Genomic DNA, 54,973 nt, shown 5'->3' with positions numbered 1-54,973 from the left:
GGCGCGACCTCGAGGCGTTCCACGAGCTGATGGTGGCGGGTGAGTACGAGCCACCCGCCGAGCTCGCCGGGCGGCTCGCCAGCGCCGAGCGGATCCTCGACATCGGGGGCAACATCGGGATGTTCGCGCACTGGGCGCGACGTCGCTGGCCGGCCGCGGCGATCACCTCCTTCGAGCCCGACCCGGAGAACCTCACCGTCTTCCGGGCGGGACTGCACGACGACGACGCGATCGAGCTCGTCGAGGCCGCTGCGGCGACGCAGTCGGGCCACGCCGTTCTGGCGGCCGGCTACGGTGCCGGGCGTCGGGTCGCCTTCAGCGAGCACCCCGTGGCGGGGTCGATCCCGGCCGTCGACATCTTCGACCACCTGGCCGACGCCGACTTCGTGAAGATGGACATCGAGGGTGGCGAGTGGCCGATCCTGGCCGACCCCCGGCTCGCCGACCTCGGCGCGATGACGTGGGTCATCGAGTTCCACCGCGCCGGGGCACCGTCCCTTCCTGCCAACGAGGCCGCCCGGCACCTCTTCGAGGCAGCAGGCTTCACCGTGGGGCACGAGGAGCTCAACTACTGGGGCCACGGCACCCTCTGGGCCTGGAAGGACTGACCGCCCACCCGCGGCCGATACGCCTGCCTGCAGTGGAACGAGCCGTTAGCGTGGTCCCGTGATCATCGAGCGCGACCTCACGCCCTACGTCGTCTACTCCGGCGACCCGGTGCTGCGCGCGCTGGAGAAGATCACCGCCAACCAGGCGCGGGTGATCTTCCTCGTCGACTCGCACGGCCACCTCGACGGCGTCCTGTCCGACGGCGACTTCCGCCGCTGGGTCAGCGGGGCCGCCAGCCTCACCGTCGACGTGCCTGCCATCGAGGCCGCCAACACTTCTCCGCGCAGCCTGCCGATCGGCAGCAGCCCCGCCGAGATCTCGCACGCCTTCGGGTCCGGGATCGACCACGTCGCCCTCGTCGACGAGCGCGGCCACCTCGTCGCCATCGCGATCAACCGGGCCGACGAGCTGCGCATCGGTCGCCACCGCGTCGCGGCCGACGCGCCGACGGTGCTGATCTCGGAGATCGGCATCAACCACCAGGGCGACGTCTCGCTGGCCAAGCAGCTCGTCGACCTGTCGGTCGAGGCCGGCGCCGACATCGTGAAGTTCCAGCTCCGCGACATGGAGTCGGTCTACCGACAGGGCTCGTCGGGCTCGGGCGGCGAGGACCTCGGTCCGCAGTACACCCTCGACCTCCTCGCGAAGTACAACCTCGAGGCCGACCAGCTCTTCGAGGTCTTCGACCACTGCCGCGACGCCGGCGTCGAGGTCATGTGCACCGCGTGGGACCCGGTCAGCGTCGACCGGCTCGTCGACTACGGCGTCCCTTCGCTCAAGGTCGCGTCGGCCGACATGACCAACCACGCCCTCCTGCGCCACATGGCCGCCACCGGGACGCCGATGGTGATCTCGACCGGCATGTCCACCGAGGGGGAGATCCGCGAGACCGTCGACGTCGTCCGCAGCACCGGGGTGGCCCACGCGTTCCTGCACTGCCAGTCGACCTACCCCGCGCCCTTCAAGGACATCAACCTCGCCTACCTGACGCGCCTCGCCGAGCTGACCATGGCACCCGTGGGCTACTCCGGCCACGAGCGCGGCTTCCACGTCCCGGTCGCCGCGGTCGCCCTCGGCGCGCGCATCATCGAGAAGCACTTCACCGTCGACCGCGGGCTCGAGGGCAACGACCACAAGGTCAGCCTGCTGCCGGGCGAGTTCAAGGAGATGGTGCAGCGGGTCCGCGAGGTCGAGGAGGCGCTCGGCACCAACGCACCCCGCGCGGTCTCCACCGGCGAGATGATGAACCGCGTCAACCTCGCCAAGTCGCTCGTCGCCGCCCGCCGGATCGAGGTCGGCGCGACCCTCGCCGACGTCGACATCGACATCAAGAGCCCCGGCCGCGGGCTCCAGCCCAATGCGTACGACAAGCTCGTGGGGCGCACGACGACCCGAGCCCTCGAGGCCGGGGACTTCTTCTACGCCACCGACCTCGGTGACGCGGCTCCGAAGGGCCGGGCCTACGACTTCAGCCGCCCGTGGGGCCTGGCCGTCCGCTACCACGACATCGACGCGATGACGCAGGACACCACCCCCGACTTCCTGGAGTTCCACTTCTCCTACAAGGACCTCGACCTGCCGGTCGACGAGGTCTTCGCGAAGTACGACGGCGGCCTGCCGATGGGCTTCACCACCCACTCCCCCGACCTCTTCGCCGGCGACTTCCTGCTCAACCTCGCCTCCACCGACGACGACCACTGGGAGCGCTCGATCCGCGAGCTGCAGCGCGTCGTCGACACGACCCGCGAGATGCAGCAGCACTTCACCAGGAGCGCCGACGCCAAGGGTCAGAGCGAGGGCCCGGTGATCGTGGCCAGCCTCGGCGGCTTCACGACCGACGCCTTCGTGTCCCCGGCGGAGCGCGAGGCGATGTACGACCGGGTGGCCGCGGGGCTCGCCCGCGTCGACGACTCCGGGGTGCGGCTCTGCGCCCAGACGCTCCCGCCCTATCCCTGGTACATGGGCGGCCAGCTCTACTGCAACCTCTTCGTCGACCCGCGCGACACCGCCGAGTTCGCCGAGAAGCACGGCCGGCGGCTCTGCTTCGACGTCTCGCACTCCAAGCTCTCGGCCAACTACCTCGGCATGTCGTTCGCCGAGGCGACCGACCTCCTCGCGCCGCACAGCGAGCATCTCCACCTCGTCGACGCCACCGGAGTCGACGGCGAGGGCGTGCAGGTCGGCGACGGCGAGATCGACTGGGCCCTGCTCGCCAAGCAGCTCGACACGATGTCGCCGGGCGTGAGCTTCATCCCGGAGATCTGGCAGGGCCACGTCAACGACGGCGAGGGCTTCTGGATCGCCCTGGAGCGGCTGGAGCAATGGTTCTGACCGCACGCGTCGCCCTCTGGGTGGTCCCGGTCAGTGACCTGGCCGGCGTGGCCCGCCACGTCCTCGACGTGGCACGCAGCGGGATCCCGGGCTGGCGGCTGGTGTTCCTGACCCCGCCCGGCGACCTGGCGCGCGAGCTGCGAGCGGTCGGCGCGGAGGTGATCGAGGGTGACTTCGGGCCGGCGCACGGCCTGCCGTCGTCCGCGCGGACGCTGCGCGACGTCGTACGCCGTCAGCGTCCGGCGGTCGTGCACAGCCACCTCGCCTACGCCGACATCGTGGCCGCCCTCGTCGTGCGCGGGCCCCGTCTCGTCACCACCGAGCACGGCATCGCCCGCGACGACGTCGTCTACCACCGCTCGACCACCAAGGGCCGGGTGATGGCACTGGCCCACACGGCACGCCTGCGGCGCTTCGACGCCGCGATCGCTGTCAGCCGGGCCACGGCGGACGCGATGGTCGAGAAGTGGCATCCCCCCGTGCCGGTGACGGTCATTCCGAACGGGATCGACGTGGTTTCGAGGCTCGCTCCGCTCGCACCTCAGCCACCGGAGGGCGAGCTCGCACCTCGACCAGCGGCACCCCCGGGTCTGCGCATCCTGTCCCTGGCCCGACTGTCGCCGGAGAAGCGCCTGCCTGCTCTGGTCGACGGCTTCGCCGAGCTCCACCGCACCCACCCTGAGGCGCGGCTGACCCTCGCCGGGACCGGCCCGGAGGCGGACGCGCTGCGCGAGCAGGTCACTCGCCTCGGGCTCGTCGACGCGGTGACGATGCCGGGGTTCGTCGACCCGGACGCGGCGATGGCCGAGCACGACGTGCTGGCGATGATGTCGGTCTGGGAGAACTGCTCCTACGCCCTGCTCGACGCAGCCGCGCGCGGCATGGGCGTCGTGGCGACCCCCGTCGGCGGCAACCCCGAGATCCTGCCGGCGAGCTCGCTGGTGGACGCGGACGACGCGACCGCCGTCGCGGCCACCCTGGCCGACCAGGGCCTCAAGCCCGAGGTGCGCCCGGGGCTGGCCGAGTGGCCGAGCGTGGCCGACATGTGCGCTCGGGTCGCCGCGACGTACGCCGACAGCGGAGTCCCGGCGTGAGCACGAAGAACACGCCCTGGAACCTCCCGGACAAGACCGTCGACCGGGCCGACGAGGCGGACCGCGAGATCCGGATGAGCGACTTCGCGCTGATGGCGGTCCTGCCGTTCCGAACCACCGTGGTGTCCGGCTACCCCATCAACGAGTTCGCGATGGCTGCGCTGGTCATGCTGTGCCTGTTCCGGCCCGCGCGAGGTGGGGCCCGACTCCCAGGTGTCGTGACCCTTCTGGGGGTGTCCCTGCTCGCCCTGCTGGTGCTCTCGGGTCTGGCCAACAACATCGACTGGGTCCGCCGGGTCGGGCACGTCGGCATCACGGCCGGGGTCATCTGGGCCTTCGGCACCGGGCGTGCCTCGCTCCGCTCCGGGGCGATCGGGATGGCGGCGGGGCTGATCGCGGTCATCGGCATGGCGATCGTGGGCATCGGAGGTGACTTCTACCCCGGCCGGCTCACCGGCTTCCTCGGCGACCCCAACGCGGGTGCGTACTTCATCGCCGCCCTGGGGGTCATCGCGGTCTTCTTCGCCGACGACCGGCTCAAGGTGCGGGTGGCCATCGCCATCCCGATCCTCACCGGCCTCTGGCTCTGCTACTCGCGCACCGGACTGCTGGCGGCGGGCCTCGGCCTGGTCTGGATCGTCTACGGCCGGCGCCTGGGGCAGGTCGCCGGCACGGCCCTGGCCATCGTCTTTGTGTGGCTCGTCCAGAACGTCCCCGAGGACCTCATCTCCTTCGGGCCGTTCTCGAACCGGTCGGGCAGTGACAACCTCCGCAAGCGCATCATCGCGCAGGAGGACGTCGAGCTCGCGACGTCACCGTGGTACGGCAACGGCCCCGGGACGGCCAAGGTGACGATCCGCGACCTGGAGTTCTTCTTCCACAACAGCTACCTCGCGACGCGACAGGAGGGCGGGTGGCTCGCACTGCTCCTCGTGCTGGGCCTGCTCGCGTACTCCTTCGGGATCCTCACCACGCGGTCGCACGCGGGTGACCTGCGCGCGGCCGCGGTCCAATCCGCGGTCATCGGCACCGCCGTCATGGCCGTCACCCTGGGTGAGGTCCTGCTCGACACCCCGGCGGGCATCGTGGTGGCGTTCGCCCTCGGCCATGCGCTCACCCCTGCAACCACGACCGCGACCGAGAGCCCACCCGATGGCTGAGCGGATCCACCTCGCCGCCAACAACCCGGACCTGGGGGGCGGCGAGCTGATGCTGCTGCGCCACGCCGAGGCCCTCGTGCAGCTGGGACACCCCGTCACCGTGGTGGCTCCGGACTCCCCCAGCGAGGTGCTGGACGCCGCCGGCCCGACCGGGGCCGACGTGGTCGCGATCCGCGCCGACGGGCGACGCGACTACCTGCGAGCCCTCCGCGCCTGGGACCGGGGCGAGCGGCAGGGCGTGCTGTGGTGCCACGGCCTGGTCCCGGCATTCGCGACGTCGGGGCGCCCCCGGCGGATCGTGCACCTCCACCAGGACCCGCGCGGCCGGGCACAGCGCGTGGCGGCGCAGATCGCGCGTCGGGGCGCGCTGGCCACGGTGGTGCCCTCCCATGACATAGCCAAGCGCCTGCCGGGCAGCGTGCCGCACGCCAACTGGACGCACGACCTGCCGCGCCTGGCCCTCGACCACCGCGCATCATCCGACGTGGGCTACCTCGGTCGGCTGTCGACCGACAAGGGCGTCGACGTCCTGGCCCGCGCGCTGTCATCGCTTCCCCACGACGTACGCCTGCTGCTCGCCGGCGACACCCGCTACGTCGACGCCGACTCGGTGGCCGCCGTGGACGCGGCCGTCAGCTCCCTCGGCCCTCGAGCCACGCGGCTCGGCCACGTCCCTCCCGAGCAGCTCTTCCGGCGCGTCGCCCTGGTCGTGTTCCCCAGTGTCTGGGCCGAGCCGTTCGGCCTCGTGGTCGCCGAGGCCATGGCGTCCGGCGTCCCCTTCGTCGTCTCCGACGCCGGCGCCCTGCCGGAGGTCGCCGGGACCGACCACCCGTGGATCGCCCGCGCGGGCGACGCCGACGACCTCGCGCGGGTGGTCGCCGACGCGCTGGCCGCCTCTCCCGACCGCACCGCGGTCGTGACGGATCGTGCCCGCCGGCGTTGGGAGGAGGAGTACTCCCCCGAGGCAGGCCGCCGGCGGGTGGCGCAGCTCCTTGACCGGCTGGGGGTGACGTGATGACGCAGCAGCCCACCGTGGCGATCGCCCACGACTACCTCACCCAGCGCGGCGGTGCCGAGCGCGTCGTGCTGAGCCTGATGAGGGCCTTCCCGGGAGCACCGGTCCACACCACGCTCTACGACCCCGAGGGGACCTACCCGGAGTTCGCCCGTGCCGACATCCGGACGTCCCCCCTCAACCGGGTCGCCGCGCTGCGCCGCGACCACCGCCTCGCCCTGCCCCTCCTCGCCACGGCGTCGTCGCGGATGCGCATCGACGCCGACGTCGTGGTGGCCTCGAGCAGCGGCTGGGCGCACGGCTTCCGGACCTCGGGGCGCACCGTCGTCTACTGCCACAACCCCGCGCGCTGGCTCTACCAGACCGACGAGTACCTCGGCGGCCCGGCGTGGCGCTCCCCCCTCGGACCGCCCGTCCTCGCCCTCCGCCCGCTCCTGCGCCGCTGGGACCGCAGCGCCGCGAACGGCGTGGACGTCTACCTCGCCAACAGTCGCGTCGTGCAGCAGCGGATCGCGGCGACGTACGACCGCGACGCCGAGCTGCTGCCACCCCCGCACGGCATGGACGCCTCGGCCCCCCGCGAGACCGTCCCGGAGCTGGCCGACTGGGAGCCCGGCTACGCACTGGTCGTCTCCCGGCTCCTGCCCTACAAGAACGTCGATGCCGTCATCGAGGCAGTTCGCAGCACCGGTCGCCGACTGGTCGTCGTCGGGCACGGGCCGGAGGAGGCACGCCTGCGCGCCACGCTGCCCGACCACGTGCGGCTGCTCGGCGGCCTGAGCGACGCCCAGCTGCGGTCGGCGTACGCCGGTGCAGGAGTGCTGGTCGCGGCGAGCCACGAGGACTTCGGGCTGACTCCGCTCGAGGCGGCGGCCTTCGGAGTGCCGACCGTCGCCCTGCGTGGCGGGGGCTTCCTGGAGACGGTCGTCGAGGGACGGACGGGGCTGTTCTTCGACGCGCCGGAGCCGACGGCCATCGCGGCGACCCTCGCGCTTTCCGACCGCCACGACTGGGACGCTGACACAATACGAAGCAGGGCCGAGGAGTTCGGCGAAGCACGGTTCATCGACAGGATCCGGAGCATCGCGCTCGGCGACGAGAGCCGCGTGCCGGACGAGAAGGGGGTGGACCGAGATGCGCCCTGAGGGCATCAAGCTCCTCCCGTGGCTGGTCGGCGTCGTCGACCTCCTCATGATCGCCTTCGCGACCGTCCTGGCGATCCGGTTCCGGGTCTCGCTGTCGATCTTCGACACCGCCGGCGACGTCCTCGAGAACTCGGCGCTCGCGAGCGTCTTCTTCATCGGCACCTGGCTGGTGCTGCTGGTCTTCTTCGGCACCTACGAGCTGCACGTCTTCGGCGCCGGGACCGAGGAGTTCAAGCTCGTCGTCAACGCGTCCTTCTTCACCGCCGCGCTCGTGGCGACGATGGCGTTCCTCATGCAGTACCCGTTGTCCCGTGGCTTCTTCGTCCTCCTCTTCCCCATCGGCGTGCTGCTGCTCGTGCTGGGTCGGCTGCTGACCCGGCGCATCATCCAGCGCCTCCGGATCGCGGGTCACTTCAACGAGAAGGTGCTCCTGGTCGGCACGCCCGGCTACATCGGCGAGATCCACACCGTGCTGGCCCGCGAGAAGTGGCTCGGCTACCAGGTGATGGGCTGTCTCGTCCCGAGCGACTACGCGGGACTCGAGGTGACCTCGACGGGGATCCCGGTGCTGGGGCACAGCGAGGAGGTGCGCGCCGTCGTCGACGAGCTCAACCCCGACATCGTCTTCTTCACCGCCGGCGCGGTGAGCTCGTCGACGGCCCTGCGCCGCCTGGCGTGGGACCTCGAGGACCACGCCCACGTGCAGATCATCGTGGCGCCCAACGTGACCGACGTGTCGAGCGAGCGGATCAGCATCCGCCCGGTCGCCGGGCTGCCGCTCATGCACCTCGGCCGGTCGCGGTCGCAGCTCGCTACCAACGACGCCAAGCGGGCCTTCGACCTCGTCGGCGCGCTGGCCATCCTCACCGTGCTCTGGCCCCTGCTCCTCGTGCTGATGGTCTGGGTCAAGCGGCACGACGGCGGCCCCGCCCTCTTCCGCCAGACCCGCGTCGGTCGCGACGGTGTCGAGTTCACCTGCCTCAAGCTGCGATCGATGTCGATCGACGCCGAGCAGCGGCTCGCCCAGATCGAGGCACGCGACCACGTCCTCTTCAAGAGCCACGACGACCCGCGGGTGACCAGGCCGGGACGATTCATCCGGCGGTTCTCGCTCGACGAGCTGCCCCAGCTGGTCAACGTCCTGCGCGGCGAGATGAGCCTCGTCGGTCCCCGGCCGCCGCTGCCGTCCGAGGTGGAGCAGTACGAGGACGACATGCTGCGGCGGCTCAACGTGCTGCCCGGCATGACCGGCCTCTGGCAGGTCTCCGGCCGCTCCGACCTGTCGTGGGAGGACACCGTGCGGCTCGACCTCTACTACGTCGACAACTGGTCGATGGTCCAGGACCTGCTGATCCTGGCGCGCACCGTGAGCGCCGTCATGGGCAGCCGCGGGGCCTACTGATCCTGACGTCGGCCGAGCACCGATCGACCGATCAGGACTTGCCGGCCTTCTCGGACTTCTCCGCCTTCTCCGCCTTCTCGGCCTTGGCCGGCTTGCGGCGTCGGCCCTTGCCCGCCGTCGAGTACACCTCGACCGACTTGTACTCGGACTTGTAGCCGCCGCCGTAGCCGCCGTAGCCGCCGCCGTAGACGATGGCGTTCGCGCCCTTGACGGGCGCCTTGTTGAGCACCACGCCGAGCAGCCGGCTGCCGACCTGGTCGAGGATCCGGCGGCAGTGCTGGCTCTGCTCGATGTGCGTCTTCCCTGACGCCTGCACGAGCAGCGCCCCGTCGCAGAAGGCGGACAGCAGGCCGGCGTCCGTCACCGGGAGCAGCGGCGGTGCGTCGAGGATGACGAGGTACTCCTCGGCGAGCTCGTCGATCAGCTGCTTCATCCGCAGCGAGCCCAGCAGCTCGCTGGGGTTGGGCGGGATGCGCCCGGCGGGCAGCAGGCTCAGGTTGGTCATCCCCGAGTCGACGATGACGTCCTTGACCTCGACGTCGCCGGCGAGGGCCTGGGTGAGGCCCACGGCACCGTCGATCTCGAACGTGGTGGCGATCATCGGGCGGCGGAGGTCGGCGTCGATCAGCAGCACCTTGGTGCCGGCCTGGGCGACCAGTCGGGCGATGTTGGCGGAGACCGTGGACTTGCCCTCACCCGGGAGGGCCGAGGTCACCACGATCTTGCGGGGCTCGTTGTCGACGTCGACGAACCGCAGGTTGGTGCGCAGCTGGCGGAACGCCTCCGCGGCCCTGCCGAGGTCACCGCGCACTCCGCGGTGCGTGCGGCCGAGGACCTCCTCCTTGGGGATCACGCCCAGCACCGCGGCGCCGGTGGCCTCCTCGACGTGCTTGGCCGAGCGCACCCGGCGATCGATGAGGCGACGCGCGATCAGGAAGGCGTAGGCGAGGCCGAGGCCGCCGATCGCGCCCTTCATGGCCGCGCGCTCGTAGTCGGGCGTGAACGGCGCACCGGGGAGCTGCGCCTCCTCGAGGGGAATGATCCGCGCAAGGTTCGCGCCGTCGACGTCCTCGGCCACGACGACGACCGCGTCCACCACCGCGTTGGCGAGGTCGCGCGCCTCCACGGGCGTGGTGCCGATGGCGGAGATGGTGATGGAGTTGACGCTGGCGTCGACAGTTGCCGAGAACCGACCGGCGATGGCGCTGGGGGGCACGTCGAGGCCGAGCTCGTCGACGACCTCCTGGGCCACCGGTGTCTTGGAGACGAGGAAGGCGTAGAGGTTGGCCTTGTCCTCGGCCACCTGGTTGTTGCCCTGCTCCTCCCCGGCGCTCTCCGCGTTGCCGACCCGCACGAGACCCGACGCGGTCGCCGAGTAGAGCACCGGGTCCCGGGTCGTCTTCGCGATCATCAGGAGGGCGCCCAGGATCGTGCAGCCGATGAGCACCCACACGTAGGCGCGGCTCAGCCGGACGAAGTCGGCAAACGTCATGCTCGCGAGTCTAGGCCGTGACACGCCGCCGTCCGGTCATAACGACGGACACCGCCGGGCGGCGCTGCTGGCACGATGACCCCCATGACCCAGCAGGCGAGCGCGGCGACGGGCCAGATGCCCATCGGCGCGCGCGTCCACCTCGCCCATGCCGTCGTGCAGAAGCTGGCCGACGACCGCGGGATCGACCTGCTCCACCTCAAGGGGCCGGCCGTCCTCCCCGGACTGCGGGCGGGCGGGCGCCAGTCCAGCGACGTCGACGTGCTCGTGCGGCCCTCCCACCTCCACCTGCTGGTCACAGCCCTGGAGTCGGTGGGCTTCGAGCAGCGCACCGACTTCGCCACCGGGTCGGTCTTCGCCCATGCCGCCAACTGGTGGCACGACAGCTGGGGCTGGGTCGACGTCCACGTGTCGTGGCCCGGGGTCACCATCGACGCCGAGCGCGCGTTCGAGGTGCTGTCCCGCGACAGCGTCCAGCACCCGATCGCCCACCGCGCGTGCCCGGTCCCCGGTCGCACCGCACAGCGCCTCGTCCTCGTCCTCCACGCGGCCCGCTCGGGCGGCGGGACCGCCGACATCGAGGGCTCCTGGACTGTTGCCGACCCGGAGGAGAGGGCGGAGGTCCGTGGGCTGACGGCCGAGCTGGGCGCCGAGGTCGCGCTCGCCGCCGGCATCGGCGAGCTCGAGCTGCACCGCGGGGCGCCGACGTACGCCCTGTGGCACCAGTTCGTGCACGGCGGGAGCAGGCTCGACGAGTGGCGCGCCCGCCTCACCGCGGCGACCGGCGCCCGGGCCAAGGCCGAGCTCCTCACCTCCGCCCTCCGCGTCAACCGCGACCACCTGCGGATGGAGCTCGGCCACCCGCCGACGCGGCAGGAGGTCCGGGCGCGCCAGCTGCGGCGGCTCCGTCGGGCCGTCGACGAGCTCTCGCGGCGGGTCGGGCGCCGATGAGTCGCTACCGGATCGCCGACGACGTGGCCTGGGTGAGCCACGAGGCGCTGGACGCACACGAGCTGCCGTCCGCCTACGTCACGCGACTCCCGCACGGGCCGCCGACCACCCTCGAGGGCCCGGCCTGCGTCGTGTGGCTGGCCCTGGCTGAGGGCGGATCGTCCGACGAGATCGCCGCAGCGGCCGCGCTCATGTGGGGCATCGAGCCGGACGAGATCAGGGGTGACGTGCTCGCTCTGGTCGAGGAGCTGGTCGCGCTCGGTCTCGCGACGACAGGCTGACGGCCACCGCGCCGATCAGCGCGCCGAGGGTGTTGGCCGCGACGTCGGTCCAGCTGCCGTCGCGCTCCAGCCAGCGCCACTGCGCCTGCTCGATGAGGGTCGACGCCACGAGCGCGGCAGCCGTCGTCGCCCACCACCAGGGACGACGCATCGCGAGCGTGAGCAGCACTCCGAACGGCACGAACAGCAGGACGTTGAGCAGCACCCCGTAGTCCTCGGGCCCGAGCCGGTCGGGCGCGATCGGGACGTCGGAGCGGAAGAAGACCCACAACGTGACGGTGAGCCGGTTCAGCTCCCAGCCCCACGGCCTCGTCACGAGGACGACGAGACCAGCGACGTAGGTCGCCAGCAGCGCGACGACGTACCAACGACCCACGCGACCCACGTCCGCCACCCTAGAGTGGCGGCCGTGAGCAGCGAGGGGCCGCCGCCCGAGGTCGTGGTGGAGGTGCTCGGCGTGCCCGTCGGGATCCCGGCCACCGGGGACCACGCCGCCCGGCTGCGCCGCCAGTGGGCTCGCGCGCTGACCGACCGTCCGGCGCTCGCCACCGTCGCCATCTCCCACCTCGCGGCGGACGACGAGGTCGCGAGCGACTACGCCATCACCACCCTCGTCACGATGGCCGCCCTCGACGCGACCGCGGGACGACGGATCAACCTCCACGCCGGCGCGGTGTCCGACGACGACGGCCGGGTGCTCGCGGTGATCGGGCCGTCCGGCTCGGGGAAGACGACGGCCATCGCCCTCCTGGCCACGCGGCTCGGCTACCTCTCGGACGAGACGGTGTCGCTCGACGAGTCACTGCGCGTGCACGGCCACCCGAAACCGCTGTCGGTGATCTCCGACCCCAACCACCCGCAGGCCAAGAGGTCGGTCTCCCCCGACGAGGCCGGGCTGCTGCACCCTCCGGACGAGGCCCACCTCCACCGCATCGTGCTGCTGCACCGCGGCGAGGACGACTCCGGCCTGGTGCCGCTCGCGCCGGCGTACGCCATCGCGGAGATGGTCGAGCAGACCTCCTCGCTCGCGCAGCTCGAGCACCCGCTCCTCCGGCTGGCCGAGCTGATCGACGCCTGCGGTGGGGTGTGGGGCCTGCACTACCGCGAGATCGGGGCGCGCCTCGACGAGCTGGTCGGCCTGCTCGACGCCGCCCCGCAACTCGTGGTCGCCCGCGCGCACCATCCCGGCGGCTCCGTGGGCGAGGCCGCGCCGGGCACGTGGCGGCGCGCACCGTGGCTGGACGCGGTGGAGTACGACGACGAGCTCGTGCTGATGGTCGGCGCCGAGGTCCGCGTCCTGGCGGGGCTCGGCCTCCTCCTGTGGCTCGCGCTGGACGTCGCGCGGACGCCCGACGAGCTCGTCACGACGACCACGGTCGCGCTGGGCGAGCACCCGGAGGCGGCGGCGCTGGTGGCGGACGCCCTGGCGCTGCTGGCCGAAGACGGGCTGCTCCTCGCGCCCGAATGATTTACTTGCCTTGTGCACAAGGTAGCGGGCAAAATGTTCTCGTGAACGCACCGTACGACGATCTGCAGCGGCAGATCGATGAGCTCGTCGCCACCGTGAAGAGCAACCGGGACGACATCGAGGGATTGACCAGGCGCGCCGACGCCGCGCAGGACCGCGCCGACGACCTCGAGGCGCGATCCGTCGTCGACCGCGAGCTCATCGCCGAGCTCCAGGCCGACGGGACGCTCCGCCAGGAGCACATCGCAGAGCTGGAGACCGCGCTCGCCTCGTCGCGCACGATCGGGGCCGCGCTCGGCATCCTGATGGCCAGCCGCAACATCGGGCAGGCGGAGGCGCTCGGCGTCCTCAAGGAGACCAGCCAGCGCACGAACACCAAGCTCCGCGACCTCGCCGAGACCCTGGTCCGCGGCACCGAGATCTCGGCCTAGCCACTTCGTCCTGCGGCCCCGGCCGCCGGTAGCGTGCGTCACATGACCGCCCGCCGCCAGCTGCCCACCGAGGAGTCGCGCGACCTCCTCGCGCTCACCCGCGAGATCGCCACCAAGGAGCTCGCACCGCGCTCGGCCGAGGCCGAGGCGACCGAGACCTTCCCGCGCGACGTCTTCGCCATGCTCGGCCAGGCGGGCCTGCTGTCGCTGCCCTACCCCGAGGAGATGGGCGGCGGCGACCAGCCCTACGAGGTCTACCTGCAGGTGCTCGAGGAGATCAGCTCGGTGTGGGCGTCCGTCGGCGTCGGCGTCTCCGTGCACGCGCTCTCCTGCTTCGGGCTGGCCTACTTCGGCACCGACGAGCAGCGCGCCGAGTGGCTGCCCGACATGCTCAGCGGCGACCTCCTCGGTGCCTACTGCCTGTCCGAGCCGCACGCCGGCTCCGACCCCGCCGCGATGCGTACGACCGCGCGCCGCGACGGCGACACCTACGTCCTCAACGGAGCGAAGGCCTGGACGACCCACGGCGGGCACGCCGACTTCTACAAGGTGATGGCGCGGACCTCCGACGACCGCAACGGCATCTCCTGCTTCCTCGTCCCCGCGGCGACCGAGGGGCTCTCGGCCGACCCGCCGGAGCGCAAGATGGGCCTCACCGGCTCCGCGACCGCGACGATGCGCTTCGACAACGTCCGCGTCGACGCCTCGCGCCGCCTCGGCGCTGAGGGCGAGGGCCTCAAGATCGCGCTCGCCGGCCTGGACTCCGGTCGGCTCGGCATCGCCGCCGTGGCGGTCGGCCTCGCCCAGGGCGCCCTCGACTCCGCGGTGGCGTACGCCCGTGAGCGCGAGACCTTCGGCACCCGGATCATCGACCACCAGGGCCTCGCCTTCGTCCTCGCCGACATGGAGGCCGCGGTCGTCTCCGCCCGCGCGACGATGCTCCACGCCGCGCGCCTGCGCGACGCCGGCCTTCCCTTCTCCCGCGAGGCCTCGGTCGCCAAGCTCGTCGCCACCGACAACGCCATGAAGGTCACCACCGACGCGGTCCAGGTCCTCGGCGGCTACGGCTACACCCGCGACTTCCCCGTCGAGCGCTACATGCGCGAGGCGAAGGTGATGCAGATCTTCGAGGGGACCAACCAGATCCAGCGCATGGTCATCTCCCGCTCGCTCGCGAAGGACAACGCGGGCGGGATCGCCTGACGCTCAGACGTCGGTGACCCGCACCCCGGCGTGGGCCTTGTAGCGCCGGTTGACCGAGATCAGGTTCGCGGTGAAGGCCTCGACCTGGTGGGCGTTGCGGAGACGGCCGCCAAAGAGACCGCGCATGCCGGGTACGACGTCCGCCAGGGCCTGGACCAGGTCGGTGGCCTCGCGGTCGTCGCCGAGGACGAGGACGTCGGTGTCGATGGACTCGATCGACGGGTCCTCGAGCAGCACGGCGCTGACGTTGTGGAAGGCGCCCACGACGCGCGACTCGGTGAGGATCGCGGCGGCCTGCTGGGTGGCCGAGCCCTCTTCGACCGGGAGGGCGTACGCCCCCTGCTTGTCGAAGCCGAGCGGGTTCACGCAGTCGACGACGACCTTGCCCGCGAGCTCGTGCCGGAGCGACCCGAGCAGCTCGGCGTGGCCGTCCCACGGCACGACGACGAGCACGATGTCCCCGGCCGCAGCGGCCTCGGCGTTCGACGTCCCCCGCACCCGGCCGCCCGACTCGAGCGCGGCGGCGGCGTCCGCAGCGCGCGCGGCGTCGCGCGAGCCGAGCACCACGTCCAGCCCGGCGGCGGCGAACCGCCTCGCCAGCCCGCGGCCCTGCGGCCCGGTGCCCCCGAGCACGGCGATGGTCAGGGAGGTGAGATCGACGTCCATGCGGGCGACGCTAGCGCCCACCCCGAGGTGTGTTGTCCGGCCCCCACCCGCGAGCAACGGTGGAGGCATGTCCAAGCGCATCGCATTCCTGACCGCATCCGAGGGCGTCGAGGAGGTCGAGCTGACCCAGCCGTGGCAGGCAGCCGTCGACGCCGGCCACACCGCCGAGCTCCTGTCGCTCGACGAGGGCGAGGTGCAGCTCTTCAACCACCTCGACAAGTCCTCCACCCAACGCGTCGACCGCCGCGTCAGCGACGTCGCGATCGGCGACTACGACGCACTCGTCCTGCCCGGTGGCGTCGCGAACCCGGACGCCCTGCGCGGCGACGAGACCGCGGTCGCGTTCATCCGCGACTTCGTCGACTCCGGCAAGCCCGTCGCCGCGATCTGCCACGCGGCGTGGACCCTCGTCGAGGCCGACCGGGTGCAGGGCAAGCGCGTCGCCAGCTGGCCGAGCCTGCAGACCGACATCCGCAACGGCGGCGGCGAGTGGGTCGACGAGGAGGTCGTCGTCGACGGCAACCTCATCACCAGCCGCAACCCCGACGACATCCCGGCGTTCAACAAGGCGCTGCTCGCCGCCCTGGACGGCTAGTCCCCCCAGACGGGGGTGTGGCGCTCGTCACGGGGAGGTGGGAGAGTGGAAGCGCTCTCACACCCCCTCGGAAGGCTCCACATGTCACGACCCCACCCCCGCCGTCGTACGCCGCTGCGTGCCGCCCTCGCGGCCCTCGCCCTGATCGCCGCGGGCCTTGCCTCCGCCGCGGGCCTCACCGCCCCGGCGGCCACCGCGAGCGCCGCCCCCGCTCCGGCGGCCGCTCCCGACCTCGGCGAACGGGTCCTCGTCTTCGACCCGTCCATGCCGGTCGCCCAGATCCGCGAGCGCGCGGACGCGATCTGGCAGCAGCAGGTCGACGCCGAGATGTCGTCGGAGCGTTGGAGCCTGCTGTTCCTCCCGGGCACCTACGGCACCGCGACCGAGCCGCTGCAGATCAAGGTGGGCTACTACACCGAGGTCGCCGGGCTCGGCGCGAGCCCGTCCGACACCGTGATCAACGGCAAGGTCGAGGTCTACAACCGCTGCCTCACCGACGGCCCGACCCAGCCCTACTGCGTCGCGCTCAACAACTTCTGGCGCTCGCTCTCCAACCTCACGATCAACGTGAACGGCACCGGGCAGGACGGCTGCCGGGCGTCCGCCAACTTCTGGGCCACCTCGCAGGCCGCCTCGCTGCGGCGCGTCGACATCCGCGGCGGCAACCTCTCGCTGATGGACTACTGCACCGCCGGTCCGCAGTTCGCCAGCGGCGGCTACCTCGCGGACTCCCGCGCGGGCACGATCATCAACGGCTCCCAGCAGCAGTGGCTGACCCGCAACAGTGAGGTCGGCGAGTGGTCCAACGGCGTGTGGAACCAGGTCTTCGCCGGCACGGTCGGCGCCCCCTCGGAGGCGACCTTCCCGTCCCCGCCCTACACGACGCTGGACCGGACGCCGCTGAGCCGCGAGAAGCCCTTCCTCCACGTCGGTGACGACGGTCGCTGGCTGGTGCGCGTGCCCGACGTCCGCCGCGACTCGCGCGGCACCACCTGGGCCGCCGGCACCACAGCCGGTCGCGACCTCCCGCTCTCGTCGTTCCACGTGGCCAGGCCGAGCGACTCGGCGCAGGTGCTGCGCCGCGCGCTCGACCAGGGCCGGAACCTCCTGCTCACCCCCGGCGTGTACGACGTCGACCGCAGCCTCGTCGTCCGCCGCGACCACGCCGTCGTGCTCGGCCTGGGCCAGGCCACGCTGACCGCGGTCGGCGGCGCCACCCCGGTCGTCGTACGACCCGACGCGACCGACGTCGTGCTCGCGGGCATCACCGTCGATGCGGGCACCCGGCTCTCCCCGAACCTGATGCACCTGCAGGGCCACCCCGGTCGCTCCGGCGACCACCGCGCCGGCAGCACGCCGACGACCACGCTCAACGACGTCTACTTCCGCGTGGGAGGACCGCACATCGGCAAGGCCGACACCTCGCTGCGCATCGACGCCGACGACGTGCTGATCGACCACGCGTGGGTGTGGCGCGCCGACCACGGCATCGAGGGCTTCACGCAGGGAGCCGTGGGCGACACCGACCGCTGGAACACCAACATCGGCCGTGTCGGGCTGGTCGTCGAGGGCGACCGGGTCCGCGCGACCGGCCTCTTCGTCGAGCACTACCAGCAGCACAACACCATCTGGAACGGCGAGGACGGCGAGGTCGTGCTCTACCAGAACGAGCTGCCCTACGACCCGCCCTCGCAGGCCGACTGGACGCGACCGGACGGCACCCTCGGCTGGACGGGCTTCAAGATCGGCGACGACGTGCAGCGCCACCAGCTCTACGGCGGCGGGGTCTACGTCTTCAACCGCAACGACCCGTCGATCATCACCGCCCGCGGCTTCGAGGTGCCCGACCGTGCGGGCGTGCGCCTGCACCACGTGCTGACCGTCAACCTCGACGCCGGCACCATCCAGCACGTCGTCAACGACACCGGGGACCAGGTCGACAGCACCCGCTCCGGCATACCGAGCTACGTGGTGGACTACCCGGCTCCCTGAGCCTCGACCAGCCAGCGACCCAGCAGCGTCCCGTCCTGCTCGAGCAGCAGGGCGGGACGCAGCGCCACGTCCAGGTCCGCGCCGGTGGCGATGCGTACGGCGTCGCCGCCGGTGAGCATCGGGACGATCGTCAGGCAGAGCTCGTCGACGACGCCCGCCGCGAGCATGTCCGCGAACAGCGACGGACCGCCCTCGCACAGCTGCTCGGTCCAGCCGCGGTCCCCGAGCTCGGACTTCAGCAGGGCGAGGTCGATCTCGTCGTCGCCCAGGACCAGCACGTTCTCCTCGCCGAGCGCCTCGCGCGCGGCGGCGAGCCCGTCCGAGGACGCGACGGTCGCCATCAGGATCCGCCCGCGCGGCGCGTCGGCCAGCGTCGGCGGCAGGTCGGCCGAGCGGCTCACGACGACGAGCGGCAGAGCGGGGACGTCGTACTCCTCCGAGCGCAGCGTGCCGGCGCCCACGACGAGGCAGTCGGCCCGCCTGCGGAGCGCGTCGAAGACACGCTTGTCGGCGTCGTTGTTGATGGTCCCGCTGAGCCCGTCGGAGCCCTGGGCGGCGCCGTCGACGGTGCTCACGAAGTTCACCCGCAGCCACGGCTCGCGCTCGGGCGTGTATGCCGCCGCCAGCTCGTCGTCGGACAGGTCGGCCAGGCGACGCAGCTCCACGGGTTCGCTCACCGTTCCATCCTGCCCTCTACCCTTTTGGGCGTGATCACCCTCGCGGACCTGGCCGCGCTCCAGAACGCCTACGGCGACGCGTGGGCCAGCCCGGTCGCGCCGGTCGTGGTCGACGGGCCGCGGGGTTCGGTCGTGATCGGCGACGGCCCGCTCACCGTGATGGGCTGCGTGAACCTGTCGCGCGACTCGACCTACCGCGAGAGCATCGCGACGAGCCCCGCCGATGCCGTCCGCATGGGCCGCGTGCAGGCCGCGCAGGGCGCCGGGATCATCGACCTCGGCGCGGAGTCGAGCACCGCCAGGGCCGCGCGCGTCACCGCCGACGAGCAGATCGAGGCGCTTGTGCCGACCGTCAAGGGTCTCGCCGCAGAAGCGGTGGTCTCCGTCGAGACCTACGAGCCCGACGTGGTGCGCGCGTGCCTCGACGCCGGCGCGCGCATCCTCAACATGACCGGCCGCCAGCACGAGGACGAGATGCTCGAGCTCGCTGCGGAGTACGACGCCGCTGTCGTGCTGTGCTTCGGCGAGACGGCCAACGTCCGCGAGATCTCCGACGTGCCGCCCGACGCCGACCCGGTGCCGGTGCTGCTCGACCACTTCTCGCCGCGCATCACCCACGCCCGCTCGCTCGGCGTCCACCGGGTCGTGATCGACCCCGGGATGGGCTTCTACTACGGCAACCTCGTCGACCCGCTCACCCGCGCGCGCCACCAGGCCAGGGTGCTGGCGCAGGGCTTCCGACTGCGCCCCCTCGGCGTACCGGTGTGCAACGCGGTGCCGCACAGCTTCGACCTCTTCGGCGACGAGTTCCGCAAGGCGGAGGGCTTCTTCGGCGTGCTCGCGACGCTCGGCGGGACCCACCTCGTCCGCACGCACGAGCCCGCGCACCTCCGGGTCGTGCTCCGCGCGATGGACGAGCTCGGCGTCCGCTGAGCAACGTAGGCAGTTCGCCGCCTCCTGCGTGATCGTCACGCTCACAGGATCACCACGTGCGCCGAACTGCCTGCTGGAGTCGCAGGTCGACCACGTCCTGAAGCGCCTGGCGGCAGTAGTCGGGGTCGAACATCACCTCGCTCCAGGTGAACCGGACGACCACCAGCCCCCGTCGCGCGCAGGACGTGTAGCGGCGTACGTCCCGCTTGAGCGACGCGGCATCACTGTGGAACTCGAACGACTCGCACTCCACGACGAGGCCGAGGCGTAGATCGGCCAGGTCCACCCGCCCTACCCCGCGGATGCTGACCTGCGCCCGCACAGCCAGCCCCCGCACGTCGCGGCAGATGGCACGGGCACAGGACTCGAACGGGTTGGCCGCGCGACCATCGGCTGCTCGGACGACCTCCAGAGCCTTCGCGCGCCCGGTCCTGGGGCTTCGTTCCGCGGCACGCAGCAGCTGCTCCCGCGTCACGGACCGGTCCCGCAGGGCGGAGTCGGCGACGCACAGCGCGACGTCGAAGTCGTACGCCCTCGCGCAGCCGATGACGGTCTCTATCGGCCGGGTGACGCCTCGGTAGGCCTGCATCAGGCTGAGGTCCTGCCAGAACACCTGCAGCGACTCGTCCTCGGGCAGGGAACGATTGCGCGGCAGGGTGATCGTCGGCCTGTCCGGCGGATGCTTGACCTTCCAACCGTGGGAGATCGCAGCACTCAGGTGCGACACCGTGCCCGCCACTGCCTCCGCGCGGGCGCGTACGTCCTCGATGTCGCCCAGCGCGTAGGTGCCTCGCCGCAGCCGGCTGATCGTGCCTGCCGCCAGCTCGGCATCCACGTCCGCGCGAGTGACCAGGCACTCGATCTCGTTCCAGCGCGCGACTCCTCCGAGGATCCTGATCGCTTCGATCGGCGTCATCCGAGCACTGTCGTCGACCCGGTCGGATGCCGCACCCGGCTCTCCACAGGCCACCAACGTAGGCAGTTCGGACGCCGCGACCGACGTACGCCGCTGGTCCTCTGCTCCTGGCGGGCGAACTGCCTACGTTGGTCAGCGCAGGAAGGTCCGTACGCCGGCGACGAGCCCGCGGGCGTAGCGCGCCCGACCGGCCGGCGAGGTCATCACCCGCGCCTCGGCCGCGCTGCGCATGTTGCCGAGCTCGACCATCACGGTCGGGACGTCGGAGAGGTTGAGGGTGCCGAGGTCGGAGCGGACGTCGAGACCGTCGCCGCCGGCGATGTAGTTGGCCACGACGAAGTCCTTCGAGACCAGCCCGACCTTCACGGCGTGCGCCAGCCGGGACGACGACTCGAAGATGTCGTCGGTCCAGGGCGCCCGGTCGGCCGGGGCGATCACGTGGAAGCCGCGGGCGCCGGCGGCGTACGACCCGTCAGCATGGAGGGAGAGCTTCAGGTCCGCGCCGATCGCGTTCCCCGCCCGACCACGGGCGTCGACGCACGGGCCCCACCGGTCCAGCCGGTTGCTGTGGCGCGTCAGGACCACGGTCGCACCGAGGGCGCGCAGCCGCCGCGCGACGACGCGCGAGACCTGCCACACGAAGGTCGCCTCCGCGTAGCCGCCGTCGGTGGCGGTGCCGGTGGTGTTGCACGGCTTGGTGAAGCCGCCCGCCTGCACCGGCCGGTTGATCTGCTCCGGGAAGCGGTGGTTGCCGAGCTGGTGGCCGGGGTCGACGACGATGGTCGTGCCGGTGAGCGGCAGCACCGCGGCCAGGACCAGCGACGCGAGCATCAGCCGGCGAAGCCCTCGGGGTTCTGCGACTGCCAGCGCCACGTGTCGGCGCACATGTCGTCGACCGTCCGCTGGGTGCCCCAGCCGAGCTCGGCGTTGGCCTTGGAGGGGTCGGCGTACGACGTCGCGATGTCCCCGGCGCGCCGGGCGACGATTTCGTAGGGCAGCTCGCGGCCGACGGCCTTCTCGAAGGCGCGCAGCATCTGGAGCACGCTCGTCCCCGTGCCCGAGCCGAGGTTCCACGTGTTGACGGCCTCGTCCGTGGTCTCGAGCGCCTTCAGCGCGGCGATGTGGCCCGCGGCCAGGTCCTCGACGTGGATGTAGTCACGCACGCCGGTCCCGTCGACGGTGTCGTAGTCGTCGCCGAAGATCATCAGCTTGTCGCGCTTGCCGACCGCCACCTGTGCGATGAAGGGCACGAGATTGTTGGGGATGCCGGAGGGGTCCTCACCGATCGTCCCCGACGGGTGCGCACCCACCGGGTTGAAGTAGCGGAGCAGCGCGAAGCGCATCTGCGGCGACGCCACGGCGACGTCACGCAGGATCTGCTCCTGCATGACCTTGGTCCAGCCGTAGGGGTTGGTCGCGTAGGTCCGCCGGTCCTCGGTGGCGGCCGCCTGGTCCTCGCCATAGACCGTCGCACTGGAGGAGAAGACCAGCTTGTCCACGTCATAGCGCTGCATGGCCCGGACCAGCGAGAAGGTGGAGACGAGGTTGTTCTCGTAGTACTCCAGCGGCTTCTCGACGCTCTCCCCCACCGCCTTGTGGCCGGCGAAGTGGATGACCCCGTCGAAGTCCTCCGACGCGAAGAGGTGCTCGGTCTTGTCGTGGTCGGTGAGGTCGAAGGAGTGCAGCGTGATCCGGGTCCCGGTCAGGGCCTCGAGCCGGCCCAGGACGGTGGGGTGCGAATTGCTGAAGTTGTCGACGATGACCACGTCGTGACCGGCGGCGATGAGCTGGATGACCGTGTGCGAGCCGATGTAGCCGGCGCCGCCGCTGACGAGGATCTTCATGCGGCTCACCCTAGGACAGGCGCTCCTGACAGACTGAACCCATGCCCAGCGCTCTCATCACCGGAATCACCGGCCAGGACGGCCTCTACCTCGCCGAGCTCCTGCTCGAGAAGGGATACGACGTCCACGGCCTGATCCGCGGCCAGAACAACCCGCGTCGCGAGCTCGTCGAGAAGCTCGTCCCGGACGTCCAGCTGCACAACGGTGACCTCACCGACCTGTCCAGCCTGATGCGCGCGATGCGCGACTCCGACCCGACCGAGGTCTACAACCTCGGCGCGATCTCGTTCGTCGCGTACTCGTGGGAGAACGCCTTCGTCACAAGCGACGTGACCGGCATGGGCGTGCTCAACATGCTCGAGGCCGTACGCCTCCACGCGGGGGACGACCCGGGCCGGATCCGGTTCTACCAGGCGTCGAGCTCGGAGATGTTCGGCAAGGTGCAGGAGGTGCCCCAGTCGGAGAGCACCCTGCTCTGGCCGCGCTCGCCCTACGGCGTGAGCAAGGTCTACGGCCACTACATGACGATCAACTACCGCGAGTCCTACGGCATGCACGCCTCCTCGGGCATCCTCTTCAACCACGAGTCGCCCCGCCGCGGTCCGGAGTTCGTGACCCGCAAGATCAGCCAGGCCGTGGCCCGGATCAGCCTCGGGCTCCAGGACGACATCACCCTCGGCAACCTCGACGCCCGCCGCGACTGGGGCTACGCCGGCGACTACGTCGAGGCGATGTGGCGGATGCTGCAGCAGGACGAGGCCGACGACTACGTCATCGCCACCGGCGAGACCTGGTCGATCCGCGACTACCTCGACCTCGCCTTCAAGCACATCGGGATCGACGACTGGGCCCACCTCGTCAAGCAGGACCCGCGCTTCATGCGCCCCGCCGAGGTCGAGCTGCTCATCGGCGACGCCACCAAGGCCAAGGACAAGCTGGGCTGGACGCCGACCGTGTCCTTCGCCGAGCTGGTGGCGATGATGGTCGACAGCGACATCGCCGCAGCGAAGGCAGGCTGGTGACGGCTCGCGCCTTCATCACCGGCATCGGCGGCCAGGACGGCACCTACCTCGCCGAGCGCCTCGTCTCCGAGGGCACCGAGGTCCACGCCCTGGTCCTGAGCGCTGACGGCCACCCGGCGCACTGCCCGGCCGAGGTCGTCCTCCACACCGGCGACCTCGGTGACCTCGAGGCGACCCGCAGGCTGGTGCTGGAGACTGCGCCGCAGGAGGTCTACAACCTCGCCGCGATCAGCTCGGTCGCCCAGTCGTGGGACGAGCCCGACCTCACCGCCCACGTCAACGGCCAGGCGGCGGTGGCGCTGATGGAGTCGGCGCGCCAGCTCGGCGACGTACGTCTCGTGCAGGCGTCGAGCGCCGAGATCTTCGGCGAGGCCGCCGAGTCCCCGCAGACCGAGGACACGCCGGTCCGGCCGGTGAACCCCTACGGCGCCGCGAAGGCCTTCGCGCACCTGTCGGCCCGTGTCTTCCGCCAGCGGGACCTCCACGTCTCGAGCGTCATCCTCTACAACCACGAGTCGCCGCGGCGCCACGAGCGCTTCGTGACCCGCAAGATCACCTCGACCGTGGCCGCGATCGCCCGCGGAGATGCCGACGAGCTGGTGATGGGCAATCTCGACGCCCGCCGCGACTGGGGCTGGGCCCCCGACTACGTCGACGCGATGGTCCGGGCCGCGCGGGCCGACGAGCCGGGCGACTACGTCGTCGCGACCGGCCGCGCGCACTCCGTACGCGAGTTCGTGGCTGCCGCCTTCACCGCCGCCGGCATCGCCGACTGGGAGTCGCTCGTGCGCCAGGACGAGCGCTTCTTCCGCCCCGCCGACCCGACCGAGCTGGTCGGTGACGCGTCCCGCGCCCGCGAGGTGCTCGGCTGGGCGCCGACCGTCGGGTTCGAGGAGATCGTGACCCGGATGGTGGCGGCCGACCTCTAGCCGTGCTGGAGCAGCCCGAGCAGGTACTCGCCGTAGCCGCTCTTGCGCAGCGGCTGTGCGCGCGACACGAGCTCGTCGTCGCTCATCCAGCCGTTGCGCCAGGCGACCTCCTCGGGAGCGCCGACCTTGAAGCCCTGCCGGCCCTCGATCGTGCGGACGAAGTTCGACGCGTCGTTGAGCGAGTCGAACGTGCCGGTGTCGAGCCAGGCCGTCCCGCGGGGCAGCACCTCGACCTGGAGGCGGCCCTCCTCGAGGTAGCGGCGGTTGAGGTCGGTGATCTCGAGCTCGCCGCGCGGCGACGGCTCCAGCTCGGAGGCGTACTGCACCACGTCGTTGTCGTAGAAGTAGAGCCCGGGGACCGCGAAGTCGCTCTTCGGGTTCTCCGGCTTCTCCTCGAGGGAGAGCGCCCTGCCCTCGTCGTCGAACTCGACGACGCCGTAGGCCCGCGGGTCCGCGACGTGGTAGCCGAAGACCGCGGCACCGTCGAGGTCCTTGAACCGCAGCAGCTGGGACCCGAGGCCCGAGCCGTAGAAGATGTTGTCGCCGAGCACCAGCGCCGAGCGCTCGCCGCCGATGTGGTCGGCGCCGATGATGAAGGCCTGGGCGAGCCCGTCGGGCGAGGGCTGCGTGGCGAAGGTCAGGTTGATCCCGAACTGCGACCCGTCGCCGAGCAGCCGGTGGAAGCCGTCGGCCTCGTGCGGCGTGGTGATGATCAGCACGTCGCGGATGCCCGCGAGCATCAGCGTCGAGAGCGGGTAGTAGATCATCGGCTTGTCGTAGACCGGCACCAGCTGCTTGCTGATGCCCTGGGTGATCGGGTGCAGCCGCGAGCCAGTGCCGCCGGCCAGGATGATTCCGCGCATGGGGGCCACCCTATTGGCCCTCGCGCCGAGGGTTCGACTGGCACCATGTGCCCATGCCGTCCTCCAGCGAGTCCTCAGAGCGCCCGAAGGCGCGCGGACCGAAGCGACGGCTGCTGCGTCCCGGGACCGTCATCGGGCTCTTCTTCCTGTTGCTGATCGGTCTCGCGCTGCTCGCCGTCCCGTTCCTCAAGGCGCCCGGCAACGCCCAGGCGGCCAAGGCCGACCTCGAGTCCGCCAGGGTGTCGCTGGGCAACGGCGACATGGAGGCAGCGGAGACCGCCATCGAGAGCGCCCGCAAGCACGCCGACGAGCTGCAGGGAGCGATGCAGGGCATCGGCGGCGACATCTGGAGCCTGGTGCCGGTCGTCGGCGAGCCCGTCTCGGACGTACGCCACCTCGGCAACGCGCTCGACCACCTGACCAGCGCCGCCGAGATCGCCGTCGACACCTGGCCGGCCGTCAACGGCGACGACGCCACCCTGTTCGCCGACCAGGCCGTCGACGTCCCGACCCTGCGCGCGCTGGTCGACGCGATCGACGAGGCGAGCCTCCACCTCGACACCGCGCAGCTCGAGCTGCGCGAGGTCAACGACTCCGCGCTCGGCGTGGGCACGATGCTGGCCGACGCGCGCGACGAGGCCTCCGCTGTGGTCTCCCCGCTGGCCGGCGACGCCCGCCGGGCCAAGCCGCTGGCCGGCGTCCTCCCGACCCTCTTCGGCGCCGACGGCGACCGCACCTACCTGCTGGCGCTGCTGAACCCGAGCGAGCAGCGCTTCTCCGGCGGCGCCGCGCTGACGATCGTCCCGATGGAGGTCTCCGGCGGAAAGCTCACGATCGGCGACGCGCGCGACACCACCGACCCCGACCTCTTCCGCGTCGGCCGGTGGGACAAGGTCGAGGGCAACCCGTTCCACGACGGCAAGCTGCGCATCTCGACCGCGACGTTCGCCCCCGACTGGTCGGTGTCGGGCGAGGAGGTGCTGCGCGGCTGGGAGCGACGCACCGGTCAGCAGACCGACGGCCTGGTCGCCGTCGACGTGGTGGCGCTCGCCGACATGCTGCGCATCACCGGGCCGGTCGAGACCGAGCTCTACGGCACCCTCGATTCCTCCAACTTCACCCAGAAGCTCGTGGGCGACTACGACACCTATCCCGACAGCGAGGCCCGCAAGGGTCTCAACCGGTCCATCGTCCCCGTCTTCGCAGACCGCCTCTTCGAGCCCGGCCAGGGCCTGGAGAAGATCGAGTCGATCCGCAACTCCGCCCGCGGGCGCCACTTCGCGCTCTGGATGCGCGACGCCGACGTGCAGGCCGCGGTCGCCGACATCGGCCTGGCCGGCGACCTGTCCGACACCGACAACGACTACCTCGCGGTCTTCAACCAGAACACCAACGCGAGCAAGGCCGACTACTGGCAGAGGCGCACGGTCACCAGCAACGTCCAGCTGCGTGCGGACGGCTCCGCCGAGGTCGAGATGACGATCTCGGTCTACAACGACTCGCCGCCCTACGGCGCCAACCAGGAGTTCGGCGACAACCGCGGCGGCAGCACCCGCACCCGGTGGAACGGGATGACCCTCGGTGTCTTCCTGCCCCGCGACGTGAAGATCTCGAGCGCCGCCGCCTCCGGCCGGTCGGTGGGCACCGACACGTTCGACTACTACGGCCGCCCCTACAAGCTGTTACGGCTGATCCTCCCGCCGCAGACGACGAAGGAGGCGACCCTGACCTACGTCGTCCCTGACGCCGGTCGCGCGGCGGACGGCGACCTGACCTACCAGCTCGACCTGACCCCGCAGGGCATGGTCGTCCCCCAGGCGGTGTCGGTCTCCGTCCAGTGGCCGAAGGGCTACCGGGTCGGCGACCTCCCGGAGGGCTGGGCCCGCGACGGCCGCAGCCGGGCGACGTACGACAACCCGGGTCTGATCACGCAGCCGAGCTTCAGCATCACCGGCTCCGCCTCCTGAACCGCCGAGCCCTAGACTCCCGGCCATGGAACGCCTTCTCGTGACCGGGGGCGCGGGGTTCATCGGGTCGAACTTCGTGCACCACCTCGTCGAGCACACCGACTACGTCGTCACCGTCCTCGACAAGCTCACCTACGCCGCCTCGAAGGAGTCGCTGGCCGGCCTGCCCGAGGACCGGGTGCAGCTCGTCGTCGGCGACATCGCCGACGAGGACACCGTGGACCCGCTGGTCGCGGCCCACGACGCGGTCGTCCACTACGCAGCGGAGTCGCACAACGACAACTCGCTCAACGACCCGAGCCCCTTCATCAAGACCAACATCCTCGGGACCTACCAGATCCTCGAGGCCGTGCGGAAGCACGACAAGCGGCTGCACCACGTCTCGACCGACGAGGTCTACGGCGACCTGGAGCTCGACGACCCCAAGCGGTTCACCGAGGACACGCCCTACAACCCGTCCTCGCCCTACTCCGCCTCCAAGGCCGGCTCCGACCACCTGGTTCGCGCGTGGGTCCGCAGCTTCGGCCTGCGCGCGACGGTGTCGAACTGCTCGAACAACTACGGCCACTGGCAGCACATCGAGAAGTTCATCCCCCGCCAGATCACCAACGTCATCGACGGCATCCGCCCCAAGCTCTACGGCTCGGGCGAGAACGTCCGCGACTGGATCCACGCCGACGACCACTCCTCGGCCGTGCTGACGATCCTGGAGAAGGGCCGCATCGGCGAGACCTACCTGATCGGTGCCGACGGCGAGAAGAACAACCTCGAGGTCGTCCGCCTGATCCTCACGATGATGGGCAAGGGCGCCGACGAGTTCGACCACGTCAACGACCGTGCCGGCCACGACCTGCGCTACGCGATCGAGTCGGGCAAGCTGCGCCAGGAGCTCGGCTGGCAGCCGAGGTTCCAGGACTTCGAGTCCGGGCTGGCCGACACCATCGAGTGGTACCAGCAGCACGAGGACTGGTGGCGCCCCCACAAGGACGCCGTCGAGGCGAAGTACGCGGAGAAGGGCCAGTGAGCCTCTCCCCCCAGACGCTGCCGAGCCTCGAGACGACCCCGATCCCCGGCCTCGTCGTCGTACGGCTCGACCGGCGCGGCGACGACCGCGGGTTCTTCAAGGAGAACTGGCAGCGCGAGAAGATGCTCGCGGTCGGCCTGCCCGACTTCGGCCCGGTGCAGAACAACGTCTCCTTCAACAGCGACCGCGGCGTCACCCGCGGCATCCACACCGAGCCGTGGGACAAGTTCATCTCACTGGCCACCGGCCGGATCTTCGGCGCGTGGGTCGACATGCGTCAGGGCGAGACCTTCGGCGCCACGTTCACCCTGGAGATGGACACCTCGGCCGCAGTGTTCGTCCCGCGCGGGGTCGGCAACAGCTACCAGGTGCTCGAGGACGCGACGGCCTACACCTACCTCGTCAACGACCACTGGCGACCGGGCGTCACCTACCCCGCGCTCGCCCTCGGCGACCCGACCGTCGCCATTGACTGGCCGATCCCGCTGGGCGAGGCGATCATCAGCGAGAAGGACCAGAACGCCCCGGCGCTCGACCCGAGCACCGCGATGGCGCCGAAGAGGACGCTCATCGTCGGCGCGCTCGGCCAGCTCGGCCGGGCACTCTTCGCCGCGCACCCCGACGCCGACCGGGTCGACCTCTTCGCAGGTGAGGGCGTGGCGCAGCTCGACCTCGGCGACACGGCCGCCGTCGACGCCTGGCCGTGGCACGAGTACGCCGTCGTGCTCAACGCAGCGGCGTACACCGCCGTCGACGCTGCCGAGACCACCGAGGGTCGCGTGGCCTCCTGGGCCGCCAACGCCACCGGTCCGGCGACCCTCGCCCGGCTCGCCCGCGAGCACCGCTTCACCCTCGTGCACTACTCCTCCGACTACGTCTTCGACGGCACCGCCCCCCTCGACCCCGGGCACACCGAGGACGAGCCGCTCTCCCCGCTCGGCGTGTACGCCCAGTCCAAGGCGGCCGGCGACCTCGCCGTCGGCCTGGCGCCGCGGCACTACCTGATCCGCACGTCGTGGGTGATCGGCGACGGCAAGAACTTCGTCCTGACCATGAAGGCGCTCGCGGAGAAGGGCGTCTCGCCCAGCGTCGTCGACGACCAGGTCGGTCGACTGGCGTTCACCGACGAGCTGGTCCGCGCGACGCGGCACCTCTTCGACACCGACGCCCCGTTCGGCACCTACAACGTCTCCAACGGTGGCGCGCCGATGTCGTGGCGCGAGATCGCGCAGGCGGTCTTCGAGCGCTCGGGCCGCAGCGCGGACGACGTCTCCGGCACCAGCACGACGGCGTACGCCGAGGGGGTGCTGGCGCAGGGCAACCCGTTCGCCCCGCGCCCGCTCAACTCCGCGCTGTCGCTGGAGAAGATCCGGGCCACCGGCTTCGAGCCCGAGGACGCCCTCGTCGCGCTGGACCGCTACCTGAGCTAGCGGCGGCCGGAGGTCACCTCGGCCAGCGCGGGCCGCACGTCGGCGATGTAGACGAGCGAGGCGATGGTGAAGACCAGGTGGATGATCCCGAGCGGTGAGGAGTTGATCAGGATCAGCTGCGCGGCGAAGCCCAGACCGGTGATCGCGCACCATGCCTGCTTGGTGAGCTTGCCGGCCGCTTCGTAGGCCTCGGCCGAGTAGGTGAGGGCGTTGATGAACGCGAATCCCTTGATCGCGAGCAGCACCACGAGCACGAGGAGCATGACCGTGCTGTTGAACGCGTAGATGTTCACGGGCCAAGAGTAGGCGACGAACAGCAAAGACCCCCGACCAGAAAGGTCGGGGGTCCTCGCCTAGAACAGCGTCAGCTGGTCGACGTCGTCGACTGCTCTTCAGTCGCCGATCTTCTCGGCGGCGTCGGCGACGGCCTTGACGGCGTTGGTCGCGGTGCCCTGGGCAGCGGTGGCGGTGGCCTTGGCGCTGCTCTGGGCGGTGGCCGTCTTCTTGGCCGCGGTCTTGCGGGCGGTCGTGGCGGACGCCTTCTTGGCGGCGGCGGAGCGCGTGGCCTTCTTCGCGGTCTTCTTCGGCTGCGGGGCGACCTTCGTGGCGGCGGTGCGGTCCGCGGCGGTGGCGTTGGCGTCGGCGGCCTTCTTGGCCTGGGTCGCGGTGGTCTTCGCCTTGGTGGCCGTGGTCTTGGCGGACTTCACGGTCGCCTTGGTCGACTCCTGGCGGCGGATGCGGGTCACGAGGGACTCGCCGCGCTTGACCAGCTCGGTGTAGGTGGAGGTCGCCGCGGCGACGTTCTCGTCGACGAGGGTCGAGACCTGGGCGGAGACCTTGGTCGGGTACGCCTTCGCCTCGGCCTGGAGCTCGGCCACGCGGGCCTCGATGGCGGCGCGACGGGCCTTGGCCTCGGCCTTGGCGTCGAACTTGCGGACGTCCTTCTGGACGGCGGCGGCGCGCTTCTGCACGTCGGTCACGGCGTCGCGGACGGCCTCGACGGCGAGGTCGGTGACACCGACGCCCGCGAGGAGGGGCTTGAGGGCCTCGGTCTTGATGTCGAACTTGGTGGCCATTGCTGGTCTCCTTCTGTGGTGGTGGTGGTGCAGGTCTGGGCTGTAGGTCCAGGTGGGGGGTCAGGCAGAGTCGGGATCGGCCGTGCTGTCGCGCTCGTTGAGCGCGAGGAACGAGGCGTACACGTCGAGGAGCGACTGCTTCTGCCGCTCGGTGAGCCCGGTGTCGGCGAGGACGGCGAGCTCGACGGAGCCCGCCTGGCCGGGGTCGGGGTGGACGATGCCGGCGCGTACGTAGAGCTGCTCGGCGGAGACGCGCAGGGCACGTGCGAGCTGCTGGAGCACCTCGGCCGACGGCTTGCGCAGGCCGCGCTCGATCTGGCTGAGGTAGGGGTTGCTCACTCCGACCTGGTCGGCGAGCTGGCGCAGCGAGAGCTGGGCGCCGACGCGCTGCTCCTTGAGGTAGTCACCCAGGGAGCCGATCGAGCCGACGACGGCGGCACTCGTCTTCGTCGTCTTGCCGCTCTTGTCCTTGGCCATGCCTTCAGTGTGCTAACACCTGTTAGCAAAAGCAAAACGCGGCAGGGTGACAGTGCTCACAAAGCGCCCGTGACGCTTGGGAATTGCGTGCTAGCTAGAAGGCAGCACGGATCACGCCGACGGACTTCCCGCCACCCAGCAGGTCGAGCCGACCGGTCGCCTCGACCGCCTCGGCGTCCACGCCGTCCTCGGCCAGGACGCCGGACCGCCGCAGCGCCTCGGCCATCAGGACCGGGCGGACGCGCGCGGCGCCGTCGTCGGTCTTGAGCGCCCAGGCGCGCCCGCCAGGGAGGGCGATGGCGTAGCAGGACTCCGCACCCGCCTTGCCGATCAGACCGGGGATCGCACGGTGCAGCGCGAGCTCGTCGCGGGTGGTGCCGCTGACGAACTCGGGGTGCTGCCGGATCGCCTCCGCGACCCGTTGCTCGGCGCCCTCGGACGCCGTCGCGAGCGTGGCGAAGGCACGCGCCAGGCCGGTGAGCGAGGTCGACAGCAGGGGCGCGCCGCAGCCGTCCACGGCGACGGTGGTGACGGGCTCGCCGGTCACACGCGCGAAGGTCTCGGCGATGGCGACCTGGAGCGGGTGCTCGGGATCGAGGTACGTCGCGGTGTCCCAGCCCCTGAGGACGCAGGTCGCGAGCATCGCGGCGTGCTTGCCCGAGCAGTTCATCAGGATCGGGGACCTCGCGCCGCCAGAGCGGATCACGGCCTCGCGGGCCTCGTCGTCGAGCGGGTAGTCGGGCGGCGTCCGGAGCGCCGACTCGTCGAGACCGGCCGACGCCAGCGTGCGGCGTACGCCCTCGACGTGGAACGGCTCGCCCGAGTGCGACGCGCAGGCCAGCGCCAGCAGGTCGGGCGGCAGGTCGAGGCCGAGCTCGACCATGGCGAGCGCCTGGACCGGCTTGTTGCTCGACCGCGGCAGCACCGGGGCAACGACCTCGCCGACCGACCAGTCGACCGATCCGTCCGCCGCCAGCGCCACGATCGAGCCGTAGTGGTGGCCCTCGACGAACCCGGAGCGGACGATCTCTGCGACGACGGGCAGACCGGCAGAGACAAAAGACATGGGCCGCAGGCTACTCACCATCGTTCTGCGAGGATGCGCGGGTGATCCAGCACTGCCCGACACCCACCGAGCTCGACGACCTGGAGCTCCTCGTCTCCGGTGCCTACGCCCCGCTCACCCGGTTCAACGAGCCCGGCAGCCCGGTCACCCTCGACCTCCCCGACGGTGCCACGGAGGCGGAGCTCGTCGACCCGGAGGGACTGCCCCTCGCCCGGGTGTCGTCCGACGGGACGCCGGAGCCGCTCACGCACGCGCAGTACGGCCCCTTCCGCCGCCTCCACCTGACGCCCACCCAGGTCCGCGAGCAGCACGCCGGCGCCACCTTCGTGCCGGTCGTGGACGCGCTCAGCGAGGCCGAACTGGAGGAGGTGCGCGGCCTCGGCCGGGTCGTCCTCGTCGCGCTGACCGGCACCGGCACCGCCGACCTCTCCCCCGTCGCGCTCGTGCGTGCGTCCCTCGCCGCGACCGACCTGCTCGACGACGCCCACGTGGTCGCCGTACCCCTTCCGTCCCACGGGGACGCCGACGTCGACCACGAGCTCGGCGCGCAGGTCGTGGCGACCTACGCCGCGGGTGACCCGGTCCACGCACTGACCGAGCACCCGGACGACGCCTACCCGGCCGGCATCGCGGAGATCGTCGAGGCCGACCGCCCGGAGCCGGAGGACCAGGGCCTCGTCCTGTTCTTCACCGGCCTGTCGGGCAGCGGCAAGTCGACCCTCGCCCGCGCGCTCATGGACCTGCTCCTCGAGCAGGGCGGTCGCTCGGTCACCAGCCTCGACGGCGACGTCGTACGCCGTCACCTGTCCGCCGGTCTGACCTTCTCCAAGGCGGACCGCGAGACCAACATCCGGCGCATCGGCTGGGTCGCCGCCGAGATCGCCCGGCACGGCGGCGTGGCGGTGTGCTCGCCGATCGCGCCCTTCGCCGAGACCCGCGCGCAGGTGCGGCAGATGGTCGAGGACGCCGGCGGCGCCTTCTTCCTCGTCCACGTGGCGACGCCGCTCGAGGAGTGCGAGCGCCGCGACCGCAAGGGGCTCTACGCCAAGGCCCGTGCCGGCGAGATCCCCGAGTTCACCGGGATCTCCTCGCCCTACGAGGAGCCGGAGGCCCCGGCCGTACGCGTCGACACGACCGGGCGCACCATCGAGGACGCGCTCGACGACGTGCTGGTCGCGCTCGACGAGGCCGGCCTCCTCCACCTGAGGAGCCTGCACCTGACCCGGGGAGCCGCAGGGGCATGACCGAACCGCTCTCGGTGCTCTTCCTCTGCACCGCCAACATCTGCCGCTCGCCCGCGATGGAGCTCATCGCGCGCGACCTGGCCGGCGACGCCGACGTCGTCTTCTCCAGCTCGGGCACCCACGCGCACACGGGTCACCGGATGAACCCCGTCCAGGTCGCGACGATCCCCCACCTCGACGCCTCCGGCTTCCGCAGCCGGCGGCTGAAGCCGGAGATGCTGCTGGGCGCGGACCTCGTGCTGACCGCGGAGTCAATCCACCGCCAGCACGTCCTCGACGACTACCCCCAGCTCCACCGCACGCTCTTCACGCTCGGCCAGTTCGAGGCGGCGATCGCGGAGATCCCCGAGCTGTCGGGTCGCGAGCTGGTGACCGCCGTCGGGCAGAAGCGCCAGCCGGCCCACCCCGAGCTCGACGTCGCCGACCCGTTCCGGCGTGGGGAGAAGGCGGCGGCCGCTGCCACCGCCACAATCACTGAGATGTTGCGCGTCGTCGTTCCCCGTCTGACCGGAGACAGCTGATGGACTGGATCACCGTCACGTTCTTCTCGATCCTCGCCGCCGGCTTCTTCGTCGGCATCGTGGTCGGGCTGACCGGCATGGGCGGCGGAGCCCTCATGACGCCGGCCCTGCTCTTCCTCGGTGTCGGCGAGGCGGCGACCGTGGTCACGGCCGACCTCACCGCGGCCGCGATCTACAAGACCGGCGGGGCGATCGTGCACAAGCGCGAGGGCTCGCCCAACATGCAGCTCGCGAAGTGGCTGATGATCGGGTCGATCCCGATGGCGCTCCTGGGCCCCCACCTGGTGGCCGCGTTCACCGACGACAGCGACCAGCTCAACTACGTGCTGATCATCTGCATCGGCTTCGCGCTCCTGCTGGCGGCAGCGACGTACGCCCTCCGCCTCTACGTCAACCTGCAGCGCGTCCGTTCCGGCACGCACGTCCACAACGACGACCCCACCGTCCGCATCGTCCCCACCCTCCTGGTGGGCATGCTCGGCGGCCTGCTCGTCGGCATCACCAGCGTCGGCTCCGGCTCGGTCATCATGATCGCCCTGCTGATGCTCTACCCCGGACTCTCGGCCGTCCGGCTCGTCGGCACCGACCTGGTGCAGGCGGTGCCACTGGTCATGGCCGCTGCGATCTCCAACATCTTCCTGCACGGCATCGACTGGACGATCCTGATCCCGCTCGTGATCGGATCGGTCCCAGGAACGATCCTGGGCTCGCTGCTCGCGCCGCGGGTGCCGCAGTCCTTCATCCGTCGCGGCATCGTCGTCGTGCTCACGATGAGCGGGGTGGCCCTGCTCGACAAGTCCGGCTGGCCGCCGCTGGGCGAGGACGAGACGCACCCCTTCCTCATCGCCGGCATCGGACTCGCGACGCTCGTCATCCTCCCGATCGTGTGGGGGTTCCTGCGCAAGCGCCAGGGCCTGCCGATGTTCGGGTCCCCGACCATCGCGCAGCTCGAGGACCCCGAGTACCGACCCGGCGTCGTCGGGATGAAACGGGTCGACGGCAGCTAGGCCGACCGCTGGGTCGGATGCAACAACTCGTGCACGAGCGCGGCAGGTGCACCGCGAGCGATCGAGACCTTTCGTGCAGCTCAGCACCCCGCCTCCTCCGCCTGCGCGAAAGTTCTCGCACGCATGCAGGCGCCCCTCCGCGCGCTTGCACGCAAGCTTGCAGGGTCGGACGCGGTCAGGCCGCGGGCTGCAACGCAGCCACCGCGCGCGCCAGCAGCTCCACGGCATGGTCGTGCGTCGACCCCGGGTCGAGAGCGAGCCGGATCGCCAGGCCGAGCACGACCGCGCGCAGGATCTCGGCGGCGACGGCCACCTCGTCGGGAACCTCGTCGTCGTACGCCGACGGGTCGAGATGCTGGACCAGCTGGCGGTGCTCGACGGCCCACGCCTGCAGCACCTCCTCCGCCACCGCGTCGCTGTGCGAGGCGAGTGCCAGGCAGGAGATCCACGCGCGCGTGTCCTGCAGGTCCTGCGCGGTCTCGGGGAGCCACCGCTGCCACCCCTCGGTCACATAGCCCGGCGGGAAGGTCCTCGCGCGGGCCTTGGCCAGCCGACCCGCGAGGAGGTCCTCCGTGCAGCCAGAGTCCCTCAACCGGCGGGAGATGGTCGCCTCGGAGACATGGCTGTGCCGGGCGATGTCACGCCGCGACGGAAGCCGCAGGCCGGACTCGTCGATGGCCCAGAACAACGCCTCCGCCATGTCGGCGATCCTGGTCGCGCGCGAGCCGAGGTGCAGCGGGATGCGGGGCTCCGGGTCGTACATGACGCCACTCCAGCAGGTCCGGTCCTGATCCGCGAACGCTCCTCCACAGGCTCACCCCAGGCCGAGCAGCTCCCGGCACTGGGCGGGCGACATCGGCGTGCGCTGGGCGATCCGGCCGAGGTCGACCGCTCGCTCGACCAGCTGGACGTTGGACTCGACCGGCACCCCGCGGCTGATGGTCAGCACGTCCTCCATCCCCACCCGCAGGTGGCCGCCCATCGAGAGCGAGGCCATCGCCACGGCGAGGGTCGAGCGACCGATGCCCGTGGCGGACCACGAGGTGACCTCAGGCGGGAGTGCGGCGACGCCCGCCACGAGGGACGGGGCGGTGCCGGGCATGCCGCCGGGGACCCCCGTCACGAAGTCGACGTGGACCTTGCCGCCGGCGGGGACGCCGTACTCGCGGATGAGTCGGCCGAGGGCGTGCACCTGACCGAGGTCGAAGAGCTCGAACTCCGGGGCGACGCCGCGCTCGAGGGCGAGCTGGTAGAGGTCCTTCACGAAGGGCCACGGGTTGAGGAAGACGTCGTCGCCGAAGTTCGTGGTGCCCATCGTCAGGCTGCACGAGTCGGGCTCGGCATCGAGCACCTTGAGCCGTTCGTCGAGCGGGTCGTGCACGGACCCACCGGTCGAGAGCTGGACCACGAGGGACGACGACTCGCGCACGGCCGCCACCCACTCGCGGAGCAGCGACTGGTCGAGGGTCGGCGCGTGCCCGCCGTCGCGGACGTGGATGTGGATCATCGCGGCTCCGGCCGCCTCGCACTCGGCCGCCGTGCGGGCGATCTCCTCCGGGGTGGTGGGGAGCTGCGGGCAGTCGGCCTTGGCGGTCTCGGCGCCGGTGGGCGCGACCGTGATCAGCAGGGAGTCAGACATTTTTTCCTCGGTGGTCGAGTAGCGAGCGCAGCGAGCGTATCGAGACCATGTCCCCATGCGTGCAGTCATCCAGCGGGTCCTCTCCGCCAGCGTCCGGGTCGACGGCGAGGTGGTCGGCGAGCTCGACGGTCCAAGCCTCCTCGTCTACCTGGGGGTCACCCACGACGACGGCGACACCGAGGTCGCGTGGACGGCACGGAAGATCTGGGACCTCCGCCTCCTGCGCGACGAGAGGAGCGCGAGCGACGTGGCCGCGCCGGTGCTGGTCGTCAGCCAGTTCACGCTGTACGGCGACGCGCGCAAGGGCCGGCGTCCGACCTGGCAGGCGGCCGCGCCCGGCCCGGTCAGCGAACCGCTCTACGACGCGGTCTGCGCCGAGCTCGAGCGACTCGGCGCGCACGTCGAGCGTGGTCGCTTCGGCGCAGACATGCGCGTCGAGAGCGTCAACGACGGGCCGATCACGCTCGTCCTCGACAGCCCGTGACCAGGCCTGCTCACCGCTGCCAGACCCGCACCCAGTCGACCGACATCGTCTGCGGGAGCTCCTCGGGCGTGATGCGCAGCGACTCGAAGTTGGAGACCAGGAGGCTGAGGATGAGGTACTCCTCGGTCTGCGAGACGCCTGCCGACGTCCGCAGGGTCTCGCGTCCGTCGATGCGGAAGACGTACTCCGTCGGGGTCCACTCGACCGAGAACACGTGGTAGCTGCCGGTCCAGTCCGAGCCGTACGCCGCCCCGTCCCCGATCCTCGCCTCCGCGACCTTCGTCTGGGTGCCACCGGCGTAGGACCAGACGCCGCTGCTCAGGCCGGACGACCCGGCGCCGAACCACTCGATGACGTCGATCTCGTTGCCGGAGTCCACGACGGGGGCCTGCAGCCAGAACCCTCCGTGCTGACCACGCGCCTCCTGGAACCTGATGCGCGCCGCTGCGACGCCGTACTTGTACTGGAAGCGGCCCTGCGTCCCGACGTGGCCGTTGAGGCGGTAGAAGGTCGACTGCTCGACGCCGAGGTTGTTGGTGAACGTGCACGGGTCGTCGCGGTCGGGGTCGTCGACGACGCCGAGCGACAGCACGCCGCCGCCGACCGTCGTCGCCCGCGCATCCGTCTTCGAGCAGCGCCGGCTCGGCACCTCGTAGCCCTGCACGCGGTGGTCCCAGGGCGCAGCGAGCGACGTCCCGGAGAACTCGTCCGACAGGATCGGCGTCCCCCAGGCGCTCGTGCGCACCTGGGCCGAGAAGACCTCCGGGAGGTCGGTCGTGCGTGGCGCTGCCAGGCGGTACGTCGCCGGGAGCCCGCGCCATGCGTACGGCGCCGTGAACAGCACCCGTCCCGCGGCGTCCTGGTCGGCGGTCGCGGCCGCGACCCACTTCCGGCCGTCGAGCACCTCGAGGGAGGCGCGCCGGCCCGGCACGACGGGCGAGAACGCCGCCGTGATCGTGGTCTGCGCAGCCGACGCGGGCTCCGGCGACGTCCCGGCCGCGGCCAGCTGCGGGAGGACGCGGACGGCGACCGACTGGGCCGCAGGCTTGGGCTTGGGCGCTGCGGACGAGGGCGATCCCGCGCTGCCAAGCACCAGGGCCAGCGCGGAAGACGCGCAGGCAACAAGCAACACGACGGGGCGACGCGACATGACGAATCCCTTGGTCCAGGGGTGAAGCTCTCACCCTAAGAGGGGGGACCGGTCCGCCGTCGCCGTTTCGGTCGATCTTCGAGGAACCTCGGGGGTGGTCAGCCCTGCTCGGCCCCGGTCTCCCAGACCCGCGCCCAGTCGACCTCCATCTGCTCCGGCAGCTCGCCGTTGAAGCGCGGCAGCTCGTAGTCGGAGGAGAGCAGGCTCAGGATCAGGAACTCCTGGCGCCCCGAGGTCTCGCCCTCGAGCCGTTGGGTGACCTGGCCGTCGATCCGGAAGACGTACTCGGTGGGCGTCCACTCGACGGAGAACACGTGGTACTGCTCGGCCCAGTCGTCGCCGTACTCCTCGACGTCGGGCAGCCAGCCGCCGACGGTCTGCTTCTTGCCGGCCTCGTCGAGGAAGTAGGTGAAGCTGGTGAGCCCGCCCTCGGGGTGGTCGTCGCCGAAGTACTCCATGATGTCGATCTCCGCACCGCCGACCTTCGGCCCGCCGGTCTGCTGCCCTCCGACCGCCTGCATCCAGAACGCCGCGTGCTGGCCGCGTGCCGACTGGGTGCGGATCCGTGCGGCGGCGTAGCCGTAGGTGAAGCTGTAGACGCCCTCCGTGCCGACGTGGCCGTTGAGCCTCTGCGGGAAGCGCTTGCGGCGCCCCGGGAGCTGGCATTCCCCGCCCTCGGGGTCCTCGAGCACGCTGAGCACGAGTACGCCGTCGGCGACCTCGGCCGCGCTCGCGTCGGCGCGCGAGCACGTGCGCACGCCGGTGAACCCCTGGTCGCGGGTGTGCCAGTTCGCGCCGGTGGCGTCGACGCTGTCCTCGTCGAAGTCGTCGCTGAAGGTCGGCTCGGGAGCGTCCTCGGTGGAGACCTCGGTGCCAATGGCGTCGTCGTCCTCGCCGGCCACGACGACGAGCTCGCCGGCGGTGTCGCTGGTCAGCGACACGTGACCGTCCTCGTCCGTCTCGGCGTCCGAGACCATTTCCCACTCGCCCCTATCGGCCTTGGCGAGGAGGGTGACGGTCGTGCCTTCATCCACGCCGTCGATCGTCGCGTCGACGACCCACAGGGCGTCGTCGGCGGACTCGACGTCCTCGCCGTTGGCCGCGAGCTGGGGCAGCACGCGTGCCTGGACGTCCTTGCTGGCGCGGTACGACGGTGCCTCCCCGTCGCTGCTCGGCGACGAGGAGCAGCCCGCAACGAGCGCTGCTGCAGTGACGACGGCCACGGCGAGTCGGGGGGTTCGGCTCATCCGGTGAGTCTCGCCGACGCCGCCGCGCGAGCGCGAATCGTCCACGGGGACGCCCGTCGCTACGATGATGGCTGCTGTCCCGAGAGAGGCCCTCCCTGCGTCATGACCAACACCCACGTCGACTACCAGCTGAGCCAGCTGGACCAGCTCGAGGCGGAGTCGATCCACATCTTCCGTGAGGTCGCCGCCGAGTTCGAGAAGCCGGTCCTGATGTTCTCCGGTGGCAAGGACTCCATCGTCATGCTCCGCCTCGCGGAGAAGGCGTTCTTCCCCGCCAAGCTGCCCTTCCCCTTGCTCCAGGTCGACACCGGCCTCGACTTCGACGAGGTGCTCACCACCCGTGACTCCTGGGTCGAGCGACTCGGCGCGCGGATGATCATCGCGACGATCGACGAGGCGATCGCGGCGGGCCACGTCGTCGACGACGGCAAGACCAGCCGCAACCGCATGCAGATCGGCACGCTGCTCGGATCCATCGAGGAGAACGGCTTCACCGCCGCCTTCGGTGGCGGCCGCCGCGACGAGGAGAAGGCCCGCGCCAAGGAGCGCGTCTACTCCCACCGCGACGACTTCGGGCAGTGGGACCCCAAGATGCAGCGCCCCGAGCTGTGGAGCCTCTACAACGGCCGAATCCACGCCGGTGAGCACATGCGGATCTTCCCGCTGTCCAACTGGACCGAGCTCGACATCTGGAGCTACATCCACCGCGAGCAGATCGAGATCCCGTCGATCTACTTCGCCCACCAGCGCGAGGTCATCGAGCGCGACGGCATGCTGCTCTCGGTCGGTCCGGAGATCCAGCCCAAGTCGGGTGAGACGCCGGTGACCAAGACGGTGAGGTTCCGCACCGTCGGCGACCGCACCCAGACCGGGTGCGTGGAGTCCGAGGCCTCCGACACCGCCTCCATCATCGAGGAGATCGCCGTGGCCCGGGTCACCGAGCGGGGCGCCACCCGTGGTGACGACCGGTTCTCCGAGGCCGCCATGGAAGACCGCAAGAAGGAGGGCTACTTCTGATGGCCAGCACCCCGGACGAGAAGACCACCGTCGGCGAGGAAGCCGCCGCCGTCACCGAGAACGCCGACCTGCTCCGGTTCGCGACCGCAGGGTCCGTGGACGACGGCAAGTCGACCCTCATCGGGCGCCTGCTGCTCGACTCCAAGTCGATCTTCGAGGACCAGCTCGAGGCGGTGGAGTCCACCAGCCAGTCCAAGGGCTACGACTACACCGACCTCGCCCTGCTGACCGACGGGCTGCGCTCCGAGCGCGAGCAGGGCATCACGATCGACGTGGCCTACCGCTACTTCGCGACGCCCAACCGCAAGTTCATCATCGCCGACACCCCCGGGCACATCCAGTACACCCGCAACATGGTGACCGGCGCCTCGACCGCCGACCTGGGCCTGGTCCTCGTCGACGCCCGCCAGGGCCTCACCGAGCAGTCCCGCCGCCACGCGGTGCTGTTGTCGCTGCTGCGTGTCCCGCACCTCGTGCTGGCGATCAACAAGATGGACCTCGTGGACTGGTCGGAGGAGATCTACGAGAAGATCCACCGCGAGTTCACGACCTTCGCGACGAAGCTCAACATCCCGGACCTCGAGGTCATCCCGATCTCGGCGCTCCAGGGCGACAACGTCGTCAACCGGTCCGAGAACACGCCGTGGTACTCCGGCCCGACGCTCATGCACCACCTCGAGCACGTCCACGTCGCGTCCGACCGCGACCTCGTGGACACGCGCTTCCCGGTGCAGTACGTCATCCGCCCCAAGTCCGACGCGTACCACGACTTCCGTGGCTACGCCGGTCAGGTCGCGGGCGGCGTGCTGAAGAAGGGCGACGAGGTCGTCGTGCTGCCCAGCGGCATGACCTCGACGATCTCCCGTGTCGAGCTCTTCGACAACGAGGTCTCCGAGGCGTTCCCGCCGATGTCGGTGACCGTCCACCTCGAGGACGACGTCGACGTCTCGCGCGGCGACATGATCGCCCGGCCGAAGAACGCCCCCAAGCCGAGCCAGGACATCGACGCGATGGTCTGCTGGATGACCAACGAGCCCCTGCGCCCGCGCCAGAAGCTCGCCATCAAGCACACGACCCGCACCGGTCGCGCGATGGTCAAGGACATCCAGTACCGCCTCGACGTCAACTCGCTGCACCGCGACCAGGAGGCCGGCGAGCTGGGCCTCAACGAGATCGGCCGGGTCCAGCTGCGCACCACGGTGCCGCTGCTCTGCGACCCGTACTCGAAGAACCGCACCACGGGGTCCTTCATCCTGATCGACGAGGCGACCGGTGTGACCGTCGGCGCCGGCATGATCAACAGCGCCAGCTGAGCGGAGATCCCTCGACGTTCGTCCTACGTTCGTCGAACCCCGCCGGCCCTCCGGACCGGCGGGGAAGGGCCTCCTAAGTTAATACTTGACTGAATTCGACGCTTCTTGGGCAAACGTGTCGCACAATGACCCACATGGACTCGCGACTTGCGGCTGTGTTGGCACAGACCGACCGTGTGGAGCTGGGTGGGCGGCTGCGTTCCGCGCGCCAGTCCCGCGGCCTCACGCAGGGTGAGGTGGCCGATGACGTGATGTCGGTGGCGTACCTCTCCCGCATCGAGTCCGGGCACCGCCAGCCCACGGCGCTCGCGCTGGAGGCGCTGGCCGTCCGGCTCGACGTCTCTGTCGAGTCCCTCCTCGGGGTCGCGGACCGCCGCGAGATCCACGAGATGCGCCTCGCCCTCGACTACGCCGAGCTCTCGCTCGAGTCGGGCCAGCCGGAGGACGCCGAGGCCCACCTGAGCAAGGCGCTGGACGCCCTCTCCAGCCAGGAGATGGAGGGCATGCGCGAGCGCGCCCGCCTGCTCCACGCGCGGGCGCTGGAGGCCACCAACCGCGAGGACGACGCCGTCCTGGAGCTCGAGTCGCTCCTCGAGGACGCGACCACCAACGGGATGACGCGCATCAAGGCCGGTATCGCCCTGAGCCGCATCTTCCGCGAGACCGGCGACCTCGGCCGCGCCATCGAGTGCGGCGAGCGTGTCATGACTCAGATCGAGGATGCCGGGCTCGGCGCCAGTGACGAGGCCGTGCAGCTCGCGGTCACGGTGGCGGCCGCCCACTTCGAGCGCGGCGACACCGCGCACGCCGTGCGGCTGTGCCGCAAAGCGATCGCGCGGGCCGAGTCGCTCGGCTCGCCAAAGGCACGCGCGTCGGCCTACTGGAACGCCAGCGCGATGCAGGCCAGACGCGGCGACGTCGCCGCGGCCGTGCCGTTGGCCGAACGAGCACTCGCACTCATGGGCGAGGGCCAGGACTCGCGCAACCTCGCACGGTTGCGCGGCGAGGTGGGTCGACTCCATCTCGAGCTCGACCCGCCCGATCTGTCCGGTGCCCGCGACAACCTCGAGCAGGCCGTTGCTGACATGCGCTGGAGCAGTGCCACCCCGGTCGACATCGCGTGGACACTGCTGGGGCTGGCCCGAGTGGCCTTCCTGGCCGGCGACCTCACGGAAAGCCGCGACCTGATCGAGCAGATTCAGGAATCGGCTGGTGGTCACGCCCTGCTTGAGGCCGAAGCGCTGACGATCGCGGGGAGGACCCACGCGGCCGAGGGTGCGACAGACCTCGCCTCGTCGTCGTACCAGCGGGCAGTGCTCGTCCTGTCGGCGATCGGTGCCGACCAGAGCGCTGCCCAGCTGTGGTTCGACCTCGCCGACCTCCTCCACGGAGTGGGCCTGCACGAAGCCGCGTTGGACGCCTACCGCCGGGCGGCGGTGTCGTCCGGACTGCGGGCGCGCGTCTCCACGACGACGTACGCCCGCAGCTGAGACCAGGAGCCGTCAGGCTCGACTCAGAGACCGGTCAGCAGCACCAGATGGTGCGCGCGGTCTGCTTGGCGGGGGCAGCCTCGGCGGGAACGGTCATGCCGGCGACGCCGACGATCGCGATGAGGGCAACGACGAGGCGGGGGGCCTTGGTCTTCATGTGTGTCTCCAGGGTTTGTTGTGCTGTGTGGGGTTGGTGATCAGCGTCCCGAGAGAAAGCTGTCGAAAGAAATAGTCCCAAAACCTGTGCAGAGTGTGTCGTGCTTTGGCAAACTTAGGCAAGAGCCGTTGGCAAATGCTCCTGATGGCAGATGTTGGCGACAGCCTCGCGAGATGGCCCCCACCTCGCGAGACACGCACCGGACCCCACCCGGTACGCGCCCGGACCCCCCGCACACGTGCGGGGGGTCCTCGCGTGTGCGCCCGGGTGGACGTCCACGCGCATGCTCGCGTGGTCTGGACCAGTTGCCACGATCGCGGGCAGGCAGCGGCCGGCGTCAGTCGTAGGCACATCACTCCGACCTGGCATGACAACTCCTCCTCACGATTCGTGGAGACGTGACAGTAGGGGCAGGAAGACACCAGTGGTGCGCCGTGGGTGATACCTACGGGCAAACTGGGCAAATCGGGCCCACCGGACTGGACCGGACGCCCGTCAGCGAGGCAGCGCCACCCGCACGGTGGTGCCCTGACCGGCCACGCTGGTCACCGACACGTCTCCCCCGTGGGCCTCGACGATCGTGCGGACGATGGAGAGGCCAAGACCGGCTCCCCCGACCTGGCGCCGACGAGCGTTCGCGCCACGGAAGAAGCGGTCGAACACCTCCCCTACCTCATCGGCGTCGATGCCCTCGCCGTCGTCGGCGACCGTGACCACGACCTCGGCGCCGGACTCCTCCAGGGTCACGTGGACGTGGCCGTCCGGCCGGCCGTAGAGGATCGCGTTGCCGAGGAGATTGTCGAGGGCCTGGCGCACGCGGATCCCGTCGGCGGTCATCTCCAGGTTTGCCGGGTGGTCGCGGGTGAGCCGGACACCGGCTCCCTCGGCGTCGACTGCCGCGGCCTGGACGGCTTCCAGGACCACGGTGACCAGGTCGACGCGGTAGGGAGCGACCACGGGCGACCCGGAGGAGGCCCTGGTCGACAGGATCAGGTCGGCGAGCAGATGTGAGAGCCGCAGCATGTTGCGCCGGATCGCGGTCACCTGCTGGCGCGCGTCGGGCACCGGCGCCACCGACTCGTCGAGGAGCTCGAGGTAGGCCAGGGCTGCCGTCAGCGGCGTACGCAGCTCGTGGGAGACCGTGGACACGAACTCGTCCTTGACCTTGACGGCGCGGATCAGCTCGGTCACGTCGTTGTAGGCGAGCACCGCTCCCGTGAGGGCCCCGCCACGGTCGCGCACGGTCCTCGCAGAGACCGACAGCGCCCGACGGCTCGTCGGCTCCTCGCCGATCCAGATGAGCATGTCGTCGAACTCCTCGCCCTCCCCCTCGGTGGCGCGCGCGCACGGGAACTGGTCGAACGACAGCGCGTCCTGCTGCTCGGCGTCGTACACGAAACCGCTCTGACCGGCGCGACCGCCGTGGCCGGCGGGGAAGGCGATGTCGAGGAGCTCCTGCTGCCTCCGGTTCCACGCGCTGTAGGTCCCGTCGGCGTCGACCAGCAGGAGACCCACCGAGACGCTGTCGAGGATCGCCTGGCCCTTGCTCAGCAGGTCGTGCGTGGTCTCCTCGGCGGCGTCGAGGCGTTCGGCGAACGCGTGCACCTCGGTCCGGTCGATGATCTGCATGATGAACTGGAGGGGCTCGCCGTCGGTGCCCCGCAGCAGGAGCGCCGAGAGCTCACCCTGCAGGAGGCTGCCGTCGCGGCGGAAGCAGCGCTTGGGCACGCGGTAGGACGTCGTCGAACCGGCCATCGCCTGTCGCATGAGCTCGAGGTCGGTCGCGAGGTCGTCGGGGTGGGTGAGGTCGGCCACCGTGTGGTGCGCGAGCTCGTCGAGGTCGTAGCCGAGCATCTCCCCGAGCGCGGCGTTGGCCGTGAGGATCTCCCCGCCCGTCGAGACGAGCGCCATCCCCACCGGCGAGTGCTCCATGGTCAGACGCCAGAGCTCCTCGGTGTCCAGGACACCGGTGTGAGCGTCCACGAGGACCCTCCTTCCCCGACCCGGGACCTCCACGGTACGAGCGCTTCGAGTCTGCCACCGCAATTGCGCCAAGACCACGAGGAAAATGCGAGAACCGCCCCGTACGCCGAGCGTGCGGGGCGGTTCGAGCCGGTCAGGCGGAGACGAGCACCTGCACCTCGGCCACCGAGCCGGTGGCGGCGGTGACCTTGGTGTCCACCGGCTCGGCCTTGGGGGCCAGCGTCCGCAGCGTCCACTCGCCGTCCCCGGCGAAGAACCGGAAGTGGCCGGTGGCCGAGGTGGGGACCTCAGCAGTGAACTCGCCCGTGCGGTCGAGCAGTCGCACGTAGGCGTTGCCGACGGGCTCGCTGCCGCGCAGGACCTGGCCCTGGATCACGGCCTCCTTGGCGACGTTGACGCCGTCGAGCGACAGGCCGCCCTCGGTCGCGCCGCACATCAGGCGTCACCCGGCTCGTCGCCGAGGGCGACCGGGACGCCGACCAGCGAGCCGTACTCGGTCCACGAGCCGTCGTAGTTCTTCACGTTCTTCTTGCCGAGGAGCTCCTGCAGGACGAACCAGGTCAGCGACGAGCGCTCACCGATGCGGCACAGCGCGATGGTGTCCTTGGACTCGTCGAAGCCCACCTCGTCGTAGAGCGCCTTGAGGTCGGCCTCGGACTTGAAGGTGCCGTCGTCGTTGGCGTTCTTGCTCCACGGCACGTTGACCGACGTCGGGACGTGGCCGGCGCGCTGCGCCTGCTCCTGCGGGAGGTGCGCCGGGGCGAGCAGCCGGCCGGCGTACTCGTCGGGGCTCCGCACGTCGACCAGGTTCTGCGAGCCGATCGCAGCGACGACCTCGTCGCGGAACGCGCGGATCGAGGTGTCCTGCTCCGAGGCGGTGTACGTCGTCGCGGCGCGCGTGGGCACCTCGTCGGTCAGCTCGCGGGAGTCGAGCTCCCACTTCTTGCGGCCGCCGTCGAGGAGCTTGACGTCCTGGTGGCCGTAGAGCTTGAAGTACCAGTAGGCGTAGGCGGCGAACCAGTTGTTGTTGCCGCCGTAGAGGACGACCGTGTCGTCGTTGCTCACGCCGCGGCTGGAGAGCAGCGCCTCGAACTGGGCCTTGTTGACGAAGTCGCGGCGGACCTGGTCCTGGAGGTCGGTGGTCCAGTCGAGCTTGATGGCGCCACGGATGTGGCCCTTGTCGTAGGCGGAGGTGTCCTCGTCGACCTCGATGAGGACGACGCCGTCGGTGTCGAGGTTGTCCTCGGCCCACTGGGCGGTGACGAGCGAGTTCTCGCGGCTCATGGTGGGTGTGCTCCTAATTTCTCGTTGGTCGAGGAAGGACGAAGTCCTGTCTCGAGACCGGGGCGATCGATCTGGTCAGGCGGTGGCGATGAAACGGCGGATGAGCAGGTAGACCTCGCATCCCAGGCAGAAGGCGAAGACGGCGTTGAGCAGGGCCGCGACGAGCGCGGCTCCCACGGCGACCTGGGCCACGAGCGTGGCGCCGGCCAGGAACGCGACCAGGCCGACGAGAGCGAAGGCCAGGCCGACCGCCTGCGCGAAGCGCGGCGGCTCGGGCGCCTCCAGCTCGGCGGGCGGTGCCAGCCGGGGCCGGACGAGCGTGCGGAACAGCCACGCGTACGGCGTGGCCTGCACGCCGCGCAGCGCGCCGGTCGCGAACAGGACGGCCTGCACGGCGAGCAGGACGGTCGCGGCAGGCTGCGGCAGGAGCAGGACGGCGACGAGCACCGCCGCCGTGATGCCGGCAGCCAGCTGGGGACCGCGCGGGTCGATGCCGCGGGCGACAGTCAGGCTGTCGACGGTGGGCGAAGCAGTGGTGGTCATGTCTCTCCTGGATGGTCGGCGCGGCGCAGAGGCCGGACGCACCGGGCACGTGCCGGGTGCGGGGTCCCACCGTGGAGCATAGTCCAGTAACTACATAGACTTTATGGCTCAGTTGAGGGGCAGGACCATCACGACATTCGACACAGCGCCGAGCGCACGCGGCAGTGATCCACTGCGCGGCGCTTGGTGAGCATGGTCGAGGACATGGCGACGACAGTAGGCGACACGGGCTCGCGTTCCCGCGGCTGTCTCGCCATGTGGTCACAACATCCGTATCGTGAGATCATGCCTGCGCCAGCGCGCTCAGGACCTGGTCGCGGGTCGGCGCGCCGGTCGCCCGGGTGATCTCGAGGCCGGCCGCGTCCAGCACCACGGTGGTGGGTGTTCGCAGGATGCCGAGGGCACGGGTCGCGTCGAGGTGGTGCTCGGCATCGACCTCGACGTGGGCCACACCCTCGACGAGTCCCGCGACGTCGGCGAGGACCCGGCGGGTGGCGCGGCAGGGAGCGCAGAACGCGCTGGAGAACTGGAGCAGCGTGGCCCGCTCGCCCAAGGTCTCCCCCACGGCTTCCACCACCTCTGCTGCCGGTCTCGCGACAGGACTTCGTCCCTCCTCGAGCAGCAGAGGGTTCGAGCGGCGTACGACGTGGGTGCCGCGGAAGCGACCGTCGGTGCCGAGCCGCCAGAGGCCGAACGCGAGCGCGAGCACGACAGCGCCGACGGCGATCCAGGCTCCGGAGGTCATGCCCGTCCCAACGCCGACGGCCCCCGCGGGTGTTCCCGCAGGGGCCGTCGTGTGTCGCTGGTGATCAGCGCTTGAGCTTGACCTTCTTCTGGATGTCGCCAGAGCCGACCTTGCCCTTGCCCTTCACGGAGAAGACGAGCTTGTGCTTCCCCTTGCCGAGGGACTTCTTGAACCGGACGACGCCGGCGCCCTTCGTGATCTTGCCCTTGCCCAGCTTCTTCAGCTTGTCGTCGCCGTTCTTCTTGACGCCGACGATCTCGAAGACGGTGATCGTGGCCTTGACCTTCTTGGCCTTCAGGGGCTTGACCTTGAGGGTGATCGCCGCCGACCTGCCGGTGATCCTGGCCTTGACCTTGGGCTTGAAGCCCACCTTGGCGGTGGTCTTCGTGATGGCCTGGCCCTGCGCGAAGCCGGCGTCGTTGGTGACGCGGCCGGTGAGCTTCTTGCCCAGCAGCGACTTCGTCACCTTGAGCGTCGGCGTGGTGGCGACGACCGTGGTGCCGACCAGCCACTCGTAGGAGATGCGCGAGTTGGCCTGGGTGTTCCAGCGACCGGCGTCGATGCCGACGGTCTTGCCCACCCACGCGTTGCCCGTGACCTCGGGCCGCTCGACCGCCGTGATCTCCTTGCTCAGCGAGGCCGAGATCCCGGTGGTCATCTGGCCCGGCTTGACCGTGATGGTGGTGGCGTCCTCGGGGAGGGCGTTCTTCCACCACTCCGGGACGTGGTTGGTGCCACCGAACCGGACTGTGTAGTCACCGGCCCACAGCGTGCGGTCGTCGTAGGTGCCGTCGGTCTCCGTGGCGGTGCTCCCGGCGTCCTGAAGGTCGCTGTTGCGGAAGGACACGAAGCCCGACTCGGGAAGGCCGCCTCCGTCGCTGGTGACCGAGCCGCTCACGCCGCCCGCGACGGGCAGGGTGAAGTCGAGGGTCCGCGGGGCCGCGGTCACGACCGCAGCAGTCTGGTAGTCGAGCTTGTTGCCCGACCACGTCGGGCGACGGAGGAAGTCACCCTCCTCGCGCGGCCCGCTGCTCTCGTCGCCGTCACTGACCTCCACCTTGAACTCCGTCTCGCCGCCGATGCGGTCGAGCTCGGTGAGGACGTACTGGCCGGCGCGGTTGCTGTAGGTCGTCGCGACGACCTTCCTCGCGTCCGGGTCGGCAGGGGTGTCGTAGACCTCGACGAGGTAGCCGACCCCGATGGTGCCGAGCTCGTCGCGGACGGTGCCGCTGAGGTCGACGCCGTTGGGCGGAGCGGTCGTGACGGGCGCGAGGGCCGCGTCGATGCCGCCCACGGCCTGGCCGACGCCGACGGTGACCCTGGTGGCCCCGGCGAAGTTCGTGATCGGCACGTTGTTGTAGTACTCGCTGACGTACTCGCCGATGGGGTCGCTGAACGACACGACCTGGTCGCCGGTGTCGACACCCTCGATGAGGTAGATGCCGCTGGCGTCGGTCCAGTCGCAGCGGCCGCCGGCGCACGCCCGAGCCCGGTGGAGCGGGACGCCCGCGTCGCTGGTGATCCGGCCCGTGATGGAGCCGCCGGGTGCCAGGGTCACCACGCCGACGCTGGTGCCGGCGGCCGTCGGGACGACGGGCTCGGCGGCCGGCAGCGTGGCCTTGTCGTTGTAGTACTCGGTGGCGAGCGACCCGCCGTTGGCGTAGCCGCTGAAGCGCAGCTTCACCGCGTTGACCGAGGTGATGCGGAAGCCGCCGTCGGCGTCGGTCGTGAAGCTGTCGAGCTCGTCGCCGGTCGAGGCGTCGTACGCCTGGACGAACGCTCCGTCGACGGGCTTGCCGAGCGTGTCCTGGACGACGCCGGTCACGTGGGGCAGGCGGTCAACGGTCCAGGCGGGGAGCGTCTGGGCGACGCCGGCGACGGTGACGACGTCGGCCGTGGCCTGGTCCGCCTTGTCGCGGTACCACTCGCCGGTGAAGTCGAAGCCCGAGAACTCCAGCTTGTAGGCGCCGTCATTGAGCGGGAGGTCGAAGGCTCCGTTGCTGAAGGAGTCGACCGCGACGGTGAGGCCCGATCCGTCGACCGCGCGGACCGATCCCTCTACGTAGTTGCCGTTGGCGTCAACGACGCTGCCGCTGACCATGACGGCCGCGTTGGCTGGCACGGCCGCGACCGTGCTCAGTGCTGCCGCGGCCAGCGCTCCCGCTGCCACGACCGATGTGAGGCGCGAGCGCGCCCCTGACCCAGATTGCATCCTGGTTCCCCCTTGAAGTTCGAGATCACTGCATGGAGCCGCGCGAACCCGCTCGCCGACGCACTGCGTCACCGAACCGGCACGTCCCCCGTGCGGAGCCATGGGACTCCGAACGGGTGCATCATGTCCCACTCCAGCCACTCCCCAAACATGGGGCCGGAAAGATTTCCGATCAGCCCCCGGCGAAGGGCGGCAACAGCTCGACGACCGAGCCGGGGGCGACGGCCACCGTCGCCGGGTCCTGGGAGCGCACCGGCCGGTCGCCGACGAGGACCGAGCACACCGCGACGGTGCGCGCCATCCGGTCGTCGGGATGCCGCTCGAGCACGCGGGCGACGAGGTCGGCCAGGGTCACGTCTCCGTCGACCTCGAAGGAGTCCTCGGCCGTTCCTGCAGCGGCTCGGGCGCCCGCCCAGTAGCGCACAGTCACCGTCTCACGACTCTGATCACGCCCGTCCACACCTGCCATGCGGGATATCCTTCCTCATCGCCCGGCGCCGGAGGAGGTCCAGCCATGAGTGCACTCCTGCTGCTCACTGGCGCGCTCCAACCCTCGGCCGAGGTGCTCCCCGGGCTGGCCCTCCTCTCGCACAGCGTGAAGATCCTGCCTGCCCAGGGCAGTGCCCTGCTCGACGCTCCTCCGGCCGACCTCGTCCTCGTCGACGGTCGCCAGGACCTCGCCGCGGCCCGTGACCTCTGCCGGCTGATCCGCACGACGGGCGCCGATGCTCCCGTGCTCCTCGTCGTCACCGAGGGTGGCCTGGCGGTCGTCGCACACGACTGGGGCATGGACGACGTGGTGCTGCACACCTGCGGTCCGGCCGAGCTCGAGGCCAGGATCCGGCTCGCGATCGGCCGCGCCGGCGCCGACGCCCCGGACGACCCGTCGGCCCACGTGATCCACCGGGGCGAGGTCGTCGTCGACGACGCGACCTACACCGCGCGCATCGGCGGCCGCCCGCTCGACCTCACCTACAAGGAGTTCGAGCTCCTCAAGTACCTCGCCCAGCACCCCGGCCGCGTCTTCAGCCGCGAGCAGCTGCTGCAGGAGGTGTGGGGCTACGACTACTTCGGCGGCACCCGCACCGTCGACGTGCACGTGCGCCGCCTGCGCGCCAAGCTCGGCACCGAGCACGAGCACCACATCGGCACGGTCCGCAACGTCGGCTACCGCTTCGTCGTGCCGACGCGCGAGCCCTCGTCGGAGCCGTCGGAGACGTCGACAAGCCGCTCCACCTCCTAGCCCCACCACTGCGGGGACGATCGTCCTGACATTTCGCGGACGACCTTCCCCACTGGTTCGTCCACAGATCTCTAGGCGCCCGAGTGGGAGGCCCACCGCGCGGGCAGACGCTCGTCGTGCGACTCGATCCCGTGGCCGACCTCCTCTCCCAGCAGGACGGCGTCGTCTCCCGCCGCCAGCTCCTGGACGCCGAGCTGACGCAGGCCCAGGTCGACACGCTCCTGCGACGGCGGGACCTCGTCGTCGTGCACCCCGGCACCTACCTCAGCCACACCGGGACGCCGACGTGGTCCCAGCGGTGCTGGGCGGCAGTGCTGTACGCCGGTCGCTCGGCGCTGCACCTGGGGTCCGCACTGCACCAGCCCGGCCGCGGGGCCGACCCGAGCGGCCCGATCCACCTGGCCGTGGACTGGACCCGACGCGTGGCCCCGCAGCCGGGCGTCCACCTCCACCGGGTTCGCGACCTCGACGACCTGGTCCGGTGGAACCTGTCACCGCCCCGGGTCCGGCTCGAGGTGGCCGCGGTGGAGACGGCGCACCGGGCACCGGACGACCTCGCAGCGATCTCGGCCCTGGCGGCGGTCGTCGGCGCGCGGCGCACGGTCCCGCGTCGCCTCGAGCTCGAGATGGAGCGGCGTGGCCGGCTGCGGCGCCGGGGCCTGCTGACCGACCTGCTCGCCGACCTCGACCGCGGCACGCACAGCGTGCTGGAGCACGGCTACCTCGTCCGCGTGCTCCGGCCGCACGGCTTGCCCCAGCCCACGTCGCAGCAGGAGGTGGTGAGCACAGCCGTCGGGACGGAGTACCGGGACGCCACGCACGCCGACCTGGAGCTGGTCGTCGAGCTCGACGGGCAGCTGCACGACGGCTCCGAGGCCCGCGACGACGACGCGGACCGCGACCTCGATGACCTGGCGAGGGGCCGGGTCACGCCGCGGCTGCGCTACCGGCAGGTCTTCGGCACCCCGTGTCGTACGGCATCGAGGCTCGCCGTCCTCTTCGCCGCGCGCGGCTGGGGAGGCACGCCCCGCTCGTGCCGCGAGCCGGGGTGCGACGTGGGAGGTTCGTCGCGACATGTCGCCGACGACCTTCCCCACTGAGGGGATCACCCCGGCTGGCTAGGGTCGGCGCATGGACGACGCCGCCGAGGTCACTCGCATCGCCGACGCTGCCGAGGCCGTCGACGGCGCCTCTCCTCTCGACGAGGCGGCCCGCATCGCGCTCGCGGACGGCGCGGCCACTGTCATCGTGGAGCGCGGTGGCTTCGCGCTGCTGCACGACGGCGACCTCAGCCTGGCGGTGCAGCCGGACTCCCGGGGGCGCGGCGTGGGCACCGCGTTGCTGGAGGGCGTGGCGTCGTACGACGGTGAGCTGGTGGCCTGGTCGCACGGCGACCACCCGGCCGCGGCGCGGCTCGCGACGACGTACGGCTGGGAACGGGTCCGCGACCTGTGGGTGATGCGGCGTCCCACCTCGCTGCCGCTGTCGCCGCTCGAGCTCCCCGACGGGCTGACGATCCGCTCCTACGACGACTCCGACGCGGACGCGATCGTGGCGGTCAACGCCGCCGCCTTCGCGAGCCACCCCGAGCAGGGCGCGATGGACCGCGGCAACCTCGCCCGCCGGATGGCCGAGCCGTGGTTCGACCCGGCGGGGCTGCTCGTCGCGGAGGACGGCTCGGGCGTGCTCGGCTTCCACTGGACCAAGCAGCACGACGAGCGGCTCGGCGAGGTGTACGTCGTCGGCGTCTCGCCGCAGGCCCAGGGCCGCGGTCTCGGCAAGCTGCTCACCCTGGCCGGGCTGCACCACCTCGCCGGCCTCGGCGTCGAGGAGGTCCTGCTCTACGTCGAGTCCGACAACGGGCCCGCCGTGGCCGTCTACTCACGGCTGGGGTTCGCGCACGCGGACGCGGACACCCACGTCCAGTACCGCCGGGGTGCCTAGGGCGTCAGCGGAGCGGTCGGACGTGGAGGCCGACCTCGGGGTCGACGATGACCTCCTGCGCCGCGGGCATGTCGTCCACGGTGAGCGCCGCGTCGACCGGCACGTTGCGCTTGACCAGCGCGAGCGCGATCGGGCCGAGCTCGTGGTGGCGGGCGCTCGAGCCGACGAAGCCGACGTCGCGGCCCTCGTAGGACACGGGCGAGCCGACGGGCGGCAGGCGGTTCTCGGAGCCGTCGAGGTGCAGCAGCACCAGCCGGCGGGGAGGGCGACCGAGGGTGTGGACCCGGGCCACCGTCTCCTGCCCCCGGTAGCAGCCCTTGTCGAGGTGCACCGCCGGGCCGATCCAGCCGACCTCGTTGGGGATGGTGCGGTGGTCGGTGTCGAGGCCGAAGCGGGCCTCACCGCGCTCGATCCGGAGCGCCTCGAAGGCCCAGAGGCCGGCGGCCGGGCCGGCGGCCTCGGCGTAGGCCGCGAGCTTGTCGCGGGGCACGAGGTCGTAGCGGCCTGCCCCCCGTGACTGAGCGTCACCCGGGCGCCACATCACGGCGAGGTCGTCGACCAGGGCGACCTCGACGCGGGTCATGAACTTCATCCGCTCGAGCCACTCGACGAGGGCGGGGCCGGCACCGGGCTCGGTGTGCGCGGTGAACGCCTCACCGTCGTCGACGCCGGTGAACGCGTGCTCGACGTGGCCCTGCGGGCTCAGCACGAGCGCCTGCGTCCAGGCGCCGGGTGCGAGACCGTCGAAGTACTGGGTCGTGAGGTTGTGCAGCCAGCTGAGTCGCTCGGGGCCGGAGACCCGCAGCACGTCGCGGTGCGAGAGGTCCACGAACCCGTCGCCCTGCGCCAGCGCGCGCTGCTCGGTGTTGAACGAGCCGTAGTGCGCGGCGACCAGGGCGTCGATGCCGTCGCCGGCGACGGCCCCGGGCAGGGCGAGGAGGGGGCTGGACATGACTCGAGTCTACGAGGCGCCCACGCCGGGCCCCAGCGGCGACGACGGCTCGAGCGCGGGGGGCGGGTCGTCGTCGACCCCTTCGGTGACGAGGTCCTCGGTCGTACGACCTCGCAGCTCGTCGCGCAGCCAGAAGGCGACGTGCGCCGCACCCGCCAGCGTCGCGACCCCGATGACGAGGAATATCCAGCGCCAGTCGATCAGCGTCACCAGCAGCGCGCCGAAGGCGAGCGACACCGCGCTAGGCACCGTCATCACGACCTCGGCGGCCGTCGAGACGCGGCCCATCAGCCGCTGGGGCGTGCGGCGCTGGAGGATCGTCATGTAGGCCACGACCAGCAGCGGGAGCGAGGCCCCGAAGAGCACCACGCTGACGAGCACCCCGGCCATGGCCGGCGACGCGGCGATGCCGAGCGCGCTCACCCCGAGGAGCACCAGCCCGAGCGTGCTGGTCGCAACCTCGCCGAGACGGCGTACGCACCGGGCGGAGAGCACACCGCCGGCGACCGCCCCGATGCCCTGCACCGAGACGATCACGCTGACGTAGGTCGCGGGCTTGTCGAAGTGGTCGGTGAGGGCGAAGATCGCGGACTCGGTGAAGCCGAGGACGAGCATCGAGAGGCCGAAGCCGATCAGCAGGTTGCCGAGCACCCGGTCGTGCACGAGGTGTCGCAGTCCCTCGGTGAGCTGGCTCCAGTAGGCCGCCTCCTCGTGCTCCGGCTCCTCCTCCTCGACCCGG

General features: G+C 71.1%; 56 protein-coding genes (2 of these 56 running past the window's edge). 30 read left to right on the top strand and 26 right to left on the bottom strand.

The window, feature by feature from the left end:
- The 7 genes in view from EUA06_RS05205 to EUA06_RS05175 are tightly spaced (at most 58 nt apart) and all read left to right on the top strand, a layout consistent with a single transcriptional unit that may run on beyond the window.
- On the top strand, positions 1–608 hold the 3' portion of the coding sequence (locus EUA06_RS05205) for an FkbM family methyltransferase (protein ID WP_129473960.1). The gene continues 226 nt to the left of window position 1, outside the view; only the last 608 of its 834 coding nucleotides appear in the window; the start codon falls outside the window, past its left edge; its stop codon occupies positions 606–608.
- Between the two features lie 58 nt (positions 609–666).
- Positions 667–2,940, top strand: a complete 2,274-nt coding sequence (locus EUA06_RS05200) for an N-acetylneuraminate synthase family protein (RefSeq protein WP_129473959.1) — start codon at positions 667–669, stop codon at positions 2,938–2,940.
- Positions 2,931–4,034: a glycosyltransferase family 4 protein gene (locus EUA06_RS05195; RefSeq protein ID WP_129473958.1), complete on the top strand. Its 1,104-nt coding sequence runs from the start codon at positions 2,931–2,933 to the stop codon at positions 4,032–4,034. The genes EUA06_RS05200 and EUA06_RS05195 overlap by 10 nt, the downstream gene beginning before the upstream one ends.
- Entirely contained in the window at positions 4,031–5,194 is a 1,164-nt protein-coding gene (locus EUA06_RS05190; protein ID WP_129473957.1) for a hypothetical protein, read from the top strand. The genes EUA06_RS05195 and EUA06_RS05190 overlap by 4 nt, the downstream gene beginning before the upstream one ends.
- Complete coding sequence (locus EUA06_RS05185; RefSeq protein ID WP_165354266.1) at positions 5,187–6,209, top strand: glycosyltransferase family 4 protein; 1,023 nt, start codon at positions 5,187–5,189, stop codon at positions 6,207–6,209. The genes EUA06_RS05190 and EUA06_RS05185 overlap by 8 nt, the downstream gene beginning before the upstream one ends.
- Complete coding sequence (locus tag EUA06_RS05180; RefSeq protein WP_129473955.1) at positions 6,209–7,354, top strand: glycosyltransferase; 1,146 nt, start codon at positions 6,209–6,211, stop codon at positions 7,352–7,354. The genes EUA06_RS05185 and EUA06_RS05180 overlap by 1 nt, the downstream gene beginning before the upstream one ends.
- The gene (locus EUA06_RS05175) at positions 7,344–8,756 is read left to right on the top strand and encodes a sugar transferase (protein WP_129473954.1); all 1,413 of its coding nucleotides are present in this window, start codon (positions 7,344–7,346) and stop codon (positions 8,754–8,756) included. The genes EUA06_RS05180 and EUA06_RS05175 overlap by 11 nt, the downstream gene beginning before the upstream one ends.
- A 31-nt stretch (positions 8,757–8,787) precedes the next feature.
- Here the strand turns inward: EUA06_RS05175 and EUA06_RS05170 are convergent, their stop codons facing one another.
- Entirely contained in the window at positions 8,788–10,248 is a 1,461-nt protein-coding gene (locus EUA06_RS05170; RefSeq protein WP_129473953.1) for a tyrosine-protein kinase domain-containing protein, read from the bottom strand.
- A gap of 84 nt (positions 10,249–10,332) precedes the next feature.
- Here EUA06_RS05170 and EUA06_RS05165 point away from each other — a divergent pair, with 84 nt between their 5' ends.
- Together EUA06_RS05165 and EUA06_RS05160 are read left to right on the top strand one after the other, a co-directional pair.
- The gene (locus EUA06_RS05165; protein ID WP_207208218.1) at positions 10,333–11,199 is read left to right on the top strand and encodes a nucleotidyltransferase family protein; all 867 of its coding nucleotides are present in this window, start codon (positions 10,333–10,335) and stop codon (positions 11,197–11,199) included.
- Positions 11,196–11,480, top strand: a complete 285-nt coding sequence (locus EUA06_RS05160) for a PqqD family protein (RefSeq protein WP_129473952.1) — start codon at positions 11,196–11,198, stop codon at positions 11,478–11,480. The genes EUA06_RS05165 and EUA06_RS05160 overlap by 4 nt, the downstream gene beginning before the upstream one ends.
- Here the strand turns inward: EUA06_RS05160 and EUA06_RS22315 are convergent.
- A complete protein-coding gene (locus EUA06_RS22315) occupies positions 11,416–11,865 on the bottom strand; it encodes a VanZ family protein (RefSeq protein ID WP_165354265.1) in 450 nt (149 codons plus the stop codon). The genes EUA06_RS05160 and EUA06_RS22315 overlap by 65 nt on opposite strands.
- 24 nt (positions 11,866–11,889) lie before the next feature.
- Here EUA06_RS22315 and EUA06_RS05150 point away from each other — a divergent pair, with 24 nt between their 5' ends.
- Genes EUA06_RS05150 through EUA06_RS05140 form a run of 3 tightly spaced genes read left to right on the top strand, consistent with a single transcriptional unit; the run spans position 11,890 to position 14,582 of the window.
- Positions 11,890–12,948 carry a P-loop NTPase family protein gene (locus EUA06_RS05150; protein WP_165354264.1) on the top strand — a complete coding sequence of 353 codons (1,059 nt, stop codon included), beginning with the start codon at positions 11,890–11,892 and terminating at the stop codon, positions 12,946–12,948.
- 41 nt (positions 12,949–12,989) lie between these two features.
- Positions 12,990–13,379 (top strand): ANTAR domain-containing protein, encoded by a 390-nt coding sequence (locus EUA06_RS05145; protein WP_165354263.1) that lies wholly within the window; start codon positions 12,990–12,992, stop codon positions 13,377–13,379.
- 42 nt (positions 13,380–13,421) lie between these two features.
- Complete coding sequence (locus tag EUA06_RS05140; RefSeq protein ID WP_129473948.1) at positions 13,422–14,582, top strand: acyl-CoA dehydrogenase family protein; 1,161 nt, start codon at positions 13,422–13,424, stop codon at positions 14,580–14,582.
- Positions 14,583–14,585: 3 nt separating this feature from the next.
- Here EUA06_RS05140 and npdG read toward each other — a convergent pair whose 3' ends face one another.
- On the bottom strand, positions 14,586–15,248 hold the full coding sequence (npdG, locus tag EUA06_RS05135) for an NADPH-dependent F420 reductase (RefSeq protein ID WP_129473947.1): 663 nt from the start codon (positions 15,246–15,248) through the stop codon (positions 14,586–14,588).
- Between the two features lie 67 nt (positions 15,249–15,315).
- Here npdG and EUA06_RS05130 point away from each other — a divergent pair, with 67 nt between their 5' ends.
- The gene (locus tag EUA06_RS05130; protein WP_129473946.1) at positions 15,316–15,843 is read left to right on the top strand and encodes a type 1 glutamine amidotransferase domain-containing protein; all 528 of its coding nucleotides are present in this window, start codon (positions 15,316–15,318) and stop codon (positions 15,841–15,843) included.
- 81 nt (positions 15,844–15,924) lie between these two features.
- Positions 15,925–17,835 (top strand): adenylyl cyclase, encoded by a 1,911-nt coding sequence (locus EUA06_RS05125; RefSeq protein ID WP_129473945.1) that lies wholly within the window; start codon positions 15,925–15,927, stop codon positions 17,833–17,835.
- On the opposite strand, the gene EUA06_RS05120 is transcribed toward EUA06_RS05125, so the two are convergent.
- Positions 17,820–18,512, bottom strand: a complete 693-nt coding sequence (locus EUA06_RS05120; RefSeq protein WP_242497981.1) for a dihydrofolate reductase family protein — start codon at positions 18,510–18,512, stop codon at positions 17,820–17,822. The genes EUA06_RS05125 and EUA06_RS05120 overlap by 16 nt on opposite strands.
- Before the next feature lie 30 nt (positions 18,513–18,542).
- Here EUA06_RS05120 and EUA06_RS05115 point away from each other — a divergent pair, with 30 nt between their 5' ends.
- Entirely contained in the window at positions 18,543–19,445 is a 903-nt protein-coding gene (locus EUA06_RS05115) for a dihydropteroate synthase (protein WP_129473944.1), read from the top strand.
- Positions 19,446–19,494: 49 nt separating this feature from the next.
- Here the strand turns inward: EUA06_RS05115 and EUA06_RS05110 are convergent, their stop codons facing one another.
- The 3 genes from EUA06_RS05110 to galE form a co-directional block, all read right to left on the bottom strand.
- A complete protein-coding gene (locus EUA06_RS05110; RefSeq protein WP_129473943.1) occupies positions 19,495–20,361 on the bottom strand; it encodes an endonuclease domain-containing protein in 867 nt (288 codons plus the stop codon).
- A 132-nt stretch (positions 20,362–20,493) separates the two neighbouring features.
- A complete protein-coding gene (locus EUA06_RS05105; protein ID WP_129473942.1) occupies positions 20,494–21,192 on the bottom strand; it encodes an N-acetylmuramoyl-L-alanine amidase in 699 nt (232 codons plus the stop codon).
- Positions 21,192–22,205 carry a UDP-glucose 4-epimerase GalE gene (gene galE / locus EUA06_RS05100; protein ID WP_129473941.1) on the bottom strand — a complete coding sequence of 338 codons (1,014 nt, stop codon included), beginning with the start codon at positions 22,203–22,205 and terminating at the stop codon, positions 21,192–21,194. The genes EUA06_RS05105 and galE overlap by 1 nt, the downstream gene beginning before the upstream one ends.
- Before the next feature lie 41 nt (positions 22,206–22,246).
- On the opposite strand from galE, the gene gmd reads away from it, so the two are divergent.
- Positions 22,247–23,227 carry a GDP-mannose 4,6-dehydratase gene (gmd, locus tag EUA06_RS05095; protein WP_129473940.1) on the top strand — a complete coding sequence of 327 codons (981 nt, stop codon included), beginning with the start codon at positions 22,247–22,249 and terminating at the stop codon, positions 23,225–23,227.
- Entirely contained in the window at positions 23,224–24,156 is a 933-nt protein-coding gene (locus EUA06_RS05090) for a GDP-mannose 4,6-dehydratase (RefSeq protein ID WP_207208217.1), read from the top strand. The genes gmd and EUA06_RS05090 overlap by 4 nt, the downstream gene beginning before the upstream one ends.
- Here the strand turns inward: EUA06_RS05090 and rfbA are convergent.
- Positions 24,153–25,019, bottom strand: coding sequence for a glucose-1-phosphate thymidylyltransferase RfbA (rfbA, locus tag EUA06_RS05085; protein WP_129473939.1), 867 nt, complete (start codon positions 25,017–25,019; stop codon positions 24,153–24,155). The genes EUA06_RS05090 and rfbA overlap by 4 nt on opposite strands.
- Before the next feature lie 53 nt (positions 25,020–25,072).
- Here rfbA and EUA06_RS05080 point away from each other — a divergent pair, with 53 nt between their 5' ends.
- From EUA06_RS05080 to EUA06_RS05070, 3 genes are read left to right on the top strand one after another with little or no spacing between them, the layout of a single operon-like run.
- Positions 25,073–26,986: a DUF4012 domain-containing protein gene (locus tag EUA06_RS05080; RefSeq protein ID WP_129473938.1), complete on the top strand. Its 1,914-nt coding sequence runs from the start codon at positions 25,073–25,075 to the stop codon at positions 26,984–26,986.
- Positions 26,987–27,011: 25 nt separating this feature from the next.
- Positions 27,012–28,010, top strand: a complete 999-nt coding sequence (gene rfbB / locus EUA06_RS05075; protein WP_129473937.1) for a dTDP-glucose 4,6-dehydratase — start codon at positions 27,012–27,014, stop codon at positions 28,008–28,010.
- Positions 28,007–29,440: a sugar nucleotide-binding protein gene (locus EUA06_RS05070; RefSeq protein ID WP_242497980.1), complete on the top strand. Its 1,434-nt coding sequence runs from the start codon at positions 28,007–28,009 to the stop codon at positions 29,438–29,440. The genes rfbB and EUA06_RS05070 overlap by 4 nt, the downstream gene beginning before the upstream one ends.
- Here EUA06_RS05070 and EUA06_RS05065 read toward each other — a convergent pair.
- The 4 genes from EUA06_RS05065 to EUA06_RS05050 form a co-directional block, all read right to left on the bottom strand.
- Entirely contained in the window at positions 29,437–29,733 is a 297-nt protein-coding gene (locus EUA06_RS05065; protein ID WP_129473936.1) for a DUF2516 family protein, read from the bottom strand. The genes EUA06_RS05070 and EUA06_RS05065 overlap by 4 nt on opposite strands.
- A gap of 99 nt (positions 29,734–29,832) precedes the next feature.
- Positions 29,833–30,516: a hypothetical protein gene (locus EUA06_RS05060; RefSeq protein ID WP_129473935.1), complete on the bottom strand. Its 684-nt coding sequence runs from the start codon at positions 30,514–30,516 to the stop codon at positions 29,833–29,835.
- 60 nt (positions 30,517–30,576) lie between these two features.
- Positions 30,577–30,993 carry a helix-turn-helix domain-containing protein gene (locus EUA06_RS05055; protein ID WP_129473934.1) on the bottom strand — a complete coding sequence of 139 codons (417 nt, stop codon included), beginning with the start codon at positions 30,991–30,993 and terminating at the stop codon, positions 30,577–30,579.
- A gap of 94 nt (positions 30,994–31,087) precedes the next feature.
- Positions 31,088–32,059, bottom strand: coding sequence for an asparaginase (locus EUA06_RS05050; protein ID WP_129473933.1), 972 nt, complete (start codon positions 32,057–32,059; stop codon positions 31,088–31,090).
- A 41-nt stretch (positions 32,060–32,100) separates the two neighbouring features.
- Between EUA06_RS05050 and cysC the strand changes: the two genes are divergently transcribed.
- The 3 genes from cysC to EUA06_RS05035 are packed head-to-tail and all read left to right on the top strand — an operon-like array spanning position 32,101 to position 34,831.
- Positions 32,101–33,303, top strand: coding sequence for an adenylyl-sulfate kinase (cysC, locus tag EUA06_RS05045; protein WP_207208216.1), 1,203 nt, complete (start codon positions 32,101–32,103; stop codon positions 33,301–33,303).
- Positions 33,300–33,824, top strand: coding sequence for an arsenate reductase/protein-tyrosine-phosphatase family protein (locus EUA06_RS05040; RefSeq protein ID WP_129473932.1), 525 nt, complete (start codon positions 33,300–33,302; stop codon positions 33,822–33,824). The genes cysC and EUA06_RS05040 overlap by 4 nt, the downstream gene beginning before the upstream one ends.
- Entirely contained in the window at positions 33,824–34,831 is a 1,008-nt protein-coding gene (locus EUA06_RS05035; RefSeq protein WP_165354262.1) for a sulfite exporter TauE/SafE family protein, read from the top strand. Before EUA06_RS05040 ends, EUA06_RS05035 begins: the two co-directional genes overlap by 1 nt.
- A 175-nt stretch (positions 34,832–35,006) precedes the next feature.
- On the opposite strand, the gene EUA06_RS05030 is transcribed toward EUA06_RS05035, so the two are convergent.
- Both EUA06_RS05030 and EUA06_RS05025 read right to left on the bottom strand, forming a co-directional pair.
- Positions 35,007–35,594, bottom strand: coding sequence for a TetR family transcriptional regulator C-terminal domain-containing protein (locus EUA06_RS05030; RefSeq protein ID WP_129473930.1), 588 nt, complete (start codon positions 35,592–35,594; stop codon positions 35,007–35,009).
- Between the two features lie 51 nt (positions 35,595–35,645).
- The gene (locus EUA06_RS05025) at positions 35,646–36,470 is read right to left on the bottom strand and encodes a beta-keto acid cleavage family enzyme (RefSeq protein WP_129473929.1); all 825 of its coding nucleotides are present in this window, start codon (positions 36,468–36,470) and stop codon (positions 35,646–35,648) included.
- Between the two features lie 55 nt (positions 36,471–36,525).
- On the opposite strand from EUA06_RS05025, the gene dtd reads away from it, so the two are divergent.
- Positions 36,526–36,954: a D-aminoacyl-tRNA deacylase gene (gene dtd, locus EUA06_RS05020; RefSeq protein ID WP_129473928.1), complete on the top strand. Its 429-nt coding sequence runs from the start codon at positions 36,526–36,528 to the stop codon at positions 36,952–36,954.
- A 10-nt stretch (positions 36,955–36,964) separates the two neighbouring features.
- Here dtd and EUA06_RS05015 read toward each other — a convergent pair whose 3' ends face one another.
- Positions 36,965–38,104 carry a glycoside hydrolase family 16 protein gene (locus EUA06_RS05015; protein ID WP_129473927.1) on the bottom strand — a complete coding sequence of 380 codons (1,140 nt, stop codon included), beginning with the start codon at positions 38,102–38,104 and terminating at the stop codon, positions 36,965–36,967.
- A 98-nt stretch (positions 38,105–38,202) separates the two neighbouring features.
- On the bottom strand, positions 38,203–39,351 hold the full coding sequence (locus EUA06_RS05010) for a glycoside hydrolase family 16 protein (protein WP_129473926.1): 1,149 nt from the start codon (positions 39,349–39,351) through the stop codon (positions 38,203–38,205).
- Positions 39,352–39,453: 102 nt separating this feature from the next.
- On the opposite strand from EUA06_RS05010, the gene cysD reads away from it, so the two are divergent.
- The 3 genes from cysD to EUA06_RS04995 all read left to right on the top strand — a co-directional run bounded on the left by cysD (position 39,454) and on the right by EUA06_RS04995 (position 43,171).
- Complete coding sequence (cysD, locus tag EUA06_RS05005; RefSeq protein WP_129473925.1) at positions 39,454–40,368, top strand: sulfate adenylyltransferase subunit CysD; 915 nt, start codon at positions 39,454–39,456, stop codon at positions 40,366–40,368.
- The gene (cysN, locus tag EUA06_RS05000; RefSeq protein WP_129473924.1) at positions 40,368–41,681 is read left to right on the top strand and encodes a sulfate adenylyltransferase subunit CysN; all 1,314 of its coding nucleotides are present in this window, start codon (positions 40,368–40,370) and stop codon (positions 41,679–41,681) included. The genes cysD and cysN overlap by 1 nt, the downstream gene beginning before the upstream one ends.
- A gap of 134 nt (positions 41,682–41,815) precedes the next feature.
- Positions 41,816–43,171 (top strand): helix-turn-helix domain-containing protein, encoded by a 1,356-nt coding sequence (locus EUA06_RS04995; RefSeq protein ID WP_165354261.1) that lies wholly within the window; start codon positions 41,816–41,818, stop codon positions 43,169–43,171.
- Positions 43,172–43,205: 34 nt separating this feature from the next.
- On the opposite strand, the gene EUA06_RS23180 is transcribed toward EUA06_RS04995, so the two are convergent.
- The 8 genes from EUA06_RS23180 to EUA06_RS04960 form a co-directional block, all read right to left on the bottom strand.
- Positions 43,206–43,328, bottom strand: coding sequence for a hypothetical protein (locus tag EUA06_RS23180; RefSeq protein WP_277985654.1), 123 nt, complete (start codon positions 43,326–43,328; stop codon positions 43,206–43,208).
- A gap of 495 nt (positions 43,329–43,823) precedes the next feature.
- Complete coding sequence (locus EUA06_RS04990) at positions 43,824–45,311, bottom strand: sensor histidine kinase (protein WP_129473922.1); 1,488 nt, start codon at positions 45,309–45,311, stop codon at positions 43,824–43,826.
- Positions 45,312–45,444: 133 nt separating this feature from the next.
- Positions 45,445–45,747 carry a DUF1416 domain-containing protein gene (locus EUA06_RS04985; RefSeq protein ID WP_129473921.1) on the bottom strand — a complete coding sequence of 101 codons (303 nt, stop codon included), beginning with the start codon at positions 45,745–45,747 and terminating at the stop codon, positions 45,445–45,447.
- Entirely contained in the window at positions 45,747–46,595 is an 849-nt protein-coding gene (locus tag EUA06_RS04980; RefSeq protein ID WP_129473920.1) for a sulfurtransferase, read from the bottom strand. Before EUA06_RS04980 ends, EUA06_RS04985 begins: the two co-directional genes overlap by 1 nt.
- Before the next feature lie 75 nt (positions 46,596–46,670).
- The gene (locus EUA06_RS04975; RefSeq protein WP_129473919.1) at positions 46,671–47,138 is read right to left on the bottom strand and encodes a DUF4395 domain-containing protein; all 468 of its coding nucleotides are present in this window, start codon (positions 47,136–47,138) and stop codon (positions 46,671–46,673) included.
- A 283-nt stretch (positions 47,139–47,421) separates the two neighbouring features.
- Positions 47,422–47,883 (bottom strand): TlpA family protein disulfide reductase, encoded by a 462-nt coding sequence (locus tag EUA06_RS04970; RefSeq protein WP_129473918.1) that lies wholly within the window; start codon positions 47,881–47,883, stop codon positions 47,422–47,424.
- Between the two features lie 64 nt (positions 47,884–47,947).
- Positions 47,948–50,005, bottom strand: coding sequence for a carboxypeptidase-like regulatory domain-containing protein (locus tag EUA06_RS04965; RefSeq protein WP_129473917.1), 2,058 nt, complete (start codon positions 50,003–50,005; stop codon positions 47,948–47,950).
- A 262-nt stretch (positions 50,006–50,267) separates the two neighbouring features.
- Positions 50,268–50,564 carry a MoaD/ThiS family protein gene (locus EUA06_RS04960; RefSeq protein WP_129473916.1) on the bottom strand — a complete coding sequence of 99 codons (297 nt, stop codon included), beginning with the start codon at positions 50,562–50,564 and terminating at the stop codon, positions 50,268–50,270.
- 45 nt (positions 50,565–50,609) lie between these two features.
- Between EUA06_RS04960 and EUA06_RS04955 the strand changes: the two genes are divergently transcribed.
- The 3 genes from EUA06_RS04955 (at position 50,610) to mshD (ending at position 53,282) form a co-directional block, all read left to right on the top strand.
- Positions 50,610–51,338, top strand: coding sequence for a winged helix-turn-helix transcriptional regulator (locus EUA06_RS04955; RefSeq protein WP_129473915.1), 729 nt, complete (start codon positions 50,610–50,612; stop codon positions 51,336–51,338).
- Between the two features lie 116 nt (positions 51,339–51,454).
- Positions 51,455–52,438 (top strand): type IV toxin-antitoxin system AbiEi family antitoxin domain-containing protein, encoded by a 984-nt coding sequence (locus EUA06_RS04950; RefSeq protein WP_129473914.1) that lies wholly within the window; start codon positions 51,455–51,457, stop codon positions 52,436–52,438.
- A 31-nt stretch (positions 52,439–52,469) separates the two neighbouring features.
- Positions 52,470–53,282 (top strand): mycothiol synthase, encoded by an 813-nt coding sequence (mshD, locus tag EUA06_RS04945; RefSeq protein WP_129473913.1) that lies wholly within the window; start codon positions 52,470–52,472, stop codon positions 53,280–53,282.
- A 4-nt stretch (positions 53,283–53,286) separates the two neighbouring features.
- On the opposite strand, the gene ygfZ is transcribed toward mshD, so the two are convergent.
- Together ygfZ and EUA06_RS04935 are read right to left on the bottom strand one after the other, a co-directional pair.
- Positions 53,287–54,234 carry a CAF17-like 4Fe-4S cluster assembly/insertion protein YgfZ gene (gene ygfZ, locus EUA06_RS04940; RefSeq protein WP_129473912.1) on the bottom strand — a complete coding sequence of 316 codons (948 nt, stop codon included), beginning with the start codon at positions 54,232–54,234 and terminating at the stop codon, positions 53,287–53,289.
- Between the two features lie 9 nt (positions 54,235–54,243).
- A protein-coding gene (locus tag EUA06_RS04935; protein ID WP_165354260.1) for an MFS transporter crosses the window boundary here: on the bottom strand, positions 54,244–54,973 show its 3' portion. It continues 551 nt past the right edge of the window; only the last 730 of its 1,281 coding nucleotides appear in the window; its start codon lies beyond the right edge, outside the window; it ends in the stop codon at positions 54,244–54,246.

It is taken from the genome of Nocardioides glacieisoli (genome assembly GCF_004137245.1).
Lineage (GTDB): Bacteria > Actinomycetota > Actinomycetes > Propionibacteriales > Nocardioidaceae > Nocardioides > Nocardioides glacieisoli.
Note: the sequence above shows the minus strand (reverse complement) of the source record. Positions and strands in the feature narration are given on the sequence as shown.

What these genes read in the sequence shown, in the direction of transcription:
- EUA06_RS05195 (WP_129473958.1), top strand. Translation starts at nt 2,931, where the DNA reads ATGGTTCTGACCGCACGCGTCGCCCTCTGGGTGGTCCCGGTCAGTGAC.
- EUA06_RS05185 (WP_165354266.1), top strand. Translation starts at nt 5,187, where the DNA reads ATGGCTGAGCGGATCCACCTCGCCGCCAACAACCCGGACCTGGGGGGC.
- EUA06_RS05180 (WP_129473955.1), top strand. Translation starts at nt 6,209, where the DNA reads ATGACGCAGCAGCCCACCGTGGCGATCGCCCACGACTACCTCACCCAG.
- EUA06_RS05175 (WP_129473954.1), top strand. Translation starts at nt 7,344, where the DNA reads ATGCGCCCTGAGGGCATCAAGCTCCTCCCGTGGCTGGTCGGCGTCGTC.
- EUA06_RS05170 (WP_129473953.1), bottom strand. Translation starts at nt 10,248, where the DNA reads ATGACGTTTGCCGACTTCGTCCGGCTGAGCCGCGCCTACGTGTGGGTG.
- EUA06_RS05165 (WP_207208218.1), top strand. Translation starts at nt 10,333, where the DNA reads ATGACCCAGCAGGCGAGCGCGGCGACGGGCCAGATGCCCATCGGCGCG.
- EUA06_RS05160 (WP_129473952.1), top strand. Translation starts at nt 11,196, where the DNA reads ATGAGTCGCTACCGGATCGCCGACGACGTGGCCTGGGTGAGCCACGAG.
- EUA06_RS05140 (WP_129473948.1), top strand. Translation starts at nt 13,422, where the DNA reads ATGACCGCCCGCCGCCAGCTGCCCACCGAGGAGTCGCGCGACCTCCTC.
- npdG (WP_129473947.1), bottom strand. Translation starts at nt 15,248, where the DNA reads ATGGACGTCGATCTCACCTCCCTGACCATCGCCGTGCTCGGGGGCACC.
- EUA06_RS05130 (WP_129473946.1), top strand. Translation starts at nt 15,316, where the DNA reads ATGTCCAAGCGCATCGCATTCCTGACCGCATCCGAGGGCGTCGAGGAG.
- EUA06_RS05125 (WP_129473945.1), top strand. Translation starts at nt 15,925, where the DNA reads ATGTCACGACCCCACCCCCGCCGTCGTACGCCGCTGCGTGCCGCCCTC.
- EUA06_RS05110 (WP_129473943.1), bottom strand. Translation starts at nt 20,361, where the DNA reads ATGACGCCGATCGAAGCGATCAGGATCCTCGGAGGAGTCGCGCGCTGG.
- EUA06_RS05105 (WP_129473942.1), bottom strand. Translation starts at nt 21,192, where the DNA reads ATGCTCGCGTCGCTGGTCCTGGCCGCGGTGCTGCCGCTCACCGGCACG.
- galE (WP_129473941.1), bottom strand. Translation starts at nt 22,205, where the DNA reads ATGAAGATCCTCGTCAGCGGCGGCGCCGGCTACATCGGCTCGCACACG.
- gmd (WP_129473940.1), top strand. Translation starts at nt 22,247, where the DNA reads ATGCCCAGCGCTCTCATCACCGGAATCACCGGCCAGGACGGCCTCTAC.
- rfbA (WP_129473939.1), bottom strand. Translation starts at nt 25,019, where the DNA reads ATGCGCGGAATCATCCTGGCCGGCGGCACTGGCTCGCGGCTGCACCCG.
- EUA06_RS05080 (WP_129473938.1), top strand. Translation starts at nt 25,073, where the DNA reads ATGCCGTCCTCCAGCGAGTCCTCAGAGCGCCCGAAGGCGCGCGGACCG.
- rfbB (WP_129473937.1), top strand. Translation starts at nt 27,012, where the DNA reads ATGGAACGCCTTCTCGTGACCGGGGGCGCGGGGTTCATCGGGTCGAAC.
- EUA06_RS05060 (WP_129473935.1), bottom strand. Translation starts at nt 30,516, where the DNA reads ATGGCCACCAAGTTCGACATCAAGACCGAGGCCCTCAAGCCCCTCCTC.
- EUA06_RS05055 (WP_129473934.1), bottom strand. Translation starts at nt 30,993, where the DNA reads ATGGCCAAGGACAAGAGCGGCAAGACGACGAAGACGAGTGCCGCCGTC.
- EUA06_RS05050 (WP_129473933.1), bottom strand. Translation starts at nt 32,059, where the DNA reads ATGTCTTTTGTCTCTGCCGGTCTGCCCGTCGTCGCAGAGATCGTCCGC.
- EUA06_RS05040 (WP_129473932.1), top strand. Translation starts at nt 33,300, where the DNA reads ATGACCGAACCGCTCTCGGTGCTCTTCCTCTGCACCGCCAACATCTGC.
- EUA06_RS05035 (WP_165354262.1), top strand. Translation starts at nt 33,824, where the DNA reads ATGGACTGGATCACCGTCACGTTCTTCTCGATCCTCGCCGCCGGCTTC.
- EUA06_RS05030 (WP_129473930.1), bottom strand. Translation starts at nt 35,594, where the DNA reads ATGTACGACCCGGAGCCCCGCATCCCGCTGCACCTCGGCTCGCGCGCG.
- EUA06_RS05025 (WP_129473929.1), bottom strand. Translation starts at nt 36,470, where the DNA reads ATGTCTGACTCCCTGCTGATCACGGTCGCGCCCACCGGCGCCGAGACC.
- dtd (WP_129473928.1), top strand. Translation starts at nt 36,526, where the DNA reads ATGCGTGCAGTCATCCAGCGGGTCCTCTCCGCCAGCGTCCGGGTCGAC.
- EUA06_RS05015 (WP_129473927.1), bottom strand. Translation starts at nt 38,104, where the DNA reads ATGTCGCGTCGCCCCGTCGTGTTGCTTGTTGCCTGCGCGTCTTCCGCG.
- EUA06_RS05010 (WP_129473926.1), bottom strand. Translation starts at nt 39,351, where the DNA reads ATGAGCCGAACCCCCCGACTCGCCGTGGCCGTCGTCACTGCAGCAGCG.
- cysD (WP_129473925.1), top strand. Translation starts at nt 39,454, where the DNA reads ATGACCAACACCCACGTCGACTACCAGCTGAGCCAGCTGGACCAGCTC.
- cysN (WP_129473924.1), top strand. Translation starts at nt 40,368, where the DNA reads ATGGCCAGCACCCCGGACGAGAAGACCACCGTCGGCGAGGAAGCCGCC.
- EUA06_RS04995 (WP_165354261.1), top strand. Translation starts at nt 41,816, where the DNA reads ATGGACTCGCGACTTGCGGCTGTGTTGGCACAGACCGACCGTGTGGAG.
- EUA06_RS23180 (WP_277985654.1), bottom strand. Translation starts at nt 43,328, where the DNA reads ATGAAGACCAAGGCCCCCCGCCTCGTCGTTGCCCTCATCGCGATCGTC.
- EUA06_RS04985 (WP_129473921.1), bottom strand. Translation starts at nt 45,747, where the DNA reads ATGTGCGGCGCGACCGAGGGCGGCCTGTCGCTCGACGGCGTCAACGTC.
- EUA06_RS04980 (WP_129473920.1), bottom strand. Translation starts at nt 46,595, where the DNA reads ATGAGCCGCGAGAACTCGCTCGTCACCGCCCAGTGGGCCGAGGACAAC.
- EUA06_RS04975 (WP_129473919.1), bottom strand. Translation starts at nt 47,138, where the DNA reads ATGACCACCACTGCTTCGCCCACCGTCGACAGCCTGACTGTCGCCCGC.
- EUA06_RS04970 (WP_129473918.1), bottom strand. Translation starts at nt 47,883, where the DNA reads ATGACCTCCGGAGCCTGGATCGCCGTCGGCGCTGTCGTGCTCGCGCTC.
- EUA06_RS04960 (WP_129473916.1), bottom strand. Translation starts at nt 50,564, where the DNA reads ATGGCAGGTGTGGACGGGCGTGATCAGAGTCGTGAGACGGTGACTGTG.
- EUA06_RS04955 (WP_129473915.1), top strand. Translation starts at nt 50,610, where the DNA reads ATGAGTGCACTCCTGCTGCTCACTGGCGCGCTCCAACCCTCGGCCGAG.
- mshD (WP_129473913.1), top strand. Translation starts at nt 52,470, where the DNA reads ATGGACGACGCCGCCGAGGTCACTCGCATCGCCGACGCTGCCGAGGCC.
- ygfZ (WP_129473912.1), bottom strand. Translation starts at nt 54,234, where the DNA reads ATGTCCAGCCCCCTCCTCGCCCTGCCCGGGGCCGTCGCCGGCGACGGC.